Annotated in this window: 50 protein-coding genes (2 of these 50 running past the window's edge); 30 read left to right on the top strand and 20 right to left on the bottom strand. The window is 62.9% G+C overall.

From position 1 onward, the window contains the following. A protein-coding gene (gene recG / locus AC1D08_RS24165; protein ID WP_457153367.1) for an ATP-dependent DNA helicase RecG crosses the window boundary here: on the bottom strand, positions 1–1,012 show its start. Its footprint begins 1,097 nt before the window's first position; only the first 1,012 of its 2,109 coding nucleotides appear in the window; it begins with the start codon at positions 1,010–1,012; its stop codon lies off the left edge, out of view. 92 nt (positions 1,013–1,104) lie between these two features. On the opposite strand from recG, the gene AC1D08_RS24160 reads away from it, so the two are divergent. The 4 genes from AC1D08_RS24160 (at position 1,105) to AC1D08_RS24145 (ending at position 5,898) form a co-directional block, all read left to right on the top strand. Next, on the top strand, positions 1,105–1,392 hold the full coding sequence (locus tag AC1D08_RS24160) for a succinate dehydrogenase assembly factor 2 (protein ID WP_457153368.1): 288 nt from the start codon (positions 1,105–1,107) through the stop codon (positions 1,390–1,392). A gap of 71 nt (positions 1,393–1,463) precedes the next feature. Next, positions 1,464–4,961 carry a transcription-repair coupling factor gene (mfd, locus tag AC1D08_RS24155; protein WP_457153369.1) on the top strand — a complete coding sequence of 1,166 codons (3,498 nt, stop codon included), beginning with the start codon at positions 1,464–1,466 and terminating at the stop codon, positions 4,959–4,961. A gap of 167 nt (positions 4,962–5,128) precedes the next feature. Then, positions 5,129–5,467 carry an Mpo1-like protein gene (locus AC1D08_RS24150; RefSeq protein WP_457153370.1) on the top strand — a complete coding sequence of 113 codons (339 nt, stop codon included), beginning with the start codon at positions 5,129–5,131 and terminating at the stop codon, positions 5,465–5,467. Continuing rightward, complete coding sequence (locus tag AC1D08_RS24145) at positions 5,464–5,898, top strand: DUF3995 domain-containing protein (protein ID WP_477424235.1); 435 nt, start codon at positions 5,464–5,466, stop codon at positions 5,896–5,898. Before AC1D08_RS24150 ends, AC1D08_RS24145 begins: the two co-directional genes overlap by 4 nt. Here the strand turns inward: AC1D08_RS24145 and AC1D08_RS24140 are convergent. Further along, positions 5,868–6,134 (bottom strand): hypothetical protein, encoded by a 267-nt coding sequence (locus AC1D08_RS24140; protein WP_477424286.1) that lies wholly within the window; start codon positions 6,132–6,134, stop codon positions 5,868–5,870. The genes AC1D08_RS24145 and AC1D08_RS24140 overlap by 31 nt on opposite strands. Here AC1D08_RS24140 and AC1D08_RS24135 point away from each other — a divergent pair. Beyond that, positions 6,091–7,464, top strand: coding sequence for a class II 3-deoxy-7-phosphoheptulonate synthase (locus AC1D08_RS24135; protein WP_477424232.1), 1,374 nt, complete (start codon positions 6,091–6,093; stop codon positions 7,462–7,464). The genes AC1D08_RS24140 and AC1D08_RS24135 overlap by 44 nt on opposite strands. A 119-nt stretch (positions 7,465–7,583) precedes the next feature. Here AC1D08_RS24135 and AC1D08_RS24130 read toward each other — a convergent pair whose 3' ends face one another. Continuing rightward, entirely contained in the window at positions 7,584–8,654 is a 1,071-nt protein-coding gene (locus tag AC1D08_RS24130) for a GGDEF domain-containing protein (protein WP_457154422.1), read from the bottom strand. Positions 8,655–9,076: 422 nt separating this feature from the next. On the opposite strand from AC1D08_RS24130, the gene AC1D08_RS24125 reads away from it, so the two are divergent. The 3 genes from AC1D08_RS24125 to AC1D08_RS24115 all read left to right on the top strand — a co-directional run bounded on the left by AC1D08_RS24125 (position 9,077) and on the right by AC1D08_RS24115 (position 10,562). Beyond that, positions 9,077–9,493, top strand: coding sequence for a GFA family protein (locus tag AC1D08_RS24125; protein WP_457154423.1), 417 nt, complete (start codon positions 9,077–9,079; stop codon positions 9,491–9,493). Positions 9,494–9,574: 81 nt separating this feature from the next. Beyond that, the gene (locus AC1D08_RS24120; RefSeq protein WP_095085124.1) at positions 9,575–9,934 is read left to right on the top strand and encodes a diacylglycerol kinase; all 360 of its coding nucleotides are present in this window, start codon (positions 9,575–9,577) and stop codon (positions 9,932–9,934) included. Between the two features lie 40 nt (positions 9,935–9,974). Continuing rightward, complete coding sequence (locus tag AC1D08_RS24115) at positions 9,975–10,562, top strand: hemerythrin domain-containing protein (RefSeq protein WP_457154850.1); 588 nt, start codon at positions 9,975–9,977, stop codon at positions 10,560–10,562. Between the two features lie 61 nt (positions 10,563–10,623). Here the strand turns inward: AC1D08_RS24115 and AC1D08_RS24110 are convergent, their stop codons facing one another. Together AC1D08_RS24110 and AC1D08_RS24105 are read right to left on the bottom strand one after the other, a co-directional pair. After that, a complete protein-coding gene (locus tag AC1D08_RS24110) occupies positions 10,624–11,211 on the bottom strand; it encodes a DedA family protein (protein ID WP_477227329.1) in 588 nt (195 codons plus the stop codon). Continuing rightward, the gene (locus AC1D08_RS24105; RefSeq protein WP_457154852.1) at positions 11,208–11,771 is read right to left on the bottom strand and encodes a DUF1003 domain-containing protein; all 564 of its coding nucleotides are present in this window, start codon (positions 11,769–11,771) and stop codon (positions 11,208–11,210) included. The genes AC1D08_RS24110 and AC1D08_RS24105 overlap by 4 nt, the downstream gene beginning before the upstream one ends. Before the next feature lie 193 nt (positions 11,772–11,964). Between AC1D08_RS24105 and AC1D08_RS24100 the strand changes: the two genes are divergently transcribed. From AC1D08_RS24100 to gltX, 6 genes are all read left to right on the top strand, one after another. After that, complete coding sequence (locus tag AC1D08_RS24100; protein WP_457154853.1) at positions 11,965–12,681, top strand: DNA-3-methyladenine glycosylase I; 717 nt, start codon at positions 11,965–11,967, stop codon at positions 12,679–12,681. Positions 12,682–12,803: 122 nt separating this feature from the next. Next, positions 12,804–14,480 carry an NAD+ synthase gene (locus tag AC1D08_RS24095; protein ID WP_457155102.1) on the top strand — a complete coding sequence of 559 codons (1,677 nt, stop codon included), beginning with the start codon at positions 12,804–12,806 and terminating at the stop codon, positions 14,478–14,480. Between the two features lie 52 nt (positions 14,481–14,532). Beyond that, positions 14,533–14,943, top strand: a complete 411-nt coding sequence (locus AC1D08_RS24090) for a GNAT family N-acetyltransferase (RefSeq protein WP_477227544.1) — start codon at positions 14,533–14,535, stop codon at positions 14,941–14,943. Between the two features lie 391 nt (positions 14,944–15,334). Further along, on the top strand, positions 15,335–17,140 hold the full coding sequence (locus AC1D08_RS24085; RefSeq protein ID WP_457153635.1) for an ABC transporter ATP-binding protein: 1,806 nt from the start codon (positions 15,335–15,337) through the stop codon (positions 17,138–17,140). A 263-nt stretch (positions 17,141–17,403) separates the two neighbouring features. Next, positions 17,404–18,585 (top strand): hypothetical protein, encoded by a 1,182-nt coding sequence (locus tag AC1D08_RS24080; protein WP_477227326.1) that lies wholly within the window; start codon positions 17,404–17,406, stop codon positions 18,583–18,585. 162 nt (positions 18,586–18,747) lie between these two features. Next, positions 18,748–20,121, top strand: a complete 1,374-nt coding sequence (gene gltX, locus AC1D08_RS24075; RefSeq protein WP_457153633.1) for a glutamate--tRNA ligase — start codon at positions 18,748–18,750, stop codon at positions 20,119–20,121. Here gltX and AC1D08_RS24070 read toward each other — a convergent pair. Then, positions 20,039–21,244 (bottom strand): DUF2865 domain-containing protein, encoded by a 1,206-nt coding sequence (locus AC1D08_RS24070; RefSeq protein WP_457153632.1) that lies wholly within the window; start codon positions 21,242–21,244, stop codon positions 20,039–20,041. The two genes, gltX and AC1D08_RS24070, sit on opposite strands and share 83 nt — an antisense overlap. Positions 21,245–21,453: 209 nt before the next feature. On the opposite strand from AC1D08_RS24070, the gene AC1D08_RS24065 reads away from it, so the two are divergent. Beyond that, positions 21,454–22,074: a DUF1287 domain-containing protein gene (locus AC1D08_RS24065; protein ID WP_457154982.1), complete on the top strand. Its 621-nt coding sequence runs from the start codon at positions 21,454–21,456 to the stop codon at positions 22,072–22,074. On the opposite strand, the gene AC1D08_RS24060 is transcribed toward AC1D08_RS24065, so the two are convergent. Together AC1D08_RS24060 and AC1D08_RS24055 are read right to left on the bottom strand one after the other, a co-directional pair. After that, entirely contained in the window at positions 22,075–24,399 is a 2,325-nt protein-coding gene (locus tag AC1D08_RS24060) for an NADP-dependent malic enzyme (RefSeq protein ID WP_095085105.1), read from the bottom strand. Positions 24,400–24,574: 175 nt separating this feature from the next. Beyond that, positions 24,575–25,354 carry an SDR family oxidoreductase gene (locus AC1D08_RS24055; protein ID WP_457151848.1) on the bottom strand — a complete coding sequence of 260 codons (780 nt, stop codon included), beginning with the start codon at positions 25,352–25,354 and terminating at the stop codon, positions 24,575–24,577. Between the two features lie 120 nt (positions 25,355–25,474). Between AC1D08_RS24055 and AC1D08_RS24050 the strand changes: the two genes are divergently transcribed. Then, on the top strand, positions 25,475–26,290 hold the full coding sequence (locus AC1D08_RS24050) for a UDP-2,3-diacylglucosamine diphosphatase (protein WP_457151847.1): 816 nt from the start codon (positions 25,475–25,477) through the stop codon (positions 26,288–26,290). A gap of 105 nt (positions 26,291–26,395) precedes the next feature. After that, positions 26,396–27,610 carry an MFS transporter gene (locus AC1D08_RS24045; RefSeq protein WP_457151846.1) on the top strand — a complete coding sequence of 405 codons (1,215 nt, stop codon included), beginning with the start codon at positions 26,396–26,398 and terminating at the stop codon, positions 27,608–27,610. Here the strand turns inward: AC1D08_RS24045 and dgcA are convergent. Then, positions 27,581–28,564 (bottom strand): N-acetyl-D-Glu racemase DgcA, encoded by a 984-nt coding sequence (gene dgcA, locus AC1D08_RS24040; RefSeq protein ID WP_457151845.1) that lies wholly within the window; start codon positions 28,562–28,564, stop codon positions 27,581–27,583. The genes AC1D08_RS24045 and dgcA overlap by 30 nt on opposite strands. Before the next feature lie 78 nt (positions 28,565–28,642). On the opposite strand from dgcA, the gene AC1D08_RS24035 reads away from it, so the two are divergent. From AC1D08_RS24035 to AC1D08_RS24020, 4 genes are all read left to right on the top strand, one after another. Further along, the gene (locus AC1D08_RS24035) at positions 28,643–29,830 is read left to right on the top strand and encodes an MlaE family ABC transporter permease (protein ID WP_457151844.1); all 1,188 of its coding nucleotides are present in this window, start codon (positions 28,643–28,645) and stop codon (positions 29,828–29,830) included. Between the two features lies 1 nt (position 29,831). Beyond that, positions 29,832–30,653, top strand: coding sequence for an ABC transporter ATP-binding protein (locus AC1D08_RS24030; RefSeq protein WP_457151843.1), 822 nt, complete (start codon positions 29,832–29,834; stop codon positions 30,651–30,653). 14 nt (positions 30,654–30,667) lie between these two features. Beyond that, positions 30,668–32,041: an MlaD family protein gene (locus AC1D08_RS24025; protein ID WP_457151842.1), complete on the top strand. Its 1,374-nt coding sequence runs from the start codon at positions 30,668–30,670 to the stop codon at positions 32,039–32,041. 79 nt (positions 32,042–32,120) lie between these two features. After that, the gene (locus AC1D08_RS24020; RefSeq protein WP_425352293.1) at positions 32,121–32,729 is read left to right on the top strand and encodes an ABC-type transport auxiliary lipoprotein family protein; all 609 of its coding nucleotides are present in this window, start codon (positions 32,121–32,123) and stop codon (positions 32,727–32,729) included. Positions 32,730–32,839: 110 nt separating this feature from the next. Here the strand turns inward: AC1D08_RS24020 and AC1D08_RS24015 are convergent, their stop codons facing one another. Further along, entirely contained in the window at positions 32,840–33,223 is a 384-nt protein-coding gene (locus AC1D08_RS24015; protein WP_457151849.1) for a macro domain-containing protein, read from the bottom strand. Between the two features lie 137 nt (positions 33,224–33,360). Beyond that, positions 33,361–39,840, bottom strand: a complete 6,480-nt coding sequence (locus tag AC1D08_RS24010; protein ID WP_477424227.1) for a kinesin — start codon at positions 39,838–39,840, stop codon at positions 33,361–33,363. Between the two features lie 271 nt (positions 39,841–40,111). On the opposite strand from AC1D08_RS24010, the gene AC1D08_RS24005 reads away from it, so the two are divergent. The 3 genes from AC1D08_RS24005 (at position 40,112) to AC1D08_RS23995 (ending at position 42,012) form a co-directional block, all read left to right on the top strand. Further along, positions 40,112–40,480: an Hpt domain-containing protein gene (locus AC1D08_RS24005; RefSeq protein WP_457150771.1), complete on the top strand. Its 369-nt coding sequence runs from the start codon at positions 40,112–40,114 to the stop codon at positions 40,478–40,480. Between the two features lie 99 nt (positions 40,481–40,579). Next, entirely contained in the window at positions 40,580–40,900 is a 321-nt protein-coding gene (locus tag AC1D08_RS24000) for a 2Fe-2S iron-sulfur cluster-binding protein (protein ID WP_095085095.1), read from the top strand. Between the two features lie 83 nt (positions 40,901–40,983). Then, positions 40,984–42,012, top strand: a complete 1,029-nt coding sequence (locus AC1D08_RS23995; protein WP_184873987.1) for an NAD(P)/FAD-dependent oxidoreductase — start codon at positions 40,984–40,986, stop codon at positions 42,010–42,012. Positions 42,013–42,045: 33 nt separating this feature from the next. On the opposite strand, the gene AC1D08_RS23990 is transcribed toward AC1D08_RS23995, so the two are convergent. Both AC1D08_RS23990 and AC1D08_RS23985 read right to left on the bottom strand, forming a co-directional pair. Beyond that, positions 42,046–43,524: an MDR family MFS transporter gene (locus AC1D08_RS23990; RefSeq protein WP_457150769.1), complete on the bottom strand. Its 1,479-nt coding sequence runs from the start codon at positions 43,522–43,524 to the stop codon at positions 42,046–42,048. A gap of 217 nt (positions 43,525–43,741) precedes the next feature. Further along, the gene (locus tag AC1D08_RS23985) at positions 43,742–44,380 is read right to left on the bottom strand and encodes a DUF922 domain-containing Zn-dependent protease (protein WP_457150768.1); all 639 of its coding nucleotides are present in this window, start codon (positions 44,378–44,380) and stop codon (positions 43,742–43,744) included. A gap of 119 nt (positions 44,381–44,499) precedes the next feature. Between AC1D08_RS23985 and folP the strand changes: the two genes are divergently transcribed. The 3 genes from folP to folK are packed head-to-tail and all read left to right on the top strand — an operon-like array spanning position 44,500 to position 46,210. Further along, positions 44,500–45,351, top strand: coding sequence for a dihydropteroate synthase (folP, locus tag AC1D08_RS23980; protein ID WP_457150774.1), 852 nt, complete (start codon positions 44,500–44,502; stop codon positions 45,349–45,351). A gap of 3 nt (positions 45,352–45,354) precedes the next feature. Further along, on the top strand, positions 45,355–45,714 hold the full coding sequence (gene folB, locus AC1D08_RS23975; RefSeq protein WP_095085091.1) for a dihydroneopterin aldolase: 360 nt from the start codon (positions 45,355–45,357) through the stop codon (positions 45,712–45,714). Continuing rightward, on the top strand, positions 45,698–46,210 hold the full coding sequence (folK, locus tag AC1D08_RS23970; protein WP_457150767.1) for a 2-amino-4-hydroxy-6-hydroxymethyldihydropteridine diphosphokinase: 513 nt from the start codon (positions 45,698–45,700) through the stop codon (positions 46,208–46,210). The genes folB and folK overlap by 17 nt, the downstream gene beginning before the upstream one ends. A 28-nt stretch (positions 46,211–46,238) precedes the next feature. Here the strand turns inward: folK and AC1D08_RS23965 are convergent, their stop codons facing one another. Together AC1D08_RS23965 and AC1D08_RS23960 are read right to left on the bottom strand one after the other, a co-directional pair. After that, positions 46,239–46,784, bottom strand: a complete 546-nt coding sequence (locus tag AC1D08_RS23965; protein ID WP_457150766.1) for a DUF924 family protein — start codon at positions 46,782–46,784, stop codon at positions 46,239–46,241. Positions 46,785–46,798: 14 nt separating this feature from the next. After that, the gene (locus tag AC1D08_RS23960; protein ID WP_457150765.1) at positions 46,799–48,634 is read right to left on the bottom strand and encodes a monovalent cation:proton antiporter-2 (CPA2) family protein; all 1,836 of its coding nucleotides are present in this window, start codon (positions 48,632–48,634) and stop codon (positions 46,799–46,801) included. 247 nt (positions 48,635–48,881) lie between these two features. On the opposite strand from AC1D08_RS23960, the gene AC1D08_RS23955 reads away from it, so the two are divergent. After that, positions 48,882–49,148 carry a hypothetical protein gene (locus AC1D08_RS23955; protein WP_095085087.1) on the top strand — a complete coding sequence of 89 codons (267 nt, stop codon included), beginning with the start codon at positions 48,882–48,884 and terminating at the stop codon, positions 49,146–49,148. A 77-nt stretch (positions 49,149–49,225) separates the two neighbouring features. Here AC1D08_RS23955 and AC1D08_RS23950 read toward each other — a convergent pair whose 3' ends face one another. The 4 genes from AC1D08_RS23950 to AC1D08_RS23935 all read right to left on the bottom strand — a co-directional run bounded on the left by AC1D08_RS23950 (position 49,226) and on the right by AC1D08_RS23935 (position 53,055). Then, a complete protein-coding gene (locus AC1D08_RS23950) occupies positions 49,226–49,780 on the bottom strand; it encodes a hypothetical protein (RefSeq protein WP_457150764.1) in 555 nt (184 codons plus the stop codon). Between the two features lie 135 nt (positions 49,781–49,915). After that, positions 49,916–51,013: a YcjF family protein gene (locus tag AC1D08_RS23945; protein ID WP_457150763.1), complete on the bottom strand. Its 1,098-nt coding sequence runs from the start codon at positions 51,011–51,013 to the stop codon at positions 49,916–49,918. Then, the gene (locus AC1D08_RS23940; RefSeq protein WP_457150762.1) at positions 51,010–52,488 is read right to left on the bottom strand and encodes a YcjX family GTP-binding protein; all 1,479 of its coding nucleotides are present in this window, start codon (positions 52,486–52,488) and stop codon (positions 51,010–51,012) included. The genes AC1D08_RS23945 and AC1D08_RS23940 overlap by 4 nt, the downstream gene beginning before the upstream one ends. A gap of 63 nt (positions 52,489–52,551) precedes the next feature. After that, positions 52,552–53,055, bottom strand: coding sequence for a SixA phosphatase family protein (locus AC1D08_RS23935; RefSeq protein WP_095085083.1), 504 nt, complete (start codon positions 53,053–53,055; stop codon positions 52,552–52,554). A 340-nt stretch (positions 53,056–53,395) separates the two neighbouring features. On the opposite strand from AC1D08_RS23935, the gene dksA reads away from it, so the two are divergent. Then, a complete protein-coding gene (gene dksA, locus AC1D08_RS23930) occupies positions 53,396–53,812 on the top strand; it encodes an RNA polymerase-binding protein DksA (RefSeq protein WP_095085082.1) in 417 nt (138 codons plus the stop codon). A 132-nt stretch (positions 53,813–53,944) separates the two neighbouring features. On the opposite strand, the gene AC1D08_RS23925 is transcribed toward dksA, so the two are convergent. After that, positions 53,945–54,691 carry a hypothetical protein gene (locus AC1D08_RS23925; RefSeq protein WP_457150761.1) on the bottom strand — a complete coding sequence of 249 codons (747 nt, stop codon included), beginning with the start codon at positions 54,689–54,691 and terminating at the stop codon, positions 53,945–53,947. A 222-nt stretch (positions 54,692–54,913) separates the two neighbouring features. On the opposite strand from AC1D08_RS23925, the gene cckA reads away from it, so the two are divergent. After that, positions 54,914–57,013: the 5' portion of a cell cycle histidine kinase CckA gene (gene cckA, locus AC1D08_RS23920; protein ID WP_477424224.1), read on the top strand. Its footprint extends 474 nt past the window's final position; 2,100 of the gene's 2,574 nt are visible here — the first part of the coding sequence; the start codon lies at positions 54,914–54,916; the stop codon falls past the right edge of the window.

The raw sequence follows: 57,013 nt of genomic DNA, 5'->3' as shown, positions 1-57,013 counted from the left end.
GGCGCGCCAGGATTTCGGTCGGCGCCATCAGTGCTGCCTGGCCGCCGGCCTCGACCGCACGGGCCATGGCCAGCAGCGCAACGACCGTCTTGCCGGAGCCGACATCGCCCTGCAGGAGCCGCAGCATGCGTTCGGGATCGGCGAGGTCGGCATTGATTTCGGCGAGCGCGAATTCCTGGCTCGCGGTCAGCGAGTAGGGGAGTGCAGCGCGCAGGTTCTCGACGATGCTGCCGTCGCCGACCAGAGGACGGCCGGACAGGCGGCGAATTTTTGTCCGCACCAGCGCCAGCGAAACCTGGCCTGCCAGCAACTCGTCGTATGCGAGGCGCCGCCACGCGGCACCATCGATGGAGACGTCGATCGGGTCGGCCGGATTCTGGATGCGGGCGAGCGCATCGCCAAAGGTGGGAAAGGTGTGCCGGCGCATGAAGGCGCCGTCCTGCCATTCGGCGAAAGTGGGCAAGCGCGCCAGCGCCTGGCCGATCGCCCGGCGCAGCACCTTGCCCGAGAGCCCGGCGGTGAGCGGATAGACCGGCTCGACCAGCGGCAGGTTTTCCGCTTCGCTGGCCAGCGCGATGTGGTCGGGGTGGACCATGGTCGGGCGGCCGTTGAACCATTCCATGCGACCCGAGACCACGACATGCTCGCCCTCGGGCATCGCCTTTTCGAGATAGGAGGCATGGGCATGGAAGAAGGTCAGCGCAATCTCGCCGGTATCGTCATGGGCGTAGACCCGGTAGGGCACCGACCTGTTGCCGCGCGGCGGCGGCTGGTGGCGGTCGACGCGCACCTCAAGCGTGACGATCGAGCCTTCGGCGGCGAGTGCGATGCCCGGGCGGTTGCGACGGTCGATGACGGTGTGCGGCAACACGAACAGAAGGTCGCCGGCGCGCGCGGCGCGATCACCGAGATCGGCCGTGACGACTTTCTCGATCAGCGCGCCAACCTTCGGTCCGACGCCGGCAAGCGAGGTGATCGGGACGAATAACGGATCGAGGATGGAAGGACGCATGATGTCAGCTTATGTCGCGAGGGCCGCAGCGCAAGGCTGACAGCCTCTTCTATCCACGCTATATGCGCCGCAGCAAGTGAGGATGCGGGACAATGACCGGGACGACGAGATCAAGCGTGGGGCTGGACGCCCGCCGCCGCAAGCTTCTGTTTCGCTCCTGGCATCGCGGCATGCGCGAGATGGACCTAATCCTCGGCACCTTCGCCGACGCCGAGATCGGCGCCTTGACCGGCGAGGAAATCGACCAATATGAGAGGCTCCTCGACATTCCCGACACTGAATTCCTGCCCATGGTCACCGGCGAACGCCCGGTTCCCCGGGACATAGACTGTGCCGTCCTGCAGAAGATCCTGGCTTTCCGCCATTCCATGACATTCTGAACACAAGCAATTCCAGGAAAAGTGCGAAGCGGTTTTCCGCCCGGAGTTGCGACAAACAAGACCGTGATTTCATGAGCATCATTCCCACCATCGGTCTGCCGAAAGGCCGCGCCGGCCAGTTCATCGTCGATGGCGTCGCCGACGGCTATGAAGCCTTTGCGCTGGTGCAGGCGGCACTGGAGATCGCGCCGGACAAGCCGGTTCTGTTCGTGGCGCGCGACGGCCAGCGCCTGCCGGCGATCATCGAGGCACTGTCCTTCGCGGCGCCCGGCCTTCCTGTGCTGGAACTGCCGGCCTGGGATTGCCTGCCCTATGACCGGGTCTCGCCCGGCTCGGACGCCGCCGCCAAGCGGCTCGATGCGTTGACCGCCATGATCGCGCTGGCGAAGAAGCCGCACCGCGCCGTCATACTGACCACCGCCAATGCGTTGCTGCAGCGCATCCCGCCGGCCGACCTGGTCGAGGCACAAACCTTCCATGCCAGGCCCGGCAACCAGATCGACATGAATGCGCTGGTGTCGCGGCTGGAGACGTCCGGTTTCGAACGCGTGCCGACCGTGCGCGGCATTGGTGAATTCGCGGTGCGCGGCGGCATTCTCGACCTGTTCGCACCCGGCTGGACCGAAGCGCTCAGGCTCGATTTCTTCGGCGACACGCTGGAATCGATCCGCGTGTTCGACGCTGCCACCCAGCGCACCACCGGCCAGCGCAAGTCGATGGCGTTGCAGGCGATGAGCGAAGTGGCGCTGACGCCGGAAACCATCAGCCGTTTCCGCCGCTCCTATATCGAAGCCTTTGGCGCACCCCAGCGCGACGACGGGCTCTATGCGGCGGTCAGCGAAGGGCGACGCTTCGCCGGCATGGAGCACTGGCTGCCGTTCTTCTACGAACGGCTGGAGACCGTGTTCGACTATCTGCCGGACACGCCTGTTGTGTTCGATCATCTGGCGCATGAGGCGCTGGCCGAGCGTCACACGCTGATCCTCGACCACTACGAGGCGCGCAAGAAGCAGGCCGACGGCGCGTTGAAGGATGCGGTGCCCTACAAGCCGGTGCCGCCGGACCTGCTCTACCTCTCGCCGGAAAACCTGATTGCTTCGCTCGGGCCGCGCGAAGCGATCGATTTTACGCCCTTCGACGCGCCCGATGCCGGCGCCAAGAAAGTGTTCCATGCCGGCTCGCGCCACGGCCGCAGTTTTGCTGGCGAACGCGCCGACCCCAGCATCAATGTCTTCGATATCGTCGTCAAGCATATCGCCGACGAGCGTGCTGCGCGCCGCCGTATCGTCATTGCCGGCTGGACAGAAGGCTCGCTCGACCGGCTCAGCCAGATCCTCAGCGAGCACCATCTCGGCAATCTCAAGCAGGTCGCCACGCTGGCGGAGGCGGAGCAACTCGAGCCGGGGCAGGCGGCATTGGCCGTGCTGCCGCTGGAATCTGGTTTCGAGACCGAAAGACTGGTCGTCGTCGCCGAACAGGACATTCTCGGCGACCGGCTGATCCGGCGCTCGAAGCGCAAGAAGCGCGCCTCGGACTTCATCGCCGAAGCCTCGGCGCTGTCGGCCGGCGACATCGTCGTCCATGCCGACCATGGCATCGGCCGCTTCATTGGCCTGCGCACCATCGAAGCGGTTGGCGCCCCGCATGACTGTCTGGAAATCCACTACGCCGGCGACGACCGGCTATTCCTGCCGGTCGAGAACATCGAGCTTCTGTCTCGCTACGGTTCGGATTCGGCCGAGGCGAGCTTGGACAAACTCGGCGGCGGCGCCTGGCAGTCGCGCAAGGCGCGGCTGAAGAAACGCCTGCTCGACATGGCCGGGCAACTGATCCGCATCGCCGCCGAGCGGCAGATGCGCGCCGCACCAGCATTGGTTCCGGCCGAGGGTCTCTATGGCGAGTTCGCTGCCCGCTTCCCCTATGAGGAGACCGACGACCAGCAGACGGCGATCGACTCGGTTCGGGACGATCTGGGCGCCGGCAAGCCGATGGACCGGCTGATCTGCGGCGATGTCGGCTTCGGCAAGACCGAAGTGGCGCTACGCGCCGCCTTCATCGCGGCGATGGAAGGATTCCAGGTCGCCGTCGTTGTGCCGACAACCCTGTTGTCGCGCCAGCATTTCAAGACGTTTTCGCAGCGCTTTTCCGGCCTGCCGATTCGCGTCGCCCAGGCGTCGCGGCTGGTCGGCGCCAAGGAGCTGGCCGAGACCAAGAAAGGCATCGCCGAGGGCCAGGTCGACATCGTCATCGGCACCCACGCGCTGCTTGGTTCCGCGATCTCGTTCAAGAACCTTGGCCTTTTGATCATCGACGAGGAGCAGCACTTTGGCGTCAAGCACAAGGAGCGGCTGAAGGACCTGAAGACCGATGTGCATGTGCTGACGCTGTCGGCGACACCGATTCCGCGCACGCTGCAATTGGCGCTGACCGGGGTGCGCGAGCTGTCGCTGATCGCCACGCCGCCGGTCGACCGCATGGCGGTGCGCACCTTCATCTCGCCCTTCGATCCGCTGGTCATCCGCGAGACGCTTCTGCGCGAGCGCTATCGCGGCGGCCACTCATTCTATGTCGTTCCGCGCATCAGCGATTTGGCGGAAATCCATGATTTTCTGAGAGAATCCGTACCGGAGCTGAAGGTCGCGGTGGCCCACGGCCAGATGCCGCCGGGCGAACTCGACGACGTCATGAATGCCTTCTACGACGGCCAGTACGATGTGCTGTTGTCGACGACCATCGTCGAATCCGGTCTCGACATTCCGACCGCCAACACGCTGATCATCCATCGCGCCGACATGTTCGGCCTGTCGCAGCTCTATCAGCTGCGCGGCCGCGTTGGCCGCTCGAAGGTGCGCGCCTATGCGCTGTTCACGCTGCCGGCCAACCGCAAGCTGACCGACACCGCCGAGCGCCGGCTGAAGGTGCTGCAGTCGCTCGACACGCTGGGCGCCGGCTTCCAGCTTGCGAGCCACGATCTCGATATCAGAGGCGCCGGCAATCTTCTCGGCGAAGAGCAGTCCGGCCACATCAAGGAGGTCGGCTTCGAACTTTACCAGCAGATGTTGGAGGAGGCTGTCGCCGAGGTGAAGGATTCCGGCGAGGTCCAGGATGGCGGCTGGTCGCCGCAGATCGCCGTCGGTACTGCGGTCATGATCCCGGAAGGCTATGTGCCGGACCTGCAGCTCAGGCTGGCGCTCTACCGCCGCCTCGGCGACCTCGAAAACACCGAGGAGATCGACGCCTTCGGCGCCGAACTGATCGACCGCTTCGGTCCGCTGCCGGAAGAAGTGAAGCACCTCTTGAAGATCGTCTTCATCAAGGCGCTCTGCCGCAAGGCCAATGTCGAAAAGCTCGACGCCGGGCCGAAGGGTGTCGTCATCCATTTCCGCAAACGCGAATTCTCCAACCCGGTTGGCCTGGTCCAGTTCATCGGCGAGCAGGGTTCACTGGCCAAGATCCGGCCCGACCACAGCGTCGTGTTCGTGCGCGACTGGCCGACGGCCGAGAAGCGGCTGGCGGGTTCGGCCGTCGTCATGACGCAGTTGGCACGGCTGGTAGACAAGGCGGCGTAGCGTCCTCGCTGCACGGCCTGGCAGAAGGGGCGGAAGTAACCGACGCGAGGGGATCAGGCGGTATCTGCCGGAAAGATGTGCGACGATTGGAGCCATTGAAGTATTTCGGCCGATGGCTTGAGATGGTCTTGCAATTTATCAATGCCGGAAGCTGAAGGGGAACAAGCATGGATCCTCAAACCTTCGATGAATACTGGCTCGGCTATCTTGCCGGCCATTCGCGACCCTCGACGCGGCTTGTTCATTATCTCGGTCTGTTTTTCGCTCCGATCGCCGGGATCGCCGTATCTTTCTTCGTGGTCTGGTGGGCTTTTCTGATCATCATTCCCTTCTTTTATCTCGCTGCTCTGCTTACGCACCCTTTGCTCGAGCACAACAGCAACAAACCGTTCGCCGACCGGCCTCTGTGGAGTGCCATCGCGCTGCTGCGGATGCTGGCACTCGACCTGACCGGTGGCCTCGGCCGCCAACTCCGTCGACTGGATGGGGCCGCTCGACAGGCATGACGATTGCAGTCAGTGCGATCTGCTCGGCGATCCTTTTGCTTGCCTCGGGATTTCACTTCTATTGGGGTTTTGGCGGCCGCGTCGCCGCAGATGTGGCGCTACCGCAACGCGAAGACGGCAGCCCGGTCATCGAAACAACCGCCTTGGGCGCCATCGCGGTCGCCCTGGTTCTGGCACTGGTGCTTTTGCTCGTCCTTGGATTTGCAGGGATAATCCACCTGCCGCTGCCGCAATCGTGGCTAAGGGCAGGGACCATGCTTTGGGCGGTAATCTTCGCCGCTCGAGCGTTGAGTTGGTCCCGGTATGTCGGCTTGTTCAAGCGGATCAGAACGACGCGTTTTGCCAGATACGATACTTGGTTCTACAGTCCGCTTTGCCTGGTGCTGGGGCGGGGGTTTTTCTACCTGGGGCTGATGGACACCGCGCCATGATCGAGCAGCCGCCGTTCGCCAAGCGGCCAAATCCGGTCTAGAATAGGAAATCGGCTTCGTGTATGGAGCCGCGATCCCCACATGGGGTGGATCGGCGGGCGACGGCGCTCGCTTTGTTGTTTGATGCAATTCCGGACGGAAACCGTTTCACGCTTTTCCTGGAATTGCTCGGAAAGAGCTTTGGGTGCAGCGATGACGAAATGGTCGCCGAATTCGTGGAGAGCGATGCCGATCAAGCAGGTTCCTGCCTATCCGGACCTTGCCGCGCTGAAGAACACGGAAGCCCAGCTCGCCACCTTTCCGCCGCTGGTTTTTGCAGGTGAGGCGCGCAAGCTGAAGAAGCAGTTGGCGGCTGTTGCTGCCGGTGATGCATTCCTTCTCCAGGGCGGCGATTGCGCCGAGAGTTTTGCCGAACATGGCGCGGACAATATCCGCGACTTCTTCCGCGTCTTCCTGCAGATGTCGGTGGTGTTGACCTTCGCCGGCGCGCAGCCGGTGGTCAAGGTCGGCCGGGTTGCCGGCCAGTTCGCCAAGCCGCGCTCGTCCGACAACGAGACCAAGGGCGATGTGACGCTGCCTAGCTATCGCGGCGACATCATCAACGGCATCGAGTTCGACGCCAAGTCGCGCATTCCAGATCCTGCCCGCCAGGAGATGGCATACCGCCAGTCGGCGGCGACGCTCAACCTTCTGCGCGCCTTCGCGCAGGGTGGCTATGCCAGCCTGGAGAACGTGCATAGCTGGATGCTCGGCTTCGTGTCCGACAGCCCGCAAGGCGAGAAGTACGGTGAACTCGCCAACCGCATCACCGAGACGATGGACTTCATGAAGGCCGTCGGCATCACCTCGGAAACCAACTATGCATTGCGCGAGACGGATTTCTACACCAGCCACGAGGCGCTTCTGCTCGGCTATGAGGAGGCCCTGACCCGCGTCGATTCGACCTCCGGCGACTGGTACGCCACGTCGGGTCACATGATCTGGATCGGTGATCGGACGCGCCAGCCCGACCATGCGCATGTCGAATATTGCCGCGGCATCAAGAACCCGCTTGGCCTGAAGTGCGGCCCCTCGCTGACGCCGGATGGGTTGCTGGAACTGATCGACCTGCTCAACCCCGAAAACGAACCCGGCCGGCTGACGCTGATCGCGCGCTTCGGCTCGGACAAGGTCGCCGACCATCTGCCGAAGCTGGTGCGTGCGGTGCAGAAGGAAGGCCTTAGCGTGGTGTGGTCGTCGGACCCGATGCATGGCAACACGATCGAGGCCGCCGGCTACAAGACGCGGCCGTTCGACCGCATCCTGAAGGAGGTGCAGACCTTCTTCGAGGTGCATCGCGCCGAAGGCACGCATCCTGGCGGCATCCACGTCGAAATGACTGGCAAAAACGTCACCGAATGCACTGGTGGCGCGCGCGCCATCACCGCCGAGGAATTGCAGGATCGCTACCACACGCATTGCGATCCACGTCTCAACGCCGACCAGGCCATCGAACTGGCCTTCCTGGTCTCTGACCTGTTGAAGAAGAGCCACCCGGTGCAGCACAAGCAGGCCGTTAACGGCTAAGCTTGATCTCGGCCTGAACGTTGACGGAAAAAAGCGCTGGAGAAATCCGGCGCTTTTCTTTTTCAGCGTCCGCGTCCCCAGCGCAGGCCGGCGAGTCCGGGCCGAGGCGGATGGGGCGCTTAGTCCTTCTTGTAGAGCAGCCAGCTCTTGCCGGCGCGGCCGGCCATCGTCGAATGCCTGGTGACGCGGTTGCGGCCGCTGACCTTGGAGCGATACAGCGCCCGGTCGGCCTTGGTGTAGAGATCCTCCGGCCCCTCGGCTTCGGATGCCATGCAAATGCCCATCGAGACGGTGACGGTGCCGTAGTTCGTGCCGGTCTGGCTGCTGGTGAACGGCGTCTGCTCGATCAGGGCGCGAATGCGCTCGGCGACCTCGTAGGTTGCGTCCTCGCTGGCGCCCTCGATGATCAGCGCGAACTCCTCGCCGCCAGTTCGGGCGACGAACATGTCACCGCGAATGCTGGTCTGGAAGATGTCGGCGATGATCTGGATGATCTTGTCGCCGACCGGGTGGCCGTAGCGATCGTTGATGTCCTTGAAGCGATCGATGTCGGCAAGGATCAGGGCGTTGAACAGGATACCCTTGTTGCTGTTGTAGATCCTGGTGATTTCCTTGTCGAATGCGCGGCGATTCCAGATATGGGTCAACGGATCGGTGTCGGCCAGCCGCTTGTATTCCTCGAGCTTCGACTTGACGCTCTCGAGTTCGGCCGTCTTGTCGCTGAGCGTCGAGGCCACCTGCCGGCCGTGGTCGATCGTCGAATTGGTGGCAATCGTCATGGCGTTGGCGATCTTCTGCAAAAGATCCTGGGAGAGAAGGCTGCGGTTGCTCAGTCCGCTCGATGTCTCGTCGAGGATCCTGCCGTATTTCTCGATATGGCTGCGCTCGCTCCTCAACAGCGAAGCGACCTCCTCGAGCTCCCTGGCAATGACTTCCCTGGCATGCTCGACGATGCCGGGGCCATGGTTGTGGGCAAAGAAGGCGCGGCCGATCTGGTCCAGTTCATCCTGTGTCGGCCGGTTGCTCAGCGAAACGACGGCGAGGCTGAGTTCGCGATTGGTGCCGCTCAGTGCCTCGTAGAAAATTTCGTAGTTGCGGGGAAGGCCGAGCACGCCCAACTGGCGCATTGTGGCGACGACAGTGGCCGCGATATCGGTGCTTCGTTCGGTTGGGACAGCTGCCGCCTGCATGTTCTGATCACTCTTCCCCTTGGATCCCGCCGCAGAACTTTGGGGGTTCCATTTGTCGCCAACCGGGGAAGACTACCCGATAACCCAGAACAACTTGCGAACAGACGCGTCCCCACCTGCGACATTCGCTCGCCATGACCATAAATGCGGGAGCGCTAAAGTTTCCTTAATTCGCTGAGGTTCCACGGTTTTTCTATCTCTTGTGTGCTGTGGAGGCTGCAATTTGCGCACCAACAATCCGGGATGAACGCCAGTTTGGTGGGTTTGAATGCGAAATTCGCGCATAACGCGCTGCAAAAAGTGAAACTGGATTCGGCTTCGCCACACCAGCAAATGTCGCATTTGCTTGCGTATGGCTGCCACAAAGCTGGAATCCTGACGACGAAGCCATGCCAGGCACAGGTTCTTCAAGGAGGGGCGAAATGAGTGACAGTCACGGCGGATCGTGTCTGTGCGGAGCGGTTCGCTTCAGAACCCGCGGAGCGCTGCGTGGCGTCGTCTATTGTCATTGTTCGCAATGCAGGAAGCAGAGCGGACATTTCTACGCCGCGACCAATGTTGCAGACGCCGACATTGTGATCGAGGGCGGCGAAAGCATCACCTGGTACGAAGCGTCTTCCTTCGCCAGGCGCGGTTTTTGCAAGGCATGCGGGTCTCTGCTGTTCTGGAAGCCGCGGGACCAGGGCTACGTTTCGGTCATGGCGGGATCGTTCGACGTGCCGACGGGCCTTGAGGGCGAATGCCACATCTTCGTCGGCGACAAGGGCGACTATTATTCGATCGACGACGGGCTGCCGCAGTTTGAAAAGTCGACGCCGTCCATACCGGTCGCTGAATGAATCTTGGACAAATCGCCTTATTCCATTGATCTGGCCAGCCATTGCATTATCCCGTGCCGGTGATTCGCAAAGGGGTTTGGCATGCAGCGGCTGATCGACGCTTTTTTCAATTCAGTGCGGGCGTTTCGCAAGCTGGCCGTCAGCGAGAAGGCTTTCCAGCAGGAGCTGATGCTGCTCGCGCTCGCCTTGCCGCTCGGCTGGTTCGTTTCGATCTCGTGGCGTGGCTATGCCTTGCTGATCGGAGCGGTGCTGCTTCTCATCATGGTCGAAGTGCTGAACACAGGCATCGAGGCGGCCTGCGACGCGTTCAGCCGCGAGTTCAATGTCGATATCCAGCTAGCCAAGGACTGCGGTTCGCTGGCGGTTCTGATTTCGGTGATCATCGTCGCCGGCGTCTGGGGCATCGCCATCATCGAACGCATCACCGGGCTACCGATCTAGCATCCCGGCTCCTACATGACGGTAACTAAAGGAAACCGTCATGTCTGAAGTCACAAACCTTCTGCTTCTGGAGCGCAAAGGGCTACCGGACGATTTGCGCTGGCTGGCCGAGAAATACCCGCGCGAAAACTGGCAGGGCCACGCCAACATCCGCGGCGTCGCCAATATGTGGCTGCAGCGTCACGACATGTTCCGCGAACTCGGCGGCATGCTGACCAACGGCATTGGCGACTACCGCGAAGGCAGGCTGACAGCGCCCGACTTCGCGCGCTGGTTCGCGCCACGCCTCAACCATTTTCTCGGCAATCTCGATGGCCACCACAATGTCGAGGATCATCATTATTTCCCGGTCTTCGCCAAGGCGGAGACGCGGCTGAAGCGCGGCTTCGAGATCCTCGATGCCGACCATCACACCATCCATGAAGGTCTGGAGCGCAATGCCGAGGCCGCCGACGCCTTCATCAAGACGCTTCAGAAGAGCGAAGACAGACAGCGCTTTGCCGCCGACGCCTATGCCGACGAAAACAGCCGGCTGATCGCCATGCTGACCAGGCACCTTGCCGACGAGGAAGACCTGATCATCCCACTGATCCTCGATCGGGGTGATGTCGCGCTTGGTATTGACTGATGCATGTCGCTCAAAGTGCTTGGCGGCTTTGGGGCAACGACATGCATGGAAACCAAAGGTCTCAGCTTTCCCTGGTCCGTTCCTTTTTCGCGACGTGGCGGGCGATCAGCCAGGCAAACACGGCCACCGTCAAACCAATGCCAAGCCCGACCAGCAACCGCTCGTGATGCATCAATGCCTGGCCGACGAAGTGTTCGGCCCCCAAACCAAAGACATAGCCAACCGTACTGAACAGCACCGCCCAGATCACCGATGACATGGCGTTGAGGATAATGAAACGCGGCGCCGCGATGTTGGAAAGGCCGGCCGCGATGCCGCCGACAAGGCGCATGCCGTAGATGTAGCGGTTCGACAGCACGAAGATGTCGGGATGGGTGTTGAGCAGGCGAAAGGCCCGGCGGAAGCCAGGCCGCCTGCGCAATCTGACGACATAGGGATGGTCGGCAAAGCTTCGTCCAAGAATGAAGAAGAAGGTGTCGCCGACGAAGGCGCCAAGGGCGGCCGCCAGGACGGTATGCCAGAGCACGAAGACTTGTTGGTGCGCGAAGAAGCCACCGAGGATGGCCGCACTTTCACCCTCCGCGACACAGCCGAGGAAGACGGCGAGCAGTCCGTATTGTTCGATGAGGTGATGGATCGTTTCGGTCATGAAGACGGCTGCTGCTGCGACAGCCTTTCGTCGATCCGCTTGACGAGGTCGGCCAGCCGCGCCATCTCGTCGCGCATGCCGAGGATCTGGCCGTGGCGGAGTTCGTCCAGCTTTTCATGCAGCGCCATGATCTCGATCTCAGCCTTCAAATTGACCTCGTAATCGTGGGCGGCGTCGATGCGGTCGCGCTCGGTCTGGCGGTTCTGCGCCATCATGATCACCGGTGCCTGCAAGGCGGCGATCATCGACAGCACGAGGTTGAGGAAGATGAACGGGTAGGGATCGAAGGCGTCGCGCGACAGGAGCCAGACATTGCCCGCGGTCCACAGGACTAGGAACGCGATGAAGGTCAGGATGAAGGACCACGAGCCGCCGATGCGGGCAATCGTGTCGGCGAGGCGGTCGCCAAAGGTCTGATGGAAGGCGACGGCCTTGTTGGTGTCCCGCGAGATGGTGGTGCGTTCGAGCGTCGATTGCAGCACGCGGCTTTCGAGCTGGCTGAGGCCGTCCGGCCGTCGCTTGAGCCAGCGGTTCGCCAGGTCGTCGATCGTCTTGTTCATGGCCGTCTCCAGGGTCTTGGCTTGCCTAAAGCGCGTCGCGTTGAAAACGGATTCAAATGACGCGCTTTAGGTCTTTGTTCTCATGCATGTCGTTGTCTCAAAACCGGGGCCACTTTTGAGCGACATGCACTAAGAGGTAGAGGCTGCCGGCCCTCACGGGAAGTGTTACATTGTCGCGAACAGCGAGGGATCGATGGCCGATTTTCAGAAAATTCGCCTGCGTGCGGCAAAACGCAAGGGCGGTGAGGCGGAGCTTTCGTCACTTTTGGGGCCGGCGCCCGACAATGCCGCCGTGGCTGACATCGCCGACGATCGCATTCTGTCTGTTATGGCCGAGCGCGTCTTTGCCGCCGGTTTCGTCTGGCGCGTCATCGAACAGAAAGGGCCGGGCTTCGAAGAGGCCTTCCTCCACTTCGAGCCGAAGCGGCTGTTGTTCCAGCCCGATGATTTCTGGCACGATCTGACGGCCGACCAGCGCATCGTGCGCAATCCGCAGAAGATCAAATCGGTGCGCGACAATGCTGCCTTCGTCGAGCGAGTGTCGAAGGAATATGGCGGTTTCGGCAAATTCCTTGCCGACTGGCCTGCGGACGATCAGGTCGGGCTGATGGCCTATCTCGGCAAGCATGGCAGCCGGCTCGGCGGCAACACCGGCCAGTATTTCCTGCGCTGGCTGGGCTGGGATGCCTTCGTCATTTCGGGTGATATGGCGGCGGCACTGCGCGATGCCGGCCTCGACATCGCCGAAAGCCCGACCTCGAAGAAGGATCTCGACAAGATCCAAAACCAGATCAATCAATGGGCGACGGAGACGGGCCTGCCGCGCCGGCATATTTCGCGCATCCTGGCGATGTCGATCGGCGACAACCATTCGCCAGAAGCGCTGCGCGAATATATGGGCGACGACTGATCGCTGGTCGCCCAGCCACGATCTGACATTTGGTCTGGACACGAATGACCTATGTCATTCGGTCTGGATTGGTCCAAACGAACGCCATTGCTCGGGCAAATTTGCCGCGCTAAGTCAGCAGCATGACCAAGAAGCTCGACATCCTGCGCATCGCCGTCGCCCAGCTCAATCCGACTGTTGGCGACATACCAGGCAATCTCGCCAAGGCGCGCGAGGCGAGGGCGGATGCAGCCCGCCAGGGCGCCGATGTCGTGCTCTACACCGAGCTCTTCCTCGCCGGCTATCCGCCGGAGGATCTGGTGCTGAAGCCGGCTTTCCTGAAGGCCTGCGAAAAGGCGGCGCAGGACTTTGCTGCCGATACCGCCGATGGCGGTCCGGGCGTCATCATCGGCACGCCGCTGAAGCGCAAGAGCGGCACGCACAATTCGATCGTCTTCGCCGATGGCGGCAAGATTATCGCCGAGCGCTACAAGCTCGATTTACCGAACTACGGCGAATTCGACGAAAAGCGCGTCTTCCAGGCTGGACCCGAGATCCAGGGGCCGGTCAATTTCCGCGGTGTGCGGATCGGGATTCCGATCTGCGAGGACATCTGGGGCGATGTCGGCATCTGTGAGACGCTGGCCGAAAGCGGGGCTGAGATCCTGCTGGTGCCGAACGGCTCGCCCTACTATCGCGCCAAGATCGATGTCCGCCATCAGGTCGTCATCCGCCAGGTCATCGAATGCGGGCTGCCGATGATCTATGCCAACCAGCTTGGCGGCCAGGACGAGCTGATCTTCGACGGCGCGTCGTTTGCCATCGGTTCCGACAAGACGCTGGCCTTCCAGATGAGCCAGTTCGAGGAAGCGGTCGACGTGACCACCTGGAAACGAACGGATGGCGGTTGGATCTGTTCTGAAGGGCCGATGTCGAAGATCCCGGACAGGGAGGAGGCCGACTACCGCGCCTGCATGCTTGGCCTGCGCGACTACGTCAACAAGAACGGTTTCAAGAACGTCGTGCTCGGCCTGTCGGGCGGTATCGATTCGGCGATCTGCGCGGCGTTGGCCGTCGATGCGCTTGGCGAAGAACGCCTGCGCGCGGTGATGATGCCCTATCGCTACACCTCGAAGGACTCGCTGAAAGACGCCGAGGATTGCGCCCGGGCGCTCGGGTGCCGCTATGACATCGTGCCGATCTTCGAGCCGGTCGAGGGCTTTCTGCACACGCTGACACAGCTTTTCGAGGGCACCAAGGAAGGCATTACCGAGGAGAATTTGCAGAGCCGTGCGCGCGGCACCATCCTGATGGCGATCTCCAACAAGTTCGGCTCGATGGTCGTCACCACCGGCAACAAGAGCGAGATGTCGGTCGGCTACGCCACGCTCTACGGCGATATGAACGGCGGCTTCAATCCGATCAAGGACCTCTACAAGATGCAGGTCTACGCGCTGTCGCGCTGGCGCAACAGCCACGTGCCGCCGGGCGCGCTCGGGCCTTCGGGCGAGGTCATTCCGAAGAACATCATCGACAAGGCGCCGTCGGCGGAATTGCGCGAGAACCAGACCGACCAGGATTCGCTGCCGCCCTATCCGGTGCTGGACGATGTCCTCGAATGCCTGGTCGAGAACGAGATGGGGGTCGACGACATCGTCGCACGCGGTCACGACCGGTCGACAGTTACACGCATCGAGCACCTGCTCTACATCGCCGAATACAAGCGCCGGCAGGCGGCACCGGGCGTGAAGATCACCCGGAAGAATTTTGGCCGTGACCGCCGCTATCCCATCACCAACCGTTTCAGGGACCGCAGCTAGATGGCGGTCGTGGACCGAACGCTCGCGCCATCTCGCGGGCAAGGGTGCAGCCGTGCCCGAGTGTGAGATCAGCTTCGAAATATCACGGATCGATTTCCGAACGACATCCGACCTGTTGATGGCCAGCTATTGGGGTGCTGGACGCAACGATGAGTTCCATCGGCGAGCCTTTGCCAATTCGCTTTGTGTGGGCGCCTATCTAGATGGAAAACAAGTCGGTTTCGGCCGGGCGATCACCGACCGCATGGTGTTTGCCTATCTTGCCGACATCATCATCTGGCCGGAGCATCGCGGGGAGGGCATAGGGTCGCGACTGGTCCAGGCACTCATCGACCACCCCGAACTCAGCACGGTTTCGCACTGGAGCCTGTCGACCAGCGACGCACACGGGGTCTATGAGAAACTGGGCTTCAAGGCATCGACGGATGGTCGATACATGCGCCTCGATCGCATTCCGCAATGACGAGCGTGCGACCATGGCGACATCCGCCGTTGTTGCAAAATAACCTCAGTGCTTGGACCAGATAGACTTTCGACATGAGCCGATCTTGGCGATGCATCGGGGCGTCTTTATAAGGACCGTTCCGCGATTCATTTGCGGGAGGTCCGAATGGCTGTATTTCAAATGGTAATGCGAGGCCGCGAAGCCTAGGTCTCATCCGGCGCTCAGCGAGGGTTTGCCCTCGCGCTGATGCCGGATTGAGCGCAGGCTTATGCCGATGCCGGTCGCCGCCCGATTACGGGCGAGACGCCAAATATGCCGCTCCGCATTCTGGGCAATCGCTAGCCCCTTGCGCGGCTTCTTCAATTTTCGACCTTACTGGGATCGGGCTCGTTTGCGCCCGAATGACATCATGGCTCGTTTCAGAATCGATTTGCGCGCGAGCGCCTTTCGCAGCGTTCTTGGTTTCACGCTCACCCATTGGCGGCGTCAGCCGTGGCGGCTTTCGCTCATCATGGGCGGCTTCCTGTTGTCGACGCTGGCCGACGTTTTGACGCCGCTTTATTCAGGCCGGCTGGTCGACGCCGTCGCCAGCAGCGCCGGCGCCGATGCCATTGCCTGGAATGCCGCGATGACCGCGTTCTCGATGCTGATGGCGCTGGCGTTGACCGGCGTCGTGCTGCGCAACCTTGCCTTCATGGCGATCGTCGAGCTGACGCTGAAGATGATGGCCGATATCGCCGCTGACACCTTCCATCGCGTCCAGCGCTTTTCCACCGACTGGCATGCCAACAGCTTTGCCGGCTCGACCGTGCGCAAGGTGACGCGCGGCATGTGGGCGCTCGACCTGCTCAACGACACGATCCTCATCGCGCTGCTGCCGTCCGTCGCCATGCTGATTGGCTCGACGCTGCTGCTCGGCTGGTTTTGGCCGCTGATGGGCGTGGTCGTTGCCGCCGGATCGGTGCTGTTCATCGCGGTGACGGCGATGTTGTCGCTCGGCTATGTCGCACCGGCTGCGCGGCTCGCCAACACCTGGGACACGCGCCTCGGCGGCTCGCTGGCCGACGCGGTGAGCTGCAACGCCGTGGTCAAGGGATTTGGCGCCGAGGAGCGCGAAGAGCGACGCCTCGCCAGGGTCGTCGCCAAATGGCGTGCGCGCACGCGGCGGACCTGGGTACGCGGCACCATCAACGGCACCACGCAAGGGGCGCTGTTGCTGGTCATGAGAGCCGCGGTGATCGGCCTGGCGTTGATGCTGTGGTCGTGGGGGCAAGCGAGCGCCGGTGACGTTGCCTTCATGCTGACGTCGTTCTTCGTGCTGCAGGGATATCTCAGAGATATCGGCACCCATATCCGCAACCTGCAGCGTTCGATCAACGACATGGAGGAGCTGGTCGAGTTCCAGTCCGAACCGCTCGGCATCGAGGACCGGCCCGGCGCCAAGCCGATCCGGATCACGCAGGGGGCTATCCGCTTCGACAACGTCACCTTTCATTACGGCAATCACCGATCGCCCCTTTATCGCGACTTTTCGGTCGATATCGCGCCGGGTGAACGTGTCGGCCTCGTCGGCCATTCGGGTTCGGGCAAGACGACTTTCGTCAAGCTGATCCAGCGGCTCTATGACGTCAATGCGGGAAGAATCCTGGTCGACGGCCAGGACATCGCGCAGTTGGCGCAAGCGTCGCTGCGCGGGCAGATCGCCATCGTCCAGCAGGAGCCGATCCTGTTCCACCGGTCGCTGGCCGAGAACATTGCCTATGCCCGGCCGACGGCGACGCAGGATGAGATCGAGCACGCGGCGCGGCTGGCGAGTGCGCATGACTTCATCGCCAACCTGCCGAAGGGCTACGGCACGCTGGTCGGCGAACGCGGTGTGAAACTGTCGGGCGGCGAGCGTCAGCGCGTGGCAATCGCGCGCGCTTTCCTTGCCGATGCGCGCATCCTGATCCTGGACGAGGCGACATCGAGCCTCGATTCTGAATCGGAGGTCCTGATCCAGCAGGCGATGGAACGGCTGATGGTCGGGCGCACGACGCTGGTCATCGCGCACCGGCTTTCGACGGTGCGGGCGCTGGACAGGCTCCTGGTCTTCGATCGCGGCAAGATCGTCGAGGAAGGCTCGCATGACGAGCTGATCCGGCTGAAGGGCGGCATCTACCGCCGACTGTTCGAGCGTCAGGCGCTCGAACTGACCAAGGGACTGGTCATCTGATCTGAAGTGGCCTCCGGCTCCGGCCGGAGGCCACCTCTCGGGCTCCATCGCGGTTGCAATAGAGCGGGCTTTCGTCAGTCGGTTGGAGTGACGCGAACCATATCCAGGGCGTTCCAGATCCTGAGTTTTGAGACGTCTTGTTTACGTTGTTTCTACTACTGGTTGGTATAAGCCTTCTCTAGGCAACCCAGAGACGGTCTATGCATATCCTGGAATCCGACTAACCTGCCCAGGATTTCGCTCTGCGGCAGATAGGCTTCAAGATGCATCTTGTTTCCGCAAATGCCGGTTCGGAAAAGGTGGCTGCGCCGTCGGTGCTGGAAACTCGGCACGGCTCGGTTCGGCCGCTCGCTGCCGAAGATCTCGAGAGCGTCGCCGCACTCTTCCTGGCGAAGTTTCGCCAGCGGCGGCGTCACCTCCTCGATCGCGCGATCGCGGAGACGGCCGAGTATATGAGAGAGATTTATCTTGATCCTGCCGGCCAGCCCGGTGAGAGCAACGCTCTGGTCCAGATCAACCCGCAAGGACGTCTAGGTGGGTTCCTCGGCGTCCTGAAAGCCCGCTACGAGCTCAACGGAACGGCATTGAATGCGGCAATCATCGGTCCGCTCATGTCCGACCCCGGCACCGATCACGGCTCGGCAGGACCGCAATTGCTGCGTGCCTTGAATCAAGGAAAATTCGATGTGCAGCTGACCGATTCGGCCAACCGGACATCCTTGGCCTTCGCGCGCCCGATGAAGTATCAGCTCCTGCCGGTTCATTGTCTGGGATGGACCTGTGTTTTCCGGCCGGCGGCTATGGCCGCCGCCGCACTGCACCGCAAATGGCCTGGCCTGCCTCGCTTGGCGACCGATCCCTGCGCGAGAGCATTCGATGTTCTCGCTAAAGGAAGGTTCGAGCACCCGGTCCCGCTTTCGTCGTCGCATCGTGTCCACCGTGAGCCGATCGATGCAGCGCAATTTGCCGAGCGGCTGCCGACCCTCCTGTCCGATTACTCGCTTCGGCCGAGTTGGAAGGATGGCGAGCTGACACGGCTGCTCGCGCTGGCGGCCGAGAAGCGGGCCGATGGGCCACTTCATTTCGGCGGGACTTACGACGAAACGGGCAAGATGCTCGGTTGCTACGCCTTCTACGGTCAAGCCGGCGGCATCGCGAACCTGCTGCAAATCCAGGCTTCAGGATCCCACTGGGGCGCGACGCTGGATGGCCTTATCGCGGCCGCGTGGGATATGGGCTGCGCGGGCATCACCGGGCAGACGCAGGGCAGATTCATGCCCCAACTCTTCGGCTACAAGAATGTCTTCTTCCGCTATGCCGGGGGGACGATGGTTCGCTCGCGGATGGCTGAGGTCACGGAAGCGGTCCGCTCCGGCGACATCTTTATCGGTGGGTTGATGGGCGACCGCTGGACCCGCCTCAGTTCCGATGACTTCGGCCGCTGATCGCCTTCGACGACTTGTTCGTCGGCGCAAGCACGCATGTCTATACGCCGCCTGAGGCGCACGCCGCCCCGGTCTTTTCATTGCGCGCGTCCTGTTCTATGTCTGCCGCACCGCGCGGGGGCGCGTCTTGTCAATCACAAAAGCATCCGGTACGCCCCGCTCATGACAGTTACCGTTCGTTTCGCCCCGTCGCCAACCGGCCGCATTCATATCGGCAATGCGCGCACCGCCCTGTTCAACTGGCTGTTTGCCATGAACAACAAGGGCCGCTTTATCCAGCGTTTCGACGACACCGACATTGCCCGCTCGAAGCAGGAATTCTCAGACGCCATCCTCTACGATTTGCATTGGCTGGGCATTTTCCCGGATGCCACCGAATACCAATCGCGGCGTTTCGAGGTCTATGACGCGGCGGTCGAAAGGCTGAAGGCGGCCGGCGTTCTCTACGCCTGCTACGAGACTCCGGAGGAGCTCGACCTCAGGCGCAAGGTGCGCCGCACGCGTGGCCTGCCGCCAGTCTATGGCCGCGAGGCGCTGGCGCTTTCGCCGGAGCAGATCGCCGAATACCAGGCCGATGGGCGCCGCCCGCACTGGCGCTTCCTGTTGCCCAATTTCTCAGGCGATCCACTGCAACCCGAACGTACCGAAATTCACTGGAACGATCTGGTGCGTGGCGAGGAAACCGTCGATCTTGCCTCGCTTTCGGACCCGGTTCTGGTGCGCGAGGACGGCACCTATCTCTATACCCTGCCTTCGGTGGTCGACGACATCGAGATGGGCGTCAGTCATGTCATCCGTGGTGACGACCACGTCACCAACACCGGCGTGCAGATCGCCCTGTTCCAGGCGCTGGCTGCAGAACCGCCGGTGTTCGGCCACCACAACCTCTTGACCACGGCATCGGGCGAGGGGTTGTCGAAACGCTCCGGCGCGCTCTCCATCGAAAGCCTGCGCGCGGACGGCATCGAGCCGATGGCCGTCGCTTCGCTCGCCGTGCTGGTCGGCACCTCGGAGAATGTCGCGGCTGTGCCAACGATGGCCGAACTCGCCGAACGCTTCGATCCGGCGGCGACATCGAAATCCGCGGCCAAGTTCGATCCTGACGAGCTCTTCGTGCTCAACCGGGCGCTGTTGCACCATATGCCGTTCTCCGAGGCGCAAGACCGGCTGATCGTGCTCGGCGTCTCGGGTGACCAGGCCGAGCCGTTCTGGCTTGCGGTGCGCGGCAATCTCGACAGGCTGGCCGATGCGACAAGCTGGTGGCGCACCTTGCGCGAGGGCCCGCAGGAGAGGCCGGAATTTTCCGACGACGACCGCGATTTCCTGGGTCAAGCGTTCGACCTGCTGCCGGAGGAACCCTGGAACGGGACGGTCTGGAAAGAGTGGACGGGCAAGATCAGGGAAGCAACCGGCCGCAAGGGCAAGGCGCTGTTCATGCCGCTGAGGCTCGCGCTTACCGGACTGCCTTCGGGGCCGGAGCTTGCAGATTTATTGCCGCTGATGGGTCGGGAAGGAACGTTGGCCCGACGACCCTGACCTTGCGTTGGTCCGGTGGCAAGGCTGACACCGGCGACGTCACCGGCTTGGCGGAAAGTCGCTTGATCGCCTCGCGGTCGAGTCCGCCCTCCACATTGGCCAGGGTTTCCGGATCGGTACCCGGATCGGGCTTGGTAGCCGGAACCGGAATGGACGGTGTCGCGTCCGTTTCGGGCTGGGACTGCTCAGGATTCGGCGGGTTGCCGGCGATGACCTGGAAATTCCGCGCGGCGTTGCAGCCGCAAGCCGGCGGCAGCGGCATGTTGGACTGCTTGTAGAGATAGGCGGTCGGCAATTCGCTGTAGGGCCGGCCGGTGACCGATGACGTCATCTCAGCCGAATCGTCATCCATGCCGCGCGAATAGAAAACCTGCATCTCTGTGCCAGGGCAGCTTGATTCGCAATTCTTCTGGTCGCGCTCGAAATCGCTCGTCGAAGCCGAATTCGACATCGGGAAGAAATAGCCGTCGCAGGTGCGCACGCATGTGGTGTGGAACTCGCCGCCGCCGACGCTCGAAAAATCCGGTACGCCGGGCCGGTTGAGCACCCTGCTGACATCGGGCTCCTCGCCCGGAACGTCAGGCTCATCGAGCGCATCGAGCTGCTGGCTGTTGCCGCCGAAAAGCTGTTCGAACAGGTTTGCGTTGCCGTCTTCGCGGTTCGCCTCCTGCAGCGGAGCGTTCCGCGGTACAAAAGTGTCGTCGCGGCAGCCCTTGGCCTCGAGCGCCGCCAGGATGCGGCCACGGTCGCGGCGCGAGCCGCCGCTGGCGAGCTTGGCGCGCTTGGCCTGCAGGCTATCGAGATTGGCATTCATACGATCGATGGTGGCGTTGAGCCCGGCGCATTCTCTGACATTGCGGCTGAACAGCGAAAAGCCGCAACCGGCGCTGCTGGATTTGCTGCGGGCCCTGGAGATCTGTTCGCGCTGCCTTTCGATTGCCGCGTCGTATTTGCGGATCAATGCCGGGCCACCACCGCCGCCGCGCGAGGCAGCGGCAAGATCGGCTTCCAACTGGCGGCAGACGCGCGAGGCGGCCTGCGGCTCGGTGACCGCGATGGCTGAAAGCACGAGCGCGCCAAGCAGCGCAGCAACATGCGTCAGCTTCAACCTTTCGCCCGTCATGTCCGAAAACCCCGCCTGCTTGCCTGCGCGATGCTACCGGATTCGCGGTTAATCGTTCCCTCAATCTACAACCAAAGATGGTCTTAGCCCAGAGACACGCCGTCGCGGATGTTCGGGTTCAGTCTCTGCCGTGAGATTCCGACGCCGCATGAAAAAGGCGTATTCGCCCAGAAAAAATGCCCGAATCCAGCGCGACCCGGAGGCTTGGCATGACCGCGATTACCCGTCGAACCGCGCTACAACTCGCTCTCTTGTGCCTGGCGCCGCCCGCTGCCATGGCGCAGGAGGAGCCCGATGCGCCGGACTGGCGCAGTCGATTGGTCGACGCCGCGCGTGAGCAGATCGGTGTCACCATCCTCTATGACCCAACCTATATGCGCTTGACCTATCCGGGTGGCGATGTCGCGCCGGAGCGGGGTGTGTGTACCGATGTCGTGGTTCGCGCCTATCGCCGCGCCTTCGAGCTCGATCTCCAAAGGTTGGTGCATGAGGATATGTTGGCTGATTTCGCGGCCTATCCGAAGATTTGGGGCCTGAAAGCGCCCGACCGCAACATCGACCATCGCCGGGTGCAGAACCTTGCCGTCTTTTTTGGACGGCGTGGTGTTTCCATGCCGGTCAGCCAGGATCCCGTCGACTTTCAACCGGGCGACCTCGTTACTCAGATGCTGCCCGGCAACCTGCCGCATATCGCCATCGTCTCATCAAATCGTTCGACGGAAGTGCCGGAAAGGGCGCTGGTCATCCACAATATCGGCCAAGGTGCCCACGAGGACGACACGTTGTTCGCCTTTAATCAGACCGGGCATTTCCGCTTTGCGCCGGCCTGATCAGCCTAGATTGACGACCGCCTGTGCCTTGTGAGCGGCTTCGACCACGGCAAGCGCTGTCATGTTGACGACGCCGCGCGAGGTGACCGACGGCGTCAATATATGCGCCGGCATGTCGGTGCCGAGCAGGATCGGCCCGACATGCAGCGCGTCCATCATGGTCCTGAGCGCGGACAGCGTGATGTTGGCCGAATCGAGGTTGGGGAACACCAGCAGATTGGCTTCGCCCTTCAGCCTGGAATGAGGATAAACGCGCTGGCGCAGATGCTCGGACAAAGCCGTGTCCGCGTGCATCTCGCCGTCGCACTCCAGTTCGGGGGCGATGCGCGCCAGGATCGCCGCCGCTTGCCGCATCTTGAGCGCGCTCGGCGAATCGCGCGAGCCGAAATCCGAATGCGACAGGAGCGCTGCCTTCGGCTCGATGCCGAAGCGCTGGATTTCTTCCGCCGCCAGCACGGTCATCTCGGCGATTTCCTCGGCGGTCGGGTCGACCGAGACATGCGTGTCGGTCAGGAAGATGATGCCGCGCTGCGAGATCAGCATCGAAAGCGTCGACAGGTCGTGATCCTTGATGCCGAGGCGGGGGCCGATGATCAGGGTGACGTTGCGCAGGTGCCGCTCGAAGCGTCCTTCGAGGCCGCAGACCATGGCATCGGCATCGCCACGCTTCAGCGCCAGTGCGGCGATCACCGTGTTGTCGGTACGCACCATCGTGCGGGCGGCTTCCGTCGTCACGCCGCGCCGGCCGGCGAGCTCGATCAAGAGGTCGACATAGTTGCGATAGCGCGGATCGTCCTCCGGATTGATCAGGCCGAAGTCGACACCGGGCTTGATTCGCAGGCCATAGCGTTTCAGGCGCACTTCGATGACGTGCGGGCGGCCGATCAGGATCGGTTCGGCGATGCCTTCCTCGAGCACCACCTGGGCGGCGCGCAGCACGCGCTCGTCCTCGCCATCGGCATAGATGACGCGCTTGGCGGTCGATGCCTTGGCGGACGAGAACACCGGCTTCATCACCAGTCCGGAGCGGAAGACGAAGCGGTTGAGCTTGTCGATATAGGCTGCGAAATCGGTGATCGGCCTTGTCGCGACGCCAGTGTCGCAGGCTGCCTTGGCGACGGCCGGGGCTATGCGCAGGATCAGGCGCGGATCGAAGGGCGAGGGGATCAGGAAGTCTGGCCCGAAGATTGGCGTCTCACCGGAATAGGCGCGGGCCGCGACATCGGACGGTTCCTCGCGGGCTAGCGCCGCAATCGCCCGGACCGCCGCCATCTTCATCTCCTCGTTGATGGCGCTGGCGCCGCAGTCGAGCGCACCGCGAAAAATGTAGGGAAAACACAGGACGTTGTTGACCTGATTGGGAAAATCCGACCTGCCGGTGCAGATCATCGCATCGGGACGGGCGGCGCGCGCCGCCTCCGGCATGATCTCCGGATTGGGGTTGGCCAGCGCCAGGATCAGCGGTTTCGGCGCCATGTGCTGCAGCAGTTCCGGCTTCAGCACACCTGCGGCCGACAGACCGAGGAAGACGTCGGCGCCGGGGATCACGTCAGCCAGCGTGCGCGCGTCGGTGTCCTTCACATAGGGGTCTTTCCAGCGGTCCATCTCGTCGACGCGGCCCTTGTAGGCGACGCCGAAACGGTCAGTGACCCAGATGTTTTCCACCCGTGCGCCAAGCGAGACCAACAGATTGAGGCAGGCAAGGGCGGCCGCACCTGCGCCCGACGTGACGATCTTGATGTCGGAGATGGTCTTGCCGGCAAATTCCAGCCCGTTGAGTACGGCGGCGGCGACGATGATGGCTGTGCCGTGCTGGTCGTCATGGAAGACCGGAATGCCCATGCGGGCCTTCAGCTGCTCTTCCACTTCGAAGCATTCGGGCGCCTTGATGTCCTCGAGGTTGATGCCGCCGAAGGTCGGTTCCAGCGCCGAGATTGTCTCGACCATGCGCTCAATGCCCGGCGCGTCGATCTCGATGTCGAAGACGTCGATGCCGGCGAATTTCTTGAACAGGACAGCCTTGCCTTCCATCACCGGCTTGGAGGCGAGCGGGCCGATATTGCCGAGGCCGAGCACGGCCGATCCGTTGGAGACGACGCCGACCAGATTGGCGCGCGCCGTATAGTCAGCGGCGGTCGCCGGATCGTCGCGGATTTCCAGGCAAGGGGCGGCGACGCCTGGAGAATAGGCGAGCGCAAGGTCGCGCTGGTTGCCGAGCGGCTTGGTCGCCTGGATTTCCAGCTTTCCCGGCCTTGGGTGCTTGTGGAAGTAGAGGGCGGCTTCGTCGAGGTCCGAACGTGCCGTCTTCTTGGTCTCGCCTTCCATGCGGCCGCTCCCTCGAAATCTCCCTGGAGAGTCCTTTTAGCATGCGGCCAAGGTTTGTCGCGACGCTAAATGACGCGCCGGCAGCTTTACCCGGCAGCGCGTCTAAAACACCATTATATCAGATGTTTACGCCGATTTCGTCGCATATGAGTCTTGCTGCGTACAGGCGCGTCGATCAAAAGGCGCTGACATAGAGGCCGCCGTCGACCGGTATGTTCTGACCGGTCAGATAACCGGCATGGACCGAGCACAGGAAGGCGCAGATCTGGCCGAATTCCTCCGGCGTGCCGAGCCGCTTGGCCGGAACATCGGCGCTGATGCGGGTCTTGCGCGCGGCGGCCGCCGCTGGATCCTCTGGTGTGCCGGCGTCATGCGGGCCACGCAGTCGGTCGGTGTCGAGTTTGCCCGGCAGCATGTTGTTGATGGTCACGTTGCGGTCGATCACCGTTCGCGCCACGCCGGCAAGGAACGAGGTCAGGCCGGCGCGCGCGCCCGACGACAGGTCGAGGCCGGGGATGGGGACGTAGACCGACAGCGAGGTGATGTTGACGATGCGGCCAAAGCCGCGCGCTGCCATGCCGTCGATGACGGCCTGCACCAACTCGACCGGCGTCACCATGTTCTGGGTGACGCCTTCAAGGATCTTCGCCCGATCGAGCTCACGGAAATCACGCAGTGGCGGGCCGCCATTGTTGTTGACGAGGATATCGGGTTCGGGGCACGCGGCGAGCAACGCCTTCTGCACCTCCGGCTTCGAGACGTCGCCGACGACTTCGGTCACCGTCACGCCATAGCGCTCGCGCAGCTCGGCTGCGGTCTTGGCCACCAGCTCCGCATTGCGGCCGTTGACGACGATGTCGCAGCCGGCTTCTGCCAGCGCCATGGCGCAGCCACGCCCAAGCCCCTTGCTGGAAGCGCAGACAATGGCTTTCTTTCCGCGAATGCCGAGATCCATGATGATTTTCTCCTTGTGAGCCGGCGGCAAGCTAGTCCTTCGGCTGGACCAATCGCAACCGTCATACGGTTGTTGCATGAATCGGGGCATAGCCTGCGCGAAAGCAAGGGTGAAATCGCGATGTCAGGCCAAGAGCCCCGCACTTTCCGCAGCATGTTCATTTCCGACGTTCATCTCGGCTCGAAGGCGGCCAAGGCCGAATTCCTGATCGATTTCCTTAGGTATCACGACGCCGACATCATCTATCTGGTCGGCGATATCGTCGATGGCTGGCGGCTGCGACGGAGCTGGCACTGGCCGCAAAGCCACAATGATGTCGTGCAGAAATTGCTGCGCAAGGCGCGCAAGGGCGCCAACATCACCTACATCGCCGGCAATCACGACGAGTTCGCGCGCCAGTTCCAGGGCGTGCATTTCGGCGGCATCGTGGTCGCCGACCGCGCCATCCACGAGACCGCCGACGGCAAGCGGCTGCTCGTCATCCATGGCGACCAGTTCGACACCGTCGTCCACAATGCGCGCTGGCTCGCCTATCTCGGCGATCACGCCTATGACGCGGCCATGCTGGTCAACCGCGTGGTGACGCGACTGCGCCAACTGCTTGGCCTGCCGTACTGGTCGTTCTCGTCCTGGGCCAAGGTCAACGTCAAGAAGGCGGTGAATTTCATCGGCTCGTTCCAGACCATGCTTGCGGAAGAGGCGCGCCGCTCGCATGTCGACGGCATCATCTGCGGCCATATCCATCACGCCGCCATCGAGAGTTTTGGCGATGTCCAATACATCAACACCGGCGACTGGGTGGAAAGCTGCACGGCGGTGGTCGAGCATTTCGATGGCCGGATGGAAATCCTGACCTGGGCGCAGGTGCTGCCCGAGGCGCCGGACCAACCGTTTATCCCGTTGCTCCTCGAAGACCGGGTCGGGCAGGCGGCCTGACGCGGATCAATCGATTAGGCCAACCGGTTTCGCCCGGTTTTCGCCCATGTTAAGGGATCGATACACGTTGCCGTCCGGTCGAGTGCAGCGTTATTGGATCGATTCATGTCGCTGCCGCCGCTTTCGCCTGAACAACTCGTCAAGCCGCGCCATTTTGAACTGCGCATGAGCCTGATCTTCGCGACGCTGTTCGTGCCGCTCGGAACGCATGTGCCCTATTTCCCGCTGTGGCTGCAGGCCGAGGGTTTTCATCCCGAGCAGATCGCCGCCATTCTGGCGGCGCCGATGTTCCTGCGCGTGGTGACGACGCCGTTGCTGACCGCACTTGCCGACAGGGCCAGGGACCGCGCCGATATCTATGTCGCGCTGGTGGCGGCGTCACTGCTGCTATCGGCCGGTTATTTCCTGACCCCGAGCTACGCCATGGTGCTGGCGGTGTCGCTGGCGCTGACCATCGTCTGGACGCCGCATTCGCCGATCGCCGACTCGCTGGCACTTTCGGGTGTGCGGCGGTTTGGCTCGAACTATACGAGCATGCGAAAATGGGGCTCGATCTCCTACTTGTTCGCCAATGTCGCCGGTGGCTTCATCCTGTCGGCAACCGGCTCCGGGGCCGTTCCGGTGATCATCTTCGTTTCACTTGCCGCGGCCCTTGCTGCCGGCTTGCTGGCGCCGCGTCTCGGCCGTCCGCGACGCGCCTCGCCGCTGTCGGCGACCGACATCCAGCACGTGGCGCCAAAGCTTCTCAACCCATATTTCCTGTATTTTTCGATCGGTGTCGGCGTCATCACCGCCAGCCACGCATTCCTGTACGGCTTCGTCTCCATCTACTGGAAATCGATCGGCCTCAGCGATTCGGTTGTCGGCCTTTTGTGGGCATGGGGCGTGGTCGCGGAAGTTTGCATGTTCATGATGTTCACCCGCTATTTCAGCTCGTTCTCCGTCGTCTCGATCATGGTGATGGCGGGTATCGGGGCGATCGTGCGCTGGATCGCCTTTCCGCTTGTGTGGCCGCTCGGCCTCGGCGTTGCCGGATTTTTCGGCGTCCAGACGCTGCATTCGGTCTCAGTGGCGCTGGTGCTGATCGGCCTGCAGAAGATGATCGGCGAAACGGTTTCCGAAGAGCGGACAGGTGCTGCGCAAGGCATCGCCTATTTCTCCAACGGCTTCTTCATGGCGGTGGTGACGCTGGCGTCCGGCCCGCTTTACCACCGCTTCGGCGTCGACGGCTTTTTTGCCATGATCCCGATCGCCTTGATCGGTCTGGTGCTGATCGGACTTGCGGCGCGCTCAGCCCCACAGCGCCGTATCAGGCGGTGACACCAGCGATCCCTGGTAGACAAGGCCGGGCACACGGTCGCGGGCAAGCAGGAGCGGACCGTCGAGGTCGACGAAATCGGCATCCTGGGCGAGCAATACCGCCGGCGCCATCGCCAGCGACGTGCCGACCATGCAGCCGACCATAACGCCGAAACCGAGTTCGCGGGCGCGATCGCGCAGCACCAAAGCCGCTGTCAGCCCGCCCGATTTATCGAGCTTGATGTTGACGGCATCGTAGAGGCCGACCAGCGCTACGAGATTCTCAGCCTCATGCACGCTCTCATCGGCGCAGATCGGTACGGGGTGCGCGATATGGCGCAGGATCTCGTCTTTGCCGGCCGGCAGCGGCTGTTCGATCAGCGCGATGCCTTGCTCGGCGGCAAAGGCGAGGTTCGCGGCGATGTTGTCGTCGGTCCAGCCCTCGTTGGCGTCGAGGATGATGCGGCTGTCGGGCGCGGCTTGCCTGACGGCGCGGATACGGGCGACGTCGTTGTCGCCGCCGATCTTCACCTTGAGCAGCGGCCGCGCCGCATTGGCACGCGCCTGCGCCGCCATCGCCTCCGGTTCACCCAGCGACAGCGTGTAGGCCGTTTCAAGTGACCTTAACGATACAGCGCCAATGGCAGCAGCCACCGGTATCCCGCTGATCTTTGCTTCCAGATCCCACAGGGCGCAGTCGATGGCGTTGCGGGCAGCTCCAGCCGGCATGGCATCAAGCAGGGCGTTCCGGCTGATGCCGGCGGCGATCCGCTCGCGCATGGCTTCGATCGCCTCGCCCACGCCGTCCATGGTCTCGCCATAGCGCTTGTAGGGAACGCATTCGCCGCGACCCGTGTGGCTGTCCACACTGATCGTGCAAGTGATGACCTCGGCTTGGGTCTTGGAACCGCGTGAGATGGTGAAGCTTCCGGCGATGGGGAAACGTTCTGCCTCAACCGAAATGACACGCGCCATATTTTTCTGCTCCGGCTATGCAACAACGGGCGAGTCGGCAAATCGACAGCTTGGTTCCGTCAGGCTAAACAGGACGCCATGTTGACTATCGGCAAGCGCGACGCAAGCGGCACGACCGCGGGGGAGGCTGACCACGAACCGCGCGTGGCGATCGGCGAGGAGGACGGCGTTCTAGGCTGCGTTTTCTCGGGAATCTGGACGACACGGACCGTCGCGCTGATCGACGCCGACATGCGCAAGATCGAGAAGCGAAGTGGTTTCAAGACCTTGGCGCTCGATCTTTCCAACATCGAGAAGATGGATACCGCCGGCGCCTGGCTGATCGACCGGCTGGTCTGTGCCTTCGAGAAGAAGGGCGTCAAGATCAGCATGCAAGGCCAGAGCGAGATTGCCAACATCCTGCTCGATGCGGTGGGCGAGGCCGTCCGGCGCGAACCCGAATCCGGTCCGGCACGGCCACCCACCATCATCATTCGCGCGCTGGAGGCGGTCGGCCGGCGCGTCTACGAGATGCGCGACGACTTCCTCGCCTCGATGAACATCCTCGGCGCCACCATCCGCGGCGCGCAGATGAAGCTCGGCCGTGGCCATGCCGTCAACCCGGCGGCGATCTTCAACCAGATCGACCGCATGGGCGTCGGCGCCATTCCGGTGGTGGTGCTGATGTCGGCGATCGTCGGTGCCATCGTTGCCCAGCAAGGCGCCTATCAGCTCAGCTACTTCGGCGCCGATATCTTCGTCGTCGACCTGGTCGGCGTGCTGATCCTGCGCGAGCTTGGCGTGCTGATGACCGCGATCATGATCGCCGGCCGCTCCGGAAGCGCGATCACCGCCGAGATCGGCTCGATGAAGATGCGCGAGGAAGTCGACGCGCTGAAAGTCATCGGCCTCAACCCGATCGGCGTGCTGGTCTTTCCGCGCCTCGTGGCACTGGTCATCGCCTTGCCGTGCCTCACCATCATTGCCAATTTCGCGGCACTCGGCGGCGGCATCGTCGCGGCTTGGCTGTACTCCGATATCGCACCTGCTGCCTTCATCGACCGGCTGCGCGTCGCCATCGATCTCAGCACCATTTTCGCCGGCCTGATCAAGGCGCCGTTCATGGCCATGATCATCGGCACGATTGCCTCGGTCGAAGGCATGAAGGTCGGCGGCAGCGCCGAATCGCTCGGCCAGCACGTGACCGCCTCGGTGGTTAAGTCGATCTTCGTCGTCATCATCCTCGACGGGCTTTTCGCCATCTTCTACGCAGCGATCGAGTTCTGAGATGGCGCTGCTGAGCAGAAAAAAGCCGGTCGCGATCGCGGACGAAACGGGCGAGGGCGACATCGTGCTTTCCGCGCACAACATCACCGTCTCGTTCGCCGACAAGCTCATACTCGACAAGCTGTCGCTCGATATCCGGCGCGGCGAGATCCTTGGCTTTGTCGGTGCCTCGGGCGCCGGCAAATCCGTTCTGCTGCGCACCATTCTTGGGCTGACGCGCAAACAGTCGGGCACGATCAAGCTGTTCGGCGTCGATGTCGAGAAAGCGAGCGACGTCGAGCGTCTGCGAGTCGACATGCGGCTTGGCGTGCTGTTTCAGCACGGCGCCCTTTTTTCGGCGCTGACAGTGCTGGAAAACGTCCAGGTGCCGATGCGCGAATATCTCGACCTGCCGCGAAAGCTGATGGACGAACTGGCGATGCTAAAGATCGAGCTGGTCGGGCTGCCGCCGGACGCCGCGCAGAAATTTCCGTCCGAACTTTCCGGAGGCATGATCAAGCGGGCGGCGTTGGCACGGGCGCTGGCGCTCGACCCCGACATCGTCTTCCTCGACGAGCCGACATCCGGCCTCGATCCGATCAGCGCGGCGGAGTTCGACGAACTGGTCGTCAAGCTGCGCGATACGATGGATCTGACCGTTTATATGGTGACGCACGATCTCGACACGCTTTTCACCGCTTGCGATCGCGTGGCCGTGCTCGGCAAGAAGAGAGTGCTGGTCGAAGGCACCATTGACGACATGCTGAAGAGCGAGGAGCCGTGGGTAAAATCCTATTTCCGCGGAAAACGCGCCCGGCAACTTGATCTTGCGGCGCGCGCATAGCCATAAGTGGGACAATGGAAACCAGAGCCAACTACGTTATTGTCGGCATTTTCACGCTGGCCGCGATCCTGGCGGCGTTTGCCTTCGTCTACTGGACGGCGGCGATCGGCGACAAGGGCGAGACCACGTTGCTGCGCGTGCGTATTCCGGGCTCGGCTTCCGGGCTTGGCCGCGGCAGCTTCGTGCTGTTCAACGGCGTCAAGGTCGGTGATGTCAGGCGCGTCTATATCGATGTCGACAATCCGACCGTCGCCATCGCCGACACCGAGATCGATCGCCTGACGCCGATCACCAAGTCGACGCAGGCGGATATCGGCCTCGCCGGCCTCACCGGACAGGCCAATATCGAACTCAAGGGCGCTGACCCCAAGGAAGTAAAGCTCCTCGACCAGGCCGAGAAGGAGGGCAAGGTCGCCGAGATCGTCGCCAACCCATCGGCGGTGACCAACCTGCTGCAGACGGCACAGAACATCTTCTCCCGCGCCGACAAGGTGCTTTCTGAGCTTGAAGGCTTCACCAAGGATGTGCGCGGGCCGCTGACGCAAACCGTCAAGAATGCGCAGACCTTCTCCGATGCGCTGGCCAAGAATTCGGACGGCATCGACAAGTTCCTCTCCAGCGTCAGTGCGCTCTCCGACGAGCTGAAAGGCGTTTCTGGCAAGCTCGACGGCACGCTGAAAGCAGCCGAAGGCCTGCTCAATGCCGTCGACAAGGACAAGATCAAGAGCATCGTCGCCAACGTCGATACGGCAACTGCGAATCTCAAGCAGACGTCGACGCAGCTCGACGGCGTCATCAAGAATGTCGACACCGCTGTCGGGTCCGTCAACGATTTCGCCAAGCAGACGCAAGGCACGCTAGCCAAGGTCGATGGTGTGCTCGACGGTATCGATCCGGCGCAAGTGCGCTCCGCACTGGCCAACATCCAGAAAGCCAGCGAAAACGCCAACAAGGCCGCCGCCGACATCGCTGAGGTGACCGACAAGTTCGCCAATCGGGCCGACGACATCGACCAGACGATCAAGGATGCCAAGCAACTGGCACAGCGGCTCAACGATGCCTCGGTGCGTGTCGACGGAATCCTCGCCAAGGTCGACACCTTGCTCGGGTCGGGCCAGGCCGACGGCGTGATGGCCGACGCCAGGGATACTCTGAAGTCGTTCAAGCAGGTTGCCGACACTTTGAATTCCCGCCTGGGCGTCATTACCGACAATCTGGCGCGCTTTTCGGGCCAGGGGCTTTCGAATGTCGAGGCGCTGGTGCAGGACAGCCGCCGTTCGATCAGTCGCATCGAGGAGGCCGTAACGGATCTCAGCCGCAATCCGCAGCGCATCCTTTCGGGTGGCGATGGCGAGGTTCGGCAGTTCGATGGCAGGGCGCGGCGTTGACTTCGGCTCCGGCACGCCTCAAGAACATGAGCTGCGAAAGTGGGTTGATCTTACGATCCGGGGACAACGGGGATCGCGCGTGAAGTCTGTGTGGGTGAGAACGGGCGGGTTGACATCGGCTGCGGCACTGCTTGCCCTGACACTAGCGGGTTGCGCGGTGTTGGGCGGCAAGCCCGCGCCGCTCGACACGTTCGAGTTGTCGGCGCCTTCGGTCGACGCGCATGGCCACAGCCGCCGACAGATCCTGATCGCGCAGCCGTCGGCACTCAAGGCGTTGGACAGCCAGAACATCGTCATCAAGCCGTCGGATCGCTCGATCCAGTATCTCAAGGGCGCGCAATGGGCCGACCGGCTGCCGCTGATCGTGCAGGCGCGGCTGGCCGAGACGTTCCAGCGCTCAGGCAGCTTTGCCGGCGTCGGCAAGCCGGGTGAGGGCCTGGCTATCGATTACCAGGTGATTGTCGAGGTCCGGTCTTTCGAAGTCCGCGTCGACGGCGGCGAGCACGCCGAGGTCGACCTGTTCGTGCGGATATTGAACGACCGCAATGGCGAGGTGCGTGCCTCCAAGAGCTTCACCGCATCGGCGCCCGTTTCAGGCAGCGGCAATCCTGCCTATGTCAGGGCGCTCGACAGCGCGTTTGGAGATACCGCCAAGCAGATCGTGCGTTGGACGGATTCGGTCATCTGAGCGGGTCAAATGGGGATGATCCGGACAGCCGAGACGGTTCAGCCGACGTATTCAACAAGGGTGTGATCTTCATCGGCGAGTTCGTCCTCGATGATTGAGGCTATCGTTTCCTAATCACCTCCAGCCAGCCCGGCGCCAATTTTCGGGTAACCAATCCTCTTGCCTGTGAATTTGGCTTTGACGGACTGCATGACTTTCCGGATTGCTTCGTAGTCTGCCTTCACGCCTGTTCCCTGCCAATGGAACTGCGTGTAGCCATTGATGACATGGAACGTGCGGCCCTCTCGCCTGATCTCAGCAACAGACAGGCTTCCCAGTTTGGCTGGGTCGCCCTTCGGTGTTGCGCAATCCGCGGCGTATGCCTCGGGAAATCGCTGCTTTATTGAGAGAGCAATTCCCTTGCCCATTTGGCACTGGCAGTTGCATCCGTGCACGATGGCATCGAACCTTCCGTCGAGTGCAAGCTGAAGCAGATCACCACGAACTGTCTGCATTGCCACGAAATCCCGACCTCAATCCACAGCGCGAGCATCCAACCAAATCGCGAGATTGGCGACATTCCAAACGATCTTTTCAGGATTGGCTTCAAACAGAAAGGGCAGGTCGCCCTTTCTGTTTTGCTGTCCCGCCCTTAATGCAGGCGGCCGCTTGCATGGGCCAGCATGGTGTAGACCTTGCCGGTGTCCGACGTCAGATAGGTCTGCGCCATGATGTTGTCGCGGTCGTTGCGCGAGACATCCTTGAGCAGCTTCTCGAAATCGTCGCAGTAGCGGTCGACGGCAGTGCGGAACTCGGCCTCCGCCTGATACTTGCGACGGATCTCGTCGAACGTCTGCTGGCCCTTCAGCGTGTAGAGCCGCCGCGTGAACACGTCACGCTCGCCACGCCGGTAGCGGTTCCACAGTTCGATCGAAGCATCGTGGTCGATGGCCCGCGCGATGTCGACGGAGAGCGAGTTCAGCGATTCCACGACATGCAGCGGTGAGCGCTGGGCAGGAGCCGGACGCGGTGCTTCCGCGGGCGTTGCCGGCCTGGCGTCCTCTTCGCGCGATGCCCCGGTCAGGAGATCGCGCACCCAGCCGCCCTGTGGTGTACGGGCGCCGGCTTCAACACGCGGGCGCGGTGCCGCCTCGGCCGGACGCTCCAGGTCGAGCGTGCCGCGCAGTGGAGCGCCGCCCAAAGGCGCCTGGGGTGTGCGCAGTTCCGGCTGCTGTGCCGGTGGTGCACGCCGTGGTGGCTCGGCAGGGCGTGCGGCCGGCGCTTGCGGTGCCGGGCGAAGATTGCGTTGCTCGGCGGCATCGCCGCCGCGACCGGACTTCGCAACGATCTCCGAAAGCTCTTTCAGGGCGTTGATCTGCTCGGAAACGGCGCGGCGGATGGCCGAGGTCGATTCCTTTGCCTCTTCCGGCATCTCGATGACGCCCTTCTTGAGCTCGGCGCGGGTAAGGTCGAGCTCGCTCTTGATCGAGCCCGCGGTGCGCCGCATCTCTTCGGTCGCATCGGCGAAGCGCTTGGTCGCCGAATCGACGACATCGGTGATGGCGTTGCGGATCTTGTCGGCCGACTCCATGGTCTTGCCCTCGGCGTTCTGCAGCGTCTGGCCGACGAGATTTTCGAACGAGCGCATGATCCTTTCGAGATCTTCCGACTTCTTGACAAGGCCAACGGCGAGATCCTCGAGCGACGACTGCCTTTCGAGCGTGTGCTCGAGGTTGCTCTGGGCCGAGCTCAGCAGGTCCGAGGCGCTGACCAGCAGGCGGCTGTGTTCGTCGAACTTGGTGGCGATCGAAGCGACCTCGCGCAAGGTGGACGACGACAGTTCCGTCAGCCTTGTCGTGTTCGAATCGACCAGCCGTGCCGAGCTGGCGAAGGTTTGCGCGGCCTTCTCGGTGGTGGTGGCGAAGCTTTGCGTGCTGCCGCTCAGACGTTCGTCGACCTGGCCGAGATTGACCGCGGCCTGCTCGATCAATTGACCGAGCTGCGAGCTGGACGTGGTCATGCGGCCAATGAGATCGGCGACGCTGTCGGACAGCGACGAGCGGGCGCCTTCGACCGCCGACAAGGTCTCGGCGGTGCGGTTGGCGAGCGCGTTGACAAGTGCGGCATTCTCGGCCCGCAGCTTCTCGGTGGCGCGTTCGGTGACCTCTTCCATGCTCTTTTGCAGTTCCGAGCCGCCCTGGGCGAAGCGCTCGACCAGCGGCCGCGCGGTTTCGTCTAGGATCTTCGACATCTCGGCCGAACGCGCCGCGAGCATGGTGTTGAGCTCGCGGGTGTTGGCGCCGATCGTCTTGGCGGCGTCGTTGGTGCTCTGGCCGATATGCTGGCCAACCGCGGTGAAGGTCTCCGCGATCACATTGGCGCGCGAGACGAGTTGCGCCTCGGCATTCGCCACCTGCTCGTTGATCCTTTGGCCCATCGTCTCGGCCGTGTAGGCGAGGCGGTTCTCGACGCCTGAGACCTGCTCTTCAACACGGGCGGCCGCAGCCGCCGCGCTCGATGCGAGCCGCTCGTCGGCGCCGGTAAGCGCCTGTTCGATTTCGCGGGCATGCACGGCCATTTCCTGACCGGTCCGCCTTGCACGTTCGGCGACCCTCTGCTCGGTGTCGGTAAAGGCGCCGACGATGGTCTCGGCATGCTCGCCGATCGTCGACGAGCTGCTGGCGATGCGCGACACCAGACGCTGATCGGCTTCGTCGAAGATGCGACCGATTTCCGACGCACGGCTCGACAGCGCTTCCGAACCTTCGGCGATGCGCGAGACCAATTGCTGGTCCGCGGCATCGAAGATACGGCCGAGATCCGATGCACGCGCGGCAAGCGCCTCGGCCGATTCGCCGATGCGCATACCGAGCCGCTGATCGGCGCCTTCGAAATTGCGCAGGATGTCGCCGGCGCGGGCGGCCAGCGACTGTGCGGTTTCGACAGCGCGCGCGACCAATTTCTGGTCTGCCGCATCGAATGCGCCGGCGATCTCGCTGGCACGGGCAGCCATATGGTCGGCGGTGTCCTGAGCCCGGGCGGTAAGCTGATCGGCGGTTTCCTGGGCGCGGGCGGCGATCTTCCGGTCCGCCACGTCGAAGGTACCGGCGATCTCGCCTGCACGAGCGGCCAGCTGGTCAGCGGTTTCATGGGCGCGGGCCAGCAAGGAGCTGGAGGTGTCATCCGCGCGGGCAAGCAAGGCGTTCGACGTATCTTCCGCACGGGTGTGGAGGCGGCGATCGGCTTCCTCGAAGGTGCGGGCGATGTCTTCGGCCCTCGCCAGCAGGGCGGCGGAGGTCTGCTCGGCGCGCTCGGCGATCCTGCGGTCGGCGTCACTGAACGCAGCACCGGCCTGCTCATGCAGCGTGCTGGTGATTTCCAGGACCTTTTCGCGCAACGCGCCGGCAACGAAGACCGCGCTTTTCTCGAGCACGGCTCGGACGTTGTCGACGCCTGTCGAGAGCGCACGCTCCATGGTGCCGGCGCGCTCCTCGATGACGCCGGTCTGGCGGCTGAACGCCTGCTCGATCTTCTCGACATCGGCAGCGATCGCCGCAGAGATATCGGTGCTCCTGGCGGCGATCTGGTCGATATGGCCCGACAGCGAGCGGTCGACGTCCTGGCGGGTCTCGGCGAGCTTGCCGAGATCGTCTTCCAGCGCGCGGGCCAGCATGTTGCGCCCTTCCGACAGCTTGCCGACATGTCCTGCGATGATGTCGTCGATGTCGCTGCGGCTTGCGGAAAGCTTCTGCAGGTCGGCTTCCAGCGCACGCTTGAGGATATCGCGGCCTTCGGCGAGTTTCTCGACTTGGCCGGCGACCAGTCCGTCGATGCTGGAGCGACTTTCCGCCAGCTTGGCGAGATCGTCTTCGAGCGCCTTCGAGAGGGTCGAGCGCTCCCCGACAAGTCTTTCCGAATGGCTGTTCACCAGGCCGCTGACGTTTTGGAGATCAGCCTCGAGTGCCTGGGCGAACTGCGCCCGGTCATCGACCAGTTTCTGCGACTGGTCGGCAACGGCGCCCGTGATCGCATTGAGGTCGGCTTCCAGCGCGCGCCGCAGGATGTCGCGGCCTTGCGACAGCTTCTCGACTTGACCGGCAACCAGCCCGTCGATGCTGGAGCGGCTTTCGGCCAGCTTGGCAAGATCGTCTTCGAGCGCCTTCGACAGGGTCGAGCGCTCTCCGACAAGCCGTTCCGCATGGCTGCCGACCAGGCCACTGACGTTTTCGAGATCAGCCTCGAGTGCCTTCGACAGCGTCGAACGATCCTGGGCGAGCCGTTCGGAGTGGCTGTTGACAAGGCTGTTGACGCTTTCGAGATCGGCCTCGAGCGCACGGGCGAACTGCGCCCGGTCATCGACCAGTTTCTGCGACTGGTCGGCAACGGTGCTCTGGATCGCATTGAGGTCGGCTTCCAGCGCACGCCGCAGGATGTTGCGGCCTTCCGACAACTTCTCGACCTGACCGGCGACCAGCCCGTCGATGCTGGAGCGGCTCTCCGCTAGCTTGGCGAGGTCATCTTCAAGCGCCTTCGACAAGGTCGAACGATCCTGAACGAGCTTGTTCATGTGGTCGGCGATGACGCTGTTCACATTCTGCAGGTCGGCTTCCAGCACCCGCGAAAGCTGCCCGCGATCCTCGGCGAGCCTTTCCGACTGGCTGGCAATGACGCCCTTGATCGTGTTCAGATCGGATTCCAGCGCCCGCTTGAGAATGTCGCGGCCTTCGGCGAGCTTCTCGACCTGGCCGGCAACCAGGCCATCGATGCTCGATCGGCTTTCGGCCAACTTGGCAAGGTCGGCCTCGAGCGTCTGCGACAGCAGGCTGCGATCTTCGACCAGCCGTCCCGCATGGCTGTCGATCAGGCCGCGTATGCTGGACAGATCGTTGTCGAGCGACTGGGAAAGCTGCGTGCGGTCGTCCGCCAGCTTGGCGGAATGGGCTTCGATCAGGCTCTTGATGCCGCTGATGTCGTTTTCCAGTGCCTTGGCGAGCACGGCGCGACCCTCGGCGATCTTCTCGACCTGGCCGGCGACGAGACCGTCGATGCTGGCACGGCTGTCGGACAATTTGCCGAGATCGGCTTCCAAAGCGCGCGACAGGATGCTGCGGCCCTCGGCCAGCTTGCCGACGTGTCCAGCAACCATTTCATCAATGATTGTACGAGCTTGTACCAGTTTCCCCGAGTCTTCGTTCAAGGCAGCGGAGAGCCTGTTGCGGCCTTCTTCCAGCCTTTCAAGATGGCCGCCGAGCGACGCATCGATGGCCGCCCGCGATTCGTTGACCTTGCGCAGATCCTCCTCGAGGGCGCGCGCGATCAGGCTGCGGCCTTCGGCCAGCTTCTGCACCTGGTTGGTCACCGCGGCATCGATGCCGGCGCGGCCTTCGTCGAACTTCGCCAGGTCGGCCTGCATGGCCTCGGTCATGCGATCGCGGCTTTCCGAAAGCTTGCGGCTGTGGTTTTCGACGGCTTCCTCGATTCCTGCGCGGGCGTCGGCAAGCCGCTGAATGTCGCTATCGAACGAACGCGATACGACATGACGCGCGGCTTCCATACGGCCGGCGAAGTCGCTGGCGCGGGCTTCGAGCATGGAGGAGGTCGAGGTGACGATGTCGGCCATATCGGCGCCGATCTGGGTCTTGCCCTGATCGATCATCGCCGACAGAGTGTCCTTGCTCTCGGCAAAGGTGTGCGCGATTTCGCGGGCACGCTCGACCAGCGTCTCATTGATCTGGCGGGCGCGGGCCTCGAGCGCTGCGTTGAGCTTCTGCGTTCCGGTGTCCAGCGCCTCGGCGCGGGTCTGGAATTCGCTGATCAGCGCCTGGCCGCGTTCTGCGAGCGTCCGCTCGATGCCGTTGAGGCTGGCCTCGAATTCGGAATTGAGGGTGCGCGCGGCACCGCCGAGCAGAGACACCATGCCGGTGGTGCGATCGTCGAGGAGATCGGTCAACGACCGTGTCAGGCCGTCGGTGGTGTCGGTCAGTTTGGCTATGCGGGTGTCGAGCAGGCTGGCGAAGGCCTCGCCCGAGGTCGACAGCTTGTCGGTGATCGTATCGAGCCGGCCTTCCACCGAATCGAAGATCGACAACGAGCTTTCATTGATGCGGTCGATGAGCGTGTCGCCGGAATTGGTGATCGTCATCGACAGCTTGGTCGACGCATTGAGGATGCTGTCGCGGATGATGTCGGAGGCGGCGCCGATCTCGTCCTTCAGCGTCTCATGCGCGCCGGTGATCGAGGCGCGGACGCGCTCGGCATGGCTGACGACGGCTTCACGCTCGCTGCCGAGCCCGTCGACCAGCGAACGGATGCGGGACTCATTCTCCGAATAGGAGCGCTCGATCTGGTTGACCTCGCTGTGGACCAGCGTTTCCAGTTCGACGGCGCGGGCAAGCGTGCGCTCGATGCCTTCGCCCATGGCGGCGACCTCGCGACGAACGGCCTGGCCGATCATCATGACGCGATCCTGGGCAAGGTTTTCCGGCTCGGTCAGTCGGAAGGCCACTTCGGTCATCGACTGGGCGGCAATGCGCATTTCCTGGGCGCGGCGGATCATCGCCGCGAAGGCCCAGAACAGGATGACGGGCACAATCGCCGCGACCGCCAGACCGATCAGTTCGGGACGGGCAAGAAACTGGTCGAGCGTGCGGATTCTCCAGATGCTCGGTCCGAAGAGGAGGTTGGCCAGACCGCCTGCACCGGCGAACCAGGCGAGTGAGACGAAGGCAACGACCCAGTAAATGGTGTTCGAGGCACGCCTGTTGAGGCTGTGCAAGAGCGTCTTGTAGTCCTTCTGGCGATCGTCATTGGCTGGCGCGAAACCGGCGGGCTGGGCACCATTGCGTGTTTCGACGGGGCGCAACTCGGCGGGCTTGGGCTGGGGCGCGGGTTTCGTGGCCTCACTACGCGCGGCCTGGCTCTGATTGACTGCTGGCGCCGGCTTGTCGTTGCGTCCCTCGCGCGCCAGTTCGTCGGCGGCCTGGGATATCTGCGCTTCCAGATCTTCCATCGAAGCCGCGATGTCGAGGTCGCCGTCGCCGGCATCGCTGCTGAGGTCTAGATCAAGCGCCTTTTCCAGTTCCCTGGCCACATCGTTGTCGAGAGTTCTCGTCGTCGTTGTTTTCTTTGCCATGCCTTCTACCCTGTACTAGCTGCTGCGGGCTTATAATTGTGTTTTTATCGTACCCCGCGCAGGAGGCTGAAAATGGACCCCTCGTATCGTAATGACACAGGGGGGTAAAGAAAACATGCATTCCGCGAGATACGTAAAACTTTAAATATAAGGTTAACGGAAGCGTGATTTCGGCGCCGCTTTCGCAACATTATTCCCCGCCACTCATTAACCCGTTGTCCACTGGAATCGCCTAGTTTTCCGGGCGATCGAAGAAACGGAGTTCGAGTTCATGCGTGGCGAAAGCGGCATTGCCTTCTCAATGCCCGGGGGCGACGTATCCGGACCTAGGCGGTCACGGCCGGTCGATTTGGCACACCTTGCCCGCCAGACCATGGGCGACCGCAGCCTCGAGCAAGAGGTGCTGGCGCTGTTTGTACAACAGGCCCTGTCGGTGCGCGAGAAAATAGTCGATGCCGACATCAAGGACCGGCTTCTGCTTGCGCATGGGCTGAAGGGTTCGGCACGCGGTGTCGGTGCCTTTGCCATCGCCGATTGCGCCACCGAGATCGAGCACCGGCCGGAAGACAACCAGACGCTCGGGCGGCTTGGCGCGCTGATCGACGAAGTGCGCGATTTCATCGCCGCCATCAGTCGCTGAACCCGGTTTGCGGAAAAACGTCACCGAGCGGCGCTTTCGCGCGCAGTTGACTTGTCAGCCGGAGTGATTATCTCGGCTGAGACTCCCTTCAGGTGACAAATGACAAAGCTGACTTTCATCGCCCATGACGGCACACAATTCGACATGGACGCCGAGAACGGCTCGACGGTCATGGAGAACGCGATCCGCAACGCGGTGCCGGGGATCGAGGCGGAATGCGGGGGCGCCTGCGCTTGCGCGACCTGCCATGTCTATGTCGACGAGGCATGGACGGCTCAAGTCGGCGAGCCGGAAGCGATGGAAGAGGACATGCTGGACTTCGCCTACGACGTTCAGCCGAACTCGCGGCTGTCGTGCCAGATCAAGGTGCGCGACGCGCTAGACGGTCTGGTCGTGCGGGTGCCGGCCCGCCAGGGCTGAGACACTGATTTTTGCCGGCTGCTGCTTGGCAGCGGCGGATTGCTCATGCAGTGTCACTCGGGTTCCGCAGCGAGGCACACAGCATGACCGACATCACCAAGACAGACGTCCTTATTGTCGGGGCAGGGCCGGTCGGCCTGTTTGCCGTGTTCGAACTCGGTCTGTTCGACATGAAGTGCCACCTGATCGACATCCTCGACCGGCCGGGCGGCCAATGCGCGGAACTCTATCCGGAAAAGCCGATCTACGACATTCCAGGCTGGCCTTCGATCTCGGCGCAGGGACTGGTCGACAAACTGCTCGAGCAGATCGCGCCGTTCAAGCCTGACTTCACCTACAACCGCATGGTTTCCAGCCTGGAAAAGCTGGAGGACGGCAGCTTTCGCGTCACCACCGACGAGAATGAGGTGTTCGAAGCCAAGGTCGTGGTGATTGCCGCCGGCGGCGGTTCCTTCCAGCCCAAGCGGCCGCCGATCCCGGGCATCGAACCCTATGAAGGCAAGAGCGTCTTCTACTCGGTACGCAGGATGGAAGATTTTCGCGGCCACGACCTTGTCATTGTCGGGGGCGGCGATTCGGCGCTCGACTGGACGCTCAACCTGCAACCGGTGGCCAAGAGCGTGACGCTGGTGCACCGGCGGCCCGAATTCCGCGCCGCACCCGACAGCGTCAACAAGATGTATGCCATGCAGGAGATGAAGCAGCTGGATTTCCAGGTCGGGCAAGTGACCGGACTGACCGGCGCCGACGGCCAGCTATCATCGGCTGTCATCAAGGGACCGGACGGCGATGTCGAAGTGCCTTGCACGCGCATGTTGCCGTTCTTCGGCCTGACCATGAAGCTCGGGCCGATCGCGGAATGGGGGCTCAATCTTCACGAGAACCTCATTCCGGTCGATACCGAGAAGTTCCAGACATCGGTGCCCGGCATCTTCGCGGTCGGCGACATCAACTGGTATCCCGGCAAGCTGAAGCTGATCCTGTCGGGCTTCCACGAGGTGGCGCTGATGGCGCAGGCGGCCAAGCGCATCATCAGCCCCGGCGAACGCATCGTGTTCCAGTACACGACCTCATCGACCAGCCTGCAGAAGAAGCTCGGCGTCGTCGACTGAGCCGCTGGATCGGCTCGGCTTCGCCGACCGCTTCTATTCCGCCATCACCGGCGCATGGTCGGCCTGGCCGCGAAGTGGCTTTTCCGGCATCAGGCCGAGTGTGATCAGCGCCAGCAGCAGCGTTACCGCGGCTACAAGGAAGATCATCACGAAGGGCACCACTGAAATAACCTGTCCGACGGCAAGCGTGCCCTCACCGGCAAGCGGCAGGCCGTAGCCAAGTGCGACAGCGCCGAGCATGGCGACGCCGAGCGCGCTGCCCAGCGAGCGCAGGAAGGTCAGAACGCCGGTAGCGACGCCAAGGTGCGCGCGATCGACAGCATTCTGAACCGATACGGTGGCGACCGGGAAGGTGGTTCCGCTGCCCAGGCCGATGCAGATCGTAAGGACCTCGACGACCAGCAGCGAGGCGTGCCCGGCAACCAGGGCAAGCAGTCCGAGACATAGGATCGAGAAGAACACGCCGACCATCGCGATCCGCTTGTAGTGGACGAAGCGCGGTATTGTGCGTCCGCTGAACGTGGCGCCGGCCACAGTGCCGAGGAGAAGGCCCAGCATCGCCAGACCCGACTCGCTGACCGAGAGGCCGACAATCGACTGCAGATAGACAGGCAGATAGACCGCCAGACCTATGTTGGCGGCCTGCAAGAGGAACATCGACGATGTGCCGGCGAGAACGATCGGGTTGCTCAGCACTTCAAGCGAGATGAGTGGTTCGGCCGCGCGCAGCAGCCGCAAGGCAAATGCCACCCAGAAAACCACCGAGACGGCGAGCAGCCCAAGAATTTCGCGCGACAGCCATGGATATTCGCTGCCGCCCCAGTTCAGCGCCAACAACAGCAATGCCGTGGCCACGACAAGCAGCAGCGCGCCGAGGGCGTCGATGCGATGCTGCTTTGCGGCAATAGGCAGCTTCTTGAGCGGGTTGTTGATGATCGCCATGGCCAGCAGGCCGAGCGGAATGTTGATCCAGAAAATCAGCGACCAGTGCAGATGTTCGGCGAAAGTGCCGCCGAGCAGTGGCCCGGCGATGCTGGCGACAGCCCAGGTGCCGGAGATCCAGGCAGCGTAGCGCGCCCGTTCGCGTGGCGGAACGAGGTCGCCGATGACAGTCTGCGTCAAGGTGAAGAGGCCGCCACCACCGGCGCCCTGGATGGCCCGCCCGACAACCAGCACGAACATGTTGGGCGCCATGGCGCTGACCAGCGAACCCAGCAGAAAGATCAGGATCGCCGCATAAACGGTGGGCCGGCGGCCATAGACGTCGGAAATCTTGCCGTAGAGCGGTGCCATGGCGGTCGCGGTCAAGAGGTAACCGGTGACGATCCACGGCAGGTATTGCGCATGGCCGAGCGCATGCCCGATGGTCGGCATGGCAGGCGCCACGATGGTCTGATCGAGTGCCGCCAGCAGCATTGACAGGAGCACACCGGCGATGATGGCGTTCTTTTCGGCTTCGCTCAGTGGCACGCCGGCTTCCACCATCGTTGGCTTGTCGACAGCCTGATCCATGATCGTTCATCCGTAAGCTTGCGATTGACCGGCACTGTCCGGCCGTTCCGGTCCCTTTGACCGTTTTGATCGCATTGGCGTTTTGAAGCCCGCGCCTGGCGAGCCCTGCTATATGTCGTTCCGTAATAGGCCGATTTCGACAGGCGCCCGAAAGTTTTTCGAGGCTGGCACTACGCTTCGGTGGATTTGGCTTTCGCCGGCGCCGCTGGTTTCCGAGTCAAGCCGGTGGCAGCTGACCCCTCTCGATGCGTTCGATGCGATAGCGCAGCAGCCTCAGGATGCGGCTTTCGAAATTGACGCTTTCGACACGGTCGAACTGCAGCTGCGCACGGTCATGCCTGGCCAGAACTGCCGCGGTGATTTCGGCGGCCTTGGCCTTGGCAGCGTCGCAATTCCTTTGCGGGTAGGTGGCTTTCAGGTCCTCTTCGAGTTCCCGGCCATGGTTCTTGGCAATTTCGACATGGCGCTCTTCATGGCGTCTGATGTCGGCGGCCAGCGTGTCCCAGAACAGCCTAACATCGGCATCGGCCTTGCGCGGGCGGCGCCATTCGGGAAGGATCACCTTCACCTTGACGGTCACAACCGCGTCGGCGATCCGGCAGGAGTTCGAAGTCTTGGCATAGCTGATGCGGGTGGTGAAGGCCATCTGGGTGGCGCCCGGGTGCCGCGTGCCCGTGCTTTTGACCTCCGGCCCGCGTTTGGAGAGTTGTGCCTCGATGTCGTCGAGGGTGCTGCCGCCAATGGCGAAATAGCTGTACGTCTTGACGAGATTGGCCGCACCAGCCGGGACGGCAGTGGCGGCAAGCAGCAGCGCACAGAGCAGGGATGGTTTCACGCCAAGCATGGATCGGTTCATCAAGTTGCCTCTTCGACCACCTTGCTTTACGGCCGTTGCCAGCGCAACGGAATTGATCCGCAGCGGATCACACATCGTTGATGAGCCTCTTGATTGATGAGCCCATGGTTGCTGAGCAAATGACGGCTAGGCGATGGCAGTTGGCGCATGGACGCCATCTCGACCTTGGCGGCAAAGCCGTGGTCGTCGGCATACTCAACGTCACCCCCGACAGTTTTTCCGACGGCGGACTGTTCGACGCTCCCGAAAAGGCGTTGGCCCAGGCACGGCGCATGATGGGGGAAGGAGCACTGGTCGTCGATGTCGGCGGGGAATCGACCCGCCCGGGCGCCGCCGCGATATCGGCGAGCGACGAACAGGCCCGCATCCTGCCGGTGATCGAAGCGCTGGCGAGCGCCGGCGGGGTGCTGATTTCGGTCGATACCTACCGCGCCGACACCGCCCGGCTCGCGGTGGCCGCCGGCGCACACATCGTCAACGATGTCTGGGGGTTGCAGCGCGAGCCCGACATTGCCCGTGTCGCCGCCGACACCGGCGCCGGGCTTGTCATCATGCATACCGGGCGGGGCCGCGAGAAGCTGCCCGACGTGATTGCCGATCAGTTGGCGTTCCTGCGAAAATCGCTGGAAATCGCCCGCCAGCATGGCATCGCCGACGACCATATCGTGCTCGATCCCGGATTCGGCTTCGCCAAGGAGACGGCGGAGGAAAATCTCGATCTGATGGCGCGCTTCTCCGAGCTCAGTGCACTTGGCTTGCCGCTGATGGCCGGTACCTCGCGCAAGCGCTTCATCGGCACCGTCACCGGCCGCGACGCGGCCGGCAGGGGTGTCGGAACGGCGGCGACCAGCGTCATCCTGCGGCTCAAGGGCGCCGATCTGTTTCGCGTCCATGATGTCGCATTCAACGTGGACGCGCTGGCGCTCGCAGATGCTATGCTGGCGCGTCAAAGCGACCAGGCGAGAAACTGAGCGATGTATGTCATCCGCATGAAGAATTGCGCGTTCTTTGCCCGGCATGGCGTGCTGGACGAGGAGGAAAGGCTCGGCCAGCGCTTCTATGTCGATGCCGCTCTCACCGTCGATCCCGGCCGGGCGCTTGTTGATGATTCCATCGAGGATACGGTCAACTACGGTATCGCTTTCACGGAGATCGAAAAGATCATCACGGGACAGCGCCGCTTTCTGATCGAATCCCTGGCACTCGAGGTCGCCCGTGCACTGACGGCGCGTTTTCCGCAGATCAAAAAAGCCGAGATCACGGTGCGCAAGCCAAACGCTCCGGTCCCCGGTGTGATCGATTACGTCGAGGTGACCGTTGTCTGGCCCGAATAGCACGGTCTATCTCAGCCTTGGCGGCAATCTTGGCGACCCGGCGAAATCGATGGGCGCGGCGCTGCGCATGCTGGATGCCGACGCAGATACGCGCGTCACCGGCGTATCCTCGCTCTATCGCACACCGCCCTGGGGTAAGCTCGATCAGCCGGATTTTCTCAATGCGGCTGCCGAAATTTCCACCGGACTGGTGCCGCGAGCCTTGCTCGACCTCTGTCTGGATGCCGAGCGCAGACTGAAGCGGGTGCGCGAGGAGCGCTGGGGACCGCGGCTGATCGACATCGACATTCTGGTGTTCGGCGACTGCGTCATTCACGAGACCGGACTGGAAGTGCCGCATCCGCGCATGCTGGAACGCGCCTTCGTGCTGGCGCCGCTGGCGGAGATCGCGCCGGGCCTGGTTGTCGGTGGCCGCAGCGTCGCGGACCGGCTGGTCGCGGTCGACACTTCCGGTATCGAGCGATTGCCGTCCGGCCGGGATTGGTGGCTGGTCTGATGCCCGGGCGGGGCGACAGCAGGAGCTTCTAACCGGAGAAGCCGCCGCCATCCAGGAACGCCTGCTCCTGGGGTGTGGTCTCGCGGCCAAGCATCCTGTTTCGGTGCGGAAAACGGCCAAAATTCCAGATGATGTCGCGGTGCTCGAGCGCATATTTCAGGTTGAACTCGGCTTTGGCCTTGTGCAGCTCGACCGACACCTCCTGGTCGGCAAGGTTTTCCGAATGCTCGAACGGCAAATACAGGAACACGCGGACTTCAGGTTCCAGTGCCAGATCATGGCCGGCCGCGACGGCCTTTTGAGCAAAATACTTCGCCAACGGATCGGTCGCGCACATATGGCCGGTGCCGCGAAAGCAGTTCCGCGGAAACTGGTCGAGCAGGATCATCAACGCCAGCGAGCCTTCGGCGTGTGCCGACCAGTCGTCGCATTCACGCCGCGCGGCGGCATAGTGGAGATCGAGAAAGCGGTTGCGGAAGTCGGCATCGAAAGCCTCGTTCTTCTCGAACCATGCATCCTCGCCTGCGTCGCGCCAGAATTTGGTGACCGACAGGGCCCTGCTGTCCAATTCCATGCATAATTCCTTGTTCAATCCGCGGGTTCTGATTTGTGCAAAACACCGGCCGTCTCTTCATTGAGTGCCTGGCCGGTACGGCGCGGCTGGGTGAGGGGCGTGGGAATGGGCGTGCCGATATTGCCCCTCAGGAAGCGTTGTCCGGCACGAACACCTTCGGCGAGTTGGGTTTCGAAACGGGCGGTATCACGGCGCCGCACATCCTCGATCACCTCTGCCACGTCTTCTGGATCGACGCCGAGCGATTCCAGCGCCGAGCCGCCGAAAACCAACGCCGATTCGAAGGTTTCGCGCAGCTGGAAGTCGACGCCGGCACGAATGAGCTGCAGCGCCGTGCCGCGGTCGAAAGCCCGGGCGAGCACAGTGAGCAGTGGAAATTCGGCCTTGATCAGCTGGGCGATGCGAACGGCCACATCCGGCTTGTCGACGCAGATCAGCACGGCGCGCGCGCGGCCAGCCCCGGCCGCATGCAGGATGTCCAGCCGCGTGCCATCGCCATAATAGACCTTGAAGCCGAAATCGGCCGCCGCCTGGATCATTTCGACATCGTTGTCGATGATCGAGACGTCGATGCCGCGCAGGAGCAGCGGCTGACTGGCGATCTGGCCGAAGCGGCCGAAGCCGATGATCAGCACGCTGCCGGTCAGGCCATCGGCAATCTCGACCCCGTCGAGCGACTGCTCGTCGCGCGGTGTGAGATACCGCAAGGCGATGATCGCCAGCGGCGTCAGCACCATCGAGATGATGACGATCGCCGTTAGCGTCGCGTTGGCCCGGTTGTCGATGATGCCGACCGCGGCGGCGGCCGAATAAAGGACGAAGGCGAATTCGCCGCCTTGCGCCATGAAGACCGCACGCTCCAACGCTTCGCGATGGCGGGTTTTCAGGACCCGCGCGACGATGTAGATGCCGAGCGCCTTCATCACCATGTAGGCGACGACATAGATGGCAACCAGCCGCCAGTTCGCGACCACCACATGCAGGTCGAGCGACATGCCGACGGCAAGGAAGAACAGGCCGAGCAGGATGCCGCGAAAGGGTTCGATGTCGGCTTCGAGCTGATGCCGGAAGGTCGATTCCGACAGCAGCACGCCGGCCAGGAATGCACCCATCGCCATCGACAGGCCGCTGAGCCGCATGGCGAGCGCCGATCCGAGGACGACCAGAAGGGCGGCAGCCGTCATCACCTCGCGGGCACGGGCATCCGCCAGGATGCGGAAGAACGGATTGAGCAGATAGCGTCCAGCCAGCACCAGTCCGACAATCGCGGCAAGGCCGATGCCTATCTCGGTGAAGCGCTCCGCCAGGCTGGTGTCGGCGCCGCCGGGCGCCAGGAATGCGATCAGGGCCAGCAGCGGCACGATGGCGAGGTCCTCGAGCAGCAGCACCGAGACGATGCGCTGGCCTTTCGGCTCGGCGATTTCGCCGCGTTCCTCCAGAAGCTGCATGACGATCGCCGTCGAGGTCAGCACGAAGCCGGCGCCGGCGACGAAAGATTGCGAGATCGGAAACCCTCCCGCCACGCCAACAGCGGTCAGCAAGACCGCGCAGACGCCGACCTGCAGTGCACCGAGGCCGAAGATCTCGCGGCGCAGGCCCCACAGCCGCGAGGGCTGCATTTCCAGTCCGATGATGAACAGGAACATCACCACGCCGAGCTCAGCGACGTGAAGAATGGCTTCCGATTCGGAAAAGACGCGCAGGCCAAACGGGCCAATCACCACACCAGCGGCCAGATAGCCGAGAATCGAGCCGAGACCCATGCGCTTGAAGATGGGAACGGCGACAACGCCGGCTGCAAGCAGCGCCACCACCTGAACCAGATCGTTGCTCGATGCCTCTACCGCCATGCCGCCATTCCGCTCGTTTGAGGATCGATTCCGATTTCGAAGTCTCTTTGACAAGGGGCGAAGATAGGGGCTTCGGTGGGGATCGAACAGCCCGAATCCGGATCACCGGCGATGTTGCGGGCGCGTTACACAAGTTGACGTTGGGAACGCGTTGCATCTTGCCACAATCGAAGGCTAAGGACGCTCGGCTTCGGCCATTGGAGGGTGAGCGACGATCAAGTCGAGCCCTTTTGAGGAGATGACTGACATGAAGAAGTTTTTGTTTGTTGCCGTCGGCCTGGCGGTGCTGGCCGGTTCGGCGTGCTCGAAGGCGCCCGAGTGCACGGCCGAGATCGCAACCAAGAAAGCGCAGGACATGGCTGCCGCGCTACAGGAAGCGATCACCAAGGACCCATCCAAGGCGGCTGACCTGACGGCCAAGGTGCAGGCCGTGACAACCAAATATCAGGGCACCACGACATTGGCCGACGCCTGCAAGGCGTATGACGAGGTGACGGCCGCGATCAAGGGCTAATCGCAGGATCGAAGCGGTTTGAACGAGGCGGCGACCGTTAGGTCGCCGCCTTTTTGCTTTCAGAGATCTATGATTGTTCAGTTTGGCGCGATGGAGCCGACTTCGATGGCATCGACACGCTTCAGGCTCATGCCGATCACCGGCACCAACTGGTCGTCGACACGCACCGCAATGGTCACCGTCATCGAATTGTCGTCAGGGATGCGGGCCTGCATCACGCCGCGCAGCTGGTTGCGGTTGATGGTGAAGACCACCTTGCGGGCATCGACGACATTGCCGCCGATGATGTCGAGGCCGGAACCGGTAGCGCCGCCCATGAAGCTGCCCTTGTAGCCCTCGCGGCCCTTGCGCTCGATCGTGGCCGTCATTTGCTGGGTGAACATGCCGACCCGGCAACCGCCGTCGAGTGTCATGCCGACCTTGCCGTCCGGCGTCGAGCCGGTGAAGCTGCAGTTGAATTTGGTGCCTTTGTACTTGCCGGCGACGATTTCGCCGGGTCCGATCCATTTGCCTTCGGCCGACTGGAAGAACTGCTTGTCCGGCTCCGCGGCGGAAGCCGCCCCGGCGATGCCGACGAGTGCTGTTATCGCGGTTGCCAGGGGCAAGACGCTGGACAGAATTACACTTTTCATCGACGACACCCGGCAACAAAGAGGCTGTTTGGAACCCGTCTGACCATGAACAAGATTGGTTAATGCTTCGTCACTACGGGACCACTGGAAAGCAGTCCGGTAACAATTCCGAAGGTCCAAAAGCTGCAGCCCGGTTCACTTGCCGGATGGGGTTGTTTCGGCATCTTTCCTGGTTGCAAACGATGTCAGCGCCGAGAGGAAATCGCCCAGTCCCGGACGCTTCGCGGCGCTGAAGGGTAGGGGACGCGTGGTCTCCATCGCCGCGATGCCGATGCGCGCCGTCATCATGCCATTGACGACGCCCTCGCCGAGCTTGGCCGAAAGGCGCGCCGCCAGGCCGTGGCCGACGATCTGCTGGACGAAACTGTCGCCGACGGCGATCGAACCGGTGACCGCCAGATGCGCCAGCACGCTGCGCGCGAGGCGGAAGAAGCCGAGCGTTCCCGGCCGCCCACCATAAAGCTCCGACAGGCGGCGAATGAGGCGTCCGGCCTCGAACACGACATAGGCGACATCGACCAGCGCGCGCGGGCTGACCGCCGTCACCAGCGAGACGCGTTTGGCCGCCTCGAGAATCATCACCTTGGCCCTGGCATCGAGGGGGCCGAGAATTTCGGCTTCGGCCAACCGCACCAGATTGCCGCCATCGATGATTTCGCCGCGCAGTTCGGCCAGCGCGCGGCGGCCGGCCGCGGTCTCGGGCTTGGCCGCGACGAAGGCCGACAGCTCGTCGACCACCGATCGTGCCGCCTTGGGATCGTCGCGTGCAATCGCATCGAGCGCTCGCTTCTGCAGCTTTTCGACCTCGGCGAGGCGGGCGATGGCCAGGAACTCGCGGATCAGGATGACCAGAAGCGCCAGCACGGCAATGGCCGCCATGCCGGCGGCCAGCCAGCCCAGCCATTCGGCACGCGCAAAGAGGTCACGTATGAGCTGATCGGTCCACAGGCCGACAGCCAGCGAAACCAGCACACCAAAGGCGCCGAAGAAGATGCTGCCGAGCAGCGACCGCTTTCTGGGGGCGATCGCCGGCGGCGGTTCGGCGGCAACGATGTCAGGCTCGTCGAAGACATCGACTTCCGCCGGGATGACCATCGCGACATCGGTCTTCATCGCACGGGGCTTCCGCTCGGAGTCAACCTGGACCTGGGCACGGCGTGCCTCAGGCGCCTCTTGTTTCGATTCGGCTTCCGGCTCGATACGGAATGCGGCCGGCTTGCGGGGCGCGGTCATGCCAGATGATCTCCAATCAGGAACTGCAAGGCACGGTCGAGCCGGATATGCGGCAGCGACAGCGTGACACCTTCGGCGGTGCGCTCGAGCTTTGGGGGACGGAAACGGACGAAGCGGATTGCCGGATCCCCGGTATCCTGCTTGTGATCGGGCCCCGAAGCATCGAACACCGCATCAATGTTCTCCGGTAAATCACCGGGAAATATGGCAGTTTCCGTTTTGCCGTCAAAAGTTTCGCCGTTGATCTTCTCCCCGGCGATCGGCGTGCCGATGATGACGGGAAGTGTCTCCCGGCCCTGCTTGACAGTGCCTTCGCGCGTCGCGCGCACCGCCGCCATGGCGACGACATCGACATCGGCGCCGGTGAAATTCGCGCGGGCCACGGCACGGTCGGCAAGCCGCCGCACGATCGCCTGCAAGCGGTCATGGCTTTCGTGGTGCAGATGGTCGGCCTTGGTCGCGGCAACCAGGATGCGGTCGATGCGCCGTGAAAACAGGTCGGTGAGGAAGCTGCCTCGGCCGGGACGGAAACAACTGAGGATCTCGGTCACCGCGCGCTCGAGGTCGGCCATGGCGCCGGGGCCAGCGTTCAGGGCCTGCATGGCATCGATCAGCACGATCTGACGATCGAGGCGCGTGATGTGTTCGCGGAAGAACGGTTTGACGACATGCGTCTTGTAGGCCTCGTAACGCCTGTCCATCATGGCGTGCAGCGACCCTGGGCGTGCGCGCCTGTCGCCCAGCCTAGGCAGGGGCGCGAAGGTCAGTGCGGGCGAGCCTTCGAGATCGCCAGGCATCAGGAAGCGGCCGGGCGGCAAGGTCGAAAGCGCCCGCTCGTCGAGCTTGCACGCCTTCAGATAGGCGGCGAAGCTTTCGGCCAGGCGGCGCGCCGTCATCTCGTCGGCATCGGCGTTCGGGTCGATCTCCGCCGACAACGCCCGCCAGGCCTGCGACAGGTCCTCGCGCACCGGCAAAACGGCCATTTCGAAGGCTTCGCCGGAAAAATCGGCGAAGGATTTGCCAAGCAGCGGCAGGTCGAGCAGCCATTCGCCGGGATAGTCGACGATATCGACCGACAGTTTGCCGGAGGCAAACATGCGGTTCCAGCCGGAGGCTGATTCATATTCGATGGTCAGCCGCAATTCGGAAATGGCGCGCGTCGAATCGGGCCAGGCGCGATCGTTGACCAGTGCGGCGATGTGATCCTCGTACTGGAAGCGCGGCACGGCGTCGTCAGGCTGCTGTTCGAGGAAGGCACGGGCGATGCGCCCGGATTTCTGGGCCTCGAACAGCGGCAGGCGCCCGCCATGCATCAGATTGTGGACAAAGGCCGATATGAACACCGTCTTGCCGGCTCGAGAGAGGCCCGTGACACCCAATCGCAGCGATGGAGAGAAAAGCCCGGTGGCGCGGCCCGACAGCGTGTCGAGGGCAATCCTCGCCTCGTCGGTGAAAGTGGTCAGCGATGATGCCAAAATATGATCTCTCGGGCTTCGGTCCGCCCGATATAGGCTGTGGAACCCGGCTTTGAAATGGCGTCAGAGATCGGCCGGCGTCAGGAACGCTTCGAGATGGCCGGCGCCCTGGGCGGCTTTTGCCAGGTCGCCGTCGAAGCGGACGACCGCCAGGCCCGTGGTCGGGAAACCGTGGTTGAGCGTGGCCCGCGCCGTCTCGTCGCCGCTGCCCGAAACCGCCATGGCGAGATCCTCCGTCATCGGATTGTGGCCGATGACCAGCAACGAACCCGATCCGCCATTGTCGCGGATGAGGCGGAGGTAACCGGCGGCGTCTTCGCTGTAGAGCGTGTCGAAGAACAGGACCCGTCCGGTGTCGGTCTGACCGGCCAGGCCTTCCAGCGTCTCCTTGGCGCGTTTGGCGTTGGAGCAGATGGTCAGGTCCGGAACATAGCAGCGGGACCGCATGGCGGCGCCCATCATTTCGGCATCGGCGCGGCCGGATGCGTCGAGCGGGCGGTCGAAATCGCGCATGCCGGGCAGTGCCCAGCCGGCCTTGGCATGTCGCAACAGATAAAGCGTGCCCACCCAACCTCCGCTGACGCCGAATGCCGAACTTCCTGGATTAGCCACGAGAAAGCCGCTGCGCACAATGGCCCGTGTTCTTCAAACACAGCGAATCATCGATGTGCGGTGCCGCAAAGGGCGCTTGTGCTTCGGCGCGAAGATCATGCCGGTCTTCGAAAAGCATGTTGCACGGGATCCAAAGTGTCGAAGCGTAGTTTGGTATCGAAACGACCATTCGCTGCTGCAAAGGCGCCCGCCACCGAACATTAACAATTGCGTGAGACAGCGGCCGATTGCGCTTGTGCAGGCGTCGGACCGCGAATATATAGGCGCCAAAATTGGGGCAGTTTGGGTGAGTCGAATGAACGACATCGTTACCGCCGATTACATACCCTCCGAAGACGAGCCGTTCATGAATGAACGGCAGAAATCCTACTTCCGCCAAAAGCTCGTCACCTGGAAGAATGACATATTGCGCGAAGCGCGCGAAACTCTCGAAATCCTGCAACAGGAAAACGCCAACCACCCCGATCTCGCCGACCGCGCCTCTTCGGAAACCGACCGCGCTATCGAGCTCAGGGCCCGCGACCGCCAGCGAAAGCTCATCGCAAAGATCGATTCGGCCCTGCAGCGCATCGACGAAGGCACCTACGGCTATTGCGAGGAGACCGGCGAGCCGATCGCGTTGAAGCGGCTTGATGCGCGTCCGATCGCAACGTTGTCGATCGAAGCGCAGGAGCGGCATGAGCGCCGCGAAAAGGTCTATCGCGACGACTGACGCATAGCCCATGGGCTGTGCTCATGACGGTTTGCGGCGATGTTGATATAAGAATGGCCGGTTTTCCGGCCATTTTTGTTGGCGCGCCCGCCCGGCCCAATTCCCCGGCCGGCTGCGCAGGTCAGATTCTGATCATCTCTTCTGGCTGGAGAGTTCGCCCAGAAGCTTCGTCATTTCGTCGTCGAGCGACTGCGGCGCCTTCGCCGCCGGTTTGCTCACCGGGCTGCTCGAACGCGGCTGGTCGAGCGACACTTCGAGTTCCTTCATCAGCTTATCGTCGATGCTGTCCTGCGTTGGCGGCGGTGGCGCCTGCCTGACGGCATTGGCGTTCGCGGATCCATAGGCGGGCAGCGGTGTGACATTGGTCGGCTGTGGCTTCGGTAGCGGTGCTGGTGCAGGCACCGGTGCTGGCGCTGCCTGGCGCGGGCGTGCGGGCGCCGCCGCATTCACCGGCTGCGGAGCAGGTGCTTGCCTGGCCGGCGGCAGAGGAGCGGATTGAGGTGCACGCGGTTTCGCCGCTGGGGCCGCGGCGGCCGGCACCGGCTGCAAGCCGCCATCTCCGGTCAGCGCCGGACGGCGTGGCGCCGAAAGCCGGATGTCACGTTCGACGACAACGTCGGTCGGACCGCCGATCAGCAGCAGATGTTCGATATCATCGCGGCGTATCAGCACCAGCCGGCGATGGCTGTCGACGGCGGTGGCGTCCATGACGGCCAGCCGCGTCTTGCGGTTCCTGCCGCCGGCAACGAAGGTTCCGAACGTCAGGTTGCGCACAAGCTTGATGATAACGAGAACGATGACCAGCAGGACAAGCGCTGCAAAAGTCCACAACAGTGCTGCGGCATAACCGGGGCCCGCCACGCTATCCAGCCATTGCATTGGTTTTCCCTGATTGCCCTGAGGAGGTGATGCGACACTAGACCGTTGCGGCGGGCTACCGCAATGCGTTTCCGCTCTTGATGAACAGCTTGAAAACTCCGAAGGCCGGAAGATATCATTTTTATCCGACATTTGCCGCCCAGGCCTTTTCCGGACCAGGAGAATATGATTCAACCGGTCAAGGGCGGGTGTCGGAACACCGGATTCACGAGCAGGGGGCACATGGCCAAGGAAGCGCGCGGCGATTTCTATCCGGTACCGATCGTCGACCAGAATACGCGACCGGGCGCGGTTACCCGGCTCATCATTTTCATCGTCGTTCTGACCGGGGCCGCTATTGTCTTCGGCCTTTTCCGCGAGCGCCTCGGCGACCCTTTCCTGCTCGGTATGCTCGGTGTGCTGGCGATGATCGGCGTCGGCTTCCTGTTCGCCACGGCGATCGGCTTCGTGCAGATCACGCCACGCTCGACCGGTGACGAACTCTCGAAGGCATTCGTTGATTCTATGTCGCAGGGCCTTCTCGTCACCGACACCAAGGGCCGCGTCGTCTACGCCAATCGGGCCTATGCCGACATGACCGGAGCGACGTCGGCGGCCGACCTGAAGACGGTCGAGGGGTTGCTCTCGGATGTCCCCGAAGCCTCGGTGACGATCTATCGGCTGGCGTCCGGCCTGCGCGACGGACAGTCGGGCGACGGCGAGTTTCGTCTCGCGCAGTCCATTCGGCCGGGCGCCGAGCCCGGCGCCCGCTGGTATCGGGCGCGTGCCCGCGCCTTCAGAGTTCCGGGCCAGCGGCTGCCGATGCTGGCCTGGCAGCTTGCCGACATCTCGCAAGAGCGGGCCGAGCAGGAGCGTTTCTTCCTCGACCTGCAGAAGGCGATCGATCACCTCGACCATGCGCCAGCCGGCTTCTTTTCAGCCGACCAGGACGGCCGTGTCACCTACATCAACGCCACGCTTGCCGAATGGCTGGGCATCGACCTTACCAGTTTCACGCCCGGCTCCGTCACCCTGCCGGAGATCGTGGCCGGAGACGGCATGGCGCTGGTCCGCTCGGTCAAGGCCGACCCCGGAACGACACGCAACGCGGTCATCGATCTCGACCTGACGACGATGACGGGCGAGGCGCTGCCGGTGCGCTTCATGCACCGCGTTTCGGCCAGCCGCGAAGGCCTCAACGGGCCGACGCGCACGATCGTGCTGAACCGCACGCAGGGCGAGGACGCCTCGGCCGACCTGCGTGCTTCGGAAGTGCGCTTCACCCGCTTCTTCAACTCGACACCGATGGCGATCGCCGGCGTCGACCACAGCGGGCGCATCCTGCGCACCAATGCGCCGTTCCTGTCGCTGTTTTCGTCCGTCGTCGACCGGGACGGGGTCGATCGCCGCGTGCGGCTCGACACGGTGATCCATGAGCGCGACCGGCCGGCCTTCGCCGCGGCTTTCGAAAAGGCGCAGCAGCGGCAGGCCGACATCGAGCCGATCGATACCTTGCTGCCCGGCAACGACGACCGGCACATCCGTTTCTACGTCAACGCGGTCGCCGACGGCACCGGCGGCGAGGGGGCTGAGGAGTCTGCGATCGTCTACGCCGTCGAGACGACGGAGCAGAAGGCGCTTGAAGGGCAGATGGCGCAAAGCCAGAAGATGCAGGCGGTCGGCCAGCTTGCCGGCGGTATCGCGCACGACTTCAACAATGTGCTGACCGCCATCATCATGGCGTCCGACCTTTTGTTGACCAACCACCGTCCGTCGGACCCGTCCTTCCCCGACATCATGAACATCAAGCAGAATGCCAACCGGGCGGCCTCGCTGGTGCGGCAATTGCTTGCCTTCTCGCGCAAGCAGACGCTGCGGCCGGAAGTGCTCAACCTGACCGACGTGCTGGCCGATCTCAGGATGCTGCTGGCCCGCCTTGTCGGCAACGACATCAAGCTGAAGGTCGACCATGGCCGCGACCTGTGGCCGGTCAAGGTGGATATCGGGCAGTTCGAACAGGTGGTGGTCAACCTTGCGGTCAACGCGCGCGACGCCATGCCGGCCGGCGGCGATCTCACCGTGCGCACGCGCAATGTGACCGCCGAGGAATGCAAGGCCTTCTCCTACCGTGAACTCACCCCGGCCGACTATGTCGTGGTCGAGGTCGAGGATACCGGCAGCGGCATCGCGCCCGACGTGCTGAAGAAGATTTTCGAGCCCTTCTTCACCACCAAGGAGGTCGGCAAGGGCACCGGGCTTGGCCTGTCGATGGTCTACGGCATCATCAAGCAGACCGGCGGCTTCATCTTCTGCGATTCCGAGGTCGGCAAGGGCTCGACTTTC

The organism is Mesorhizobium sp. P2_E6, from assembly GCF_056403835.1.
The sequence above is the reverse complement of the archived record's forward strand: the minus strand, read 5'-3'. Positions and strand labels throughout refer to the sequence as shown.

What these genes read in the sequence shown, in the direction of transcription:
- AC1D08_RS24130 (WP_457154422.1), bottom strand. Translation starts at nt 8,654, where the DNA reads ATGCAGGCGGCAGCTGTCCCAACCGAACGAAGCACCGATATCGCGGCC.
- mfd (WP_457153369.1), top strand. Translation starts at nt 1,464, where the DNA reads ATGAGCATCATTCCCACCATCGGTCTGCCGAAAGGCCGCGCCGGCCAG.
- dksA (WP_095085082.1), top strand. Translation starts at nt 53,396, where the DNA reads ATGAACGACATCGTTACCGCCGATTACATACCCTCCGAAGACGAGCCG.
- AC1D08_RS24125 (WP_457154423.1), top strand. Translation starts at nt 9,077, where the DNA reads ATGAGTGACAGTCACGGCGGATCGTGTCTGTGCGGAGCGGTTCGCTTC.
- AC1D08_RS24135 (WP_477424232.1), top strand. Translation starts at nt 6,091, where the DNA reads ATGACGAAATGGTCGCCGAATTCGTGGAGAGCGATGCCGATCAAGCAG.
- AC1D08_RS23985 (WP_457150768.1), bottom strand. Translation starts at nt 44,380, where the DNA reads ATGAACCGATCCATGCTTGGCGTGAAACCATCCCTGCTCTGTGCGCTG.
- folP (WP_457150774.1), top strand. Translation starts at nt 44,500, where the DNA reads ATGACGGCTAGGCGATGGCAGTTGGCGCATGGACGCCATCTCGACCTT.
- folB (WP_095085091.1), top strand. Translation starts at nt 45,355, where the DNA reads ATGTATGTCATCCGCATGAAGAATTGCGCGTTCTTTGCCCGGCATGGC.
- AC1D08_RS24095 (WP_457155102.1), top strand. Translation starts at nt 12,804, where the DNA reads ATGACCAAGAAGCTCGACATCCTGCGCATCGCCGTCGCCCAGCTCAAT.
- AC1D08_RS24070 (WP_457153632.1), bottom strand. Translation starts at nt 21,244, where the DNA reads ATGACGGGCGAAAGGTTGAAGCTGACGCATGTTGCTGCGCTGCTTGGC.
- AC1D08_RS24145 (WP_477424235.1), top strand. Translation starts at nt 5,464, where the DNA reads ATGACGATTGCAGTCAGTGCGATCTGCTCGGCGATCCTTTTGCTTGCC.
- AC1D08_RS23925 (WP_457150761.1), bottom strand. Translation starts at nt 54,691, where the DNA reads ATGCAATGGCTGGATAGCGTGGCGGGCCCCGGTTATGCCGCAGCACTG.
- AC1D08_RS23945 (WP_457150763.1), bottom strand. Translation starts at nt 51,013, where the DNA reads ATGACCGCGCCCCGCAAGCCGGCCGCATTCCGTATCGAGCCGGAAGCC.
- AC1D08_RS23955 (WP_095085087.1), top strand. Translation starts at nt 48,882, where the DNA reads ATGAAGAAGTTTTTGTTTGTTGCCGTCGGCCTGGCGGTGCTGGCCGGT.
- AC1D08_RS24050 (WP_457151847.1), top strand. Translation starts at nt 25,475, where the DNA reads ATGTCAGGCCAAGAGCCCCGCACTTTCCGCAGCATGTTCATTTCCGAC.
- AC1D08_RS24160 (WP_457153368.1), top strand. Translation starts at nt 1,105, where the DNA reads ATGACCGGGACGACGAGATCAAGCGTGGGGCTGGACGCCCGCCGCCGC.
- AC1D08_RS24005 (WP_457150771.1), top strand. Translation starts at nt 40,112, where the DNA reads ATGCGTGGCGAAAGCGGCATTGCCTTCTCAATGCCCGGGGGCGACGTA.
- AC1D08_RS24120 (WP_095085124.1), top strand. Translation starts at nt 9,575, where the DNA reads ATGCAGCGGCTGATCGACGCTTTTTTCAATTCAGTGCGGGCGTTTCGC.
- AC1D08_RS24065 (WP_457154982.1), top strand. Translation starts at nt 21,454, where the DNA reads ATGACCGCGATTACCCGTCGAACCGCGCTACAACTCGCTCTCTTGTGC.
- AC1D08_RS24115 (WP_457154850.1), top strand. Translation starts at nt 9,975, where the DNA reads ATGTCTGAAGTCACAAACCTTCTGCTTCTGGAGCGCAAAGGGCTACCG.
- AC1D08_RS24030 (WP_457151843.1), top strand. Translation starts at nt 29,832, where the DNA reads ATGGCGCTGCTGAGCAGAAAAAAGCCGGTCGCGATCGCGGACGAAACG.
- AC1D08_RS24105 (WP_457154852.1), bottom strand. Translation starts at nt 11,771, where the DNA reads ATGAACAAGACGATCGACGACCTGGCGAACCGCTGGCTCAAGCGACGG.
- AC1D08_RS23960 (WP_457150765.1), bottom strand. Translation starts at nt 48,634, where the DNA reads ATGGCGGTAGAGGCATCGAGCAACGATCTGGTTCAGGTGGTGGCGCTG.
- AC1D08_RS24010 (WP_477424227.1), bottom strand. Translation starts at nt 39,840, where the DNA reads ATGGCAAAGAAAACAACGACGACGAGAACTCTCGACAACGATGTGGCC.
- AC1D08_RS24060 (WP_095085105.1), bottom strand. Translation starts at nt 24,399, where the DNA reads ATGGAAGGCGAGACCAAGAAGACGGCACGTTCGGACCTCGACGAAGCC.
- AC1D08_RS24015 (WP_457151849.1), bottom strand. Translation starts at nt 33,223, where the DNA reads ATGCAGACAGTTCGTGGTGATCTGCTTCAGCTTGCACTCGACGGAAGG.
- AC1D08_RS24045 (WP_457151846.1), top strand. Translation starts at nt 26,396, where the DNA reads ATGTCGCTGCCGCCGCTTTCGCCTGAACAACTCGTCAAGCCGCGCCAT.
- AC1D08_RS24025 (WP_457151842.1), top strand. Translation starts at nt 30,668, where the DNA reads ATGGAAACCAGAGCCAACTACGTTATTGTCGGCATTTTCACGCTGGCC.
- AC1D08_RS23995 (WP_184873987.1), top strand. Translation starts at nt 40,984, where the DNA reads ATGACCGACATCACCAAGACAGACGTCCTTATTGTCGGGGCAGGGCCG.
- AC1D08_RS24080 (WP_477227326.1), top strand. Translation starts at nt 17,404, where the DNA reads ATGCATCTTGTTTCCGCAAATGCCGGTTCGGAAAAGGTGGCTGCGCCG.
- dgcA (WP_457151845.1), bottom strand. Translation starts at nt 28,564, where the DNA reads ATGGCGCGTGTCATTTCGGTTGAGGCAGAACGTTTCCCCATCGCCGGA.
- AC1D08_RS24110 (WP_477227329.1), bottom strand. Translation starts at nt 11,211, where the DNA reads ATGACCGAAACGATCCATCACCTCATCGAACAATACGGACTGCTCGCC.
- AC1D08_RS24085 (WP_457153635.1), top strand. Translation starts at nt 15,335, where the DNA reads ATGGCTCGTTTCAGAATCGATTTGCGCGCGAGCGCCTTTCGCAGCGTT.
- AC1D08_RS23950 (WP_457150764.1), bottom strand. Translation starts at nt 49,780, where the DNA reads ATGAAAAGTGTAATTCTGTCCAGCGTCTTGCCCCTGGCAACCGCGATA.
- AC1D08_RS24000 (WP_095085095.1), top strand. Translation starts at nt 40,580, where the DNA reads ATGACAAAGCTGACTTTCATCGCCCATGACGGCACACAATTCGACATG.
- AC1D08_RS24100 (WP_457154853.1), top strand. Translation starts at nt 11,965, where the DNA reads ATGGCCGATTTTCAGAAAATTCGCCTGCGTGCGGCAAAACGCAAGGGC.
- gltX (WP_457153633.1), top strand. Translation starts at nt 18,748, where the DNA reads ATGACAGTTACCGTTCGTTTCGCCCCGTCGCCAACCGGCCGCATTCAT.
- AC1D08_RS24150 (WP_457153370.1), top strand. Translation starts at nt 5,129, where the DNA reads ATGGATCCTCAAACCTTCGATGAATACTGGCTCGGCTATCTTGCCGGC.
- AC1D08_RS24055 (WP_457151848.1), bottom strand. Translation starts at nt 25,354, where the DNA reads ATGGATCTCGGCATTCGCGGAAAGAAAGCCATTGTCTGCGCTTCCAGC.
- AC1D08_RS23965 (WP_457150766.1), bottom strand. Translation starts at nt 46,784, where the DNA reads ATGGAATTGGACAGCAGGGCCCTGTCGGTCACCAAATTCTGGCGCGAC.
- AC1D08_RS24035 (WP_457151844.1), top strand. Translation starts at nt 28,643, where the DNA reads ATGTTGACTATCGGCAAGCGCGACGCAAGCGGCACGACCGCGGGGGAG.
- AC1D08_RS23990 (WP_457150769.1), bottom strand. Translation starts at nt 43,524, where the DNA reads ATGGATCAGGCTGTCGACAAGCCAACGATGGTGGAAGCCGGCGTGCCA.